Here is a 57,671-nt window from a genome sequence, read left to right as displayed (position 1 = left end):
CGAAGACGAAGGCGTCGGCGCTGCGGATCTTCTCGGCCAGCGCTTCCATGGCCGCGGGCGCGGTGCCCTTGGGGTATTCCTTGTACATGCGGTCGAGCATGGGCAGGTCGACCTCCTTCGCGTCCACCAGCTGCGCGTTGTCGCCGCGCGCGCGCAACGCGCTGACGATGTAGTCCGCCAGGCGCACGCCCATGCGGTCGGAGCGGTAGGAGCCGTAGAAGACCAGGATGTTGTCGCTCATGGGTGGGCTCCTTGTGGATGGCTCAACTCGGCGTGCCGAGCTTGTCCTGCGTGCGCGTGTCGAAGTCGCCGGCGTCGTGCCGCTCGTGCAGCTGGCTGTCGGGCTGGCCCCACGCGCGGTTGACCATGCGGCCGCGCTGCACGGCGGGGCGCTGCGCGATCTCGTCGGTCCAGCGCAGCACGTTCTTGTACTCGCCCACCTGCAGGAACTCGCCCGCCTCGTACAGCTGGCCCTTGGCGAGCGTGCCGTACCAGGGCCACACGGCCATGTCGGCGATGGTGTATTCGTTGCCCGCCAGGTAGCGGCTCTGCGCCAGCCGGCGGTCGAGCACGTCGAGCTGGCGCTTCACTTCCATGGCGAAGCGGTCGATGGCGTATTCGATCTTCGTGGGCGCGTAGGCATAGAAATGCCCGAAGCCGCCGCCCAGATACGGGGCACTGCCCATCTGCCAGAACAGCCACGACAGGCATTCGGCGCGCGCCGCGCGCTCGGCCGGCAGGAAGGCGCCGCCGAACTTCTCGGCCAGGTACTGCAGGATCGCGCCCGACTCGAACACGCGCACGGGCGTGGCCTCGCCGCGGTCCAGGAGCGCGGGAATCTTGGAGTTCGGGTTCACCGCCACGAAGCCGCTGCCGAACTGGTCGCCCTCGTTGATGCGGATCAGCCAGGCGTCGTACTCGGCGCCGGTGTGGCCCAGCGCGAGCAATTCCTCGAGCATGACCGTCACTTTCACGCCGTTGGGCGTGGCGAGCGAATAGAGTTGCAGCGGGTGCTTCCCTACCGGCAGGTCTTTCTCCTGGGTGGCACCCGCGATCGGGCGATTGATGTTCGCGAAGCGGCCGCCGCTTTCCTTGTTCCAGGACCAGACGGTGGGCGGCGTGTAAGCGGCTACGGCGGCCGTGCTGGCCGTGGAGGTCGTGCCATTCATGCAATGTGTTCCAGGAGTTGAACAGACGATGACGATTCTCTACGACTGCGCCACCGCACCGAGTCCGCGGCGCGCGCGCATCCTGCTTGCCGAAAAGGGCATTGCCCACGACACCGTGCAGGTCGACCTCGCCCGTGGTGAGCAATTGGGCGCCGCCTACCGCGAGATCAATCCGCAGTGCACGGTGCCCGCGCTGCGCACCGAGGAAGGCGCGCTGCTCACCGACAACGCCGCCATCGCGGCCTACCTGGAGGCCCGCTACCCGGAGCCGGCGCTGATGGGCCGCACGCCGCAGGACAAGGCGGAGATCGCCAGCTGGAACTGGCGCATCGAATTCGAGGGCTTGCTGGCCATTGCGGAGACGCTGCGCAACGGCTCGCCGGCCATGGCCGACCGGGCGTTGCCGGGCCCTGTGAATTACGCGCAGATTCCCGAGCTGGCACAGCGCGGCCAGGCGCGCGTGCAGCATTTCTTCGAGACCTTGAATGCGCGGCTGGCCGGCCGCGACTTCGTTGCCGCCGGCCAGTTCAGCCTGGCCGACATCACCGCCGTGGTGGCGGTGGACTTCGCCCGCGTGGTGCGGGTCAAGCCCGGGGAACAGCACCCCGAGCTGCTGCGCTGGCGCGCCGCGATGGCGCTGCGCCCGTCGATGTCGCGCTGAGCGGCGACACCCACAGGGCGCAAGCGCCTTGTGATCAGCGTTCGATGGTCAGCGCCACGCCCATGCCGCCGCCGATGCACAGCGAGGCAATGCCCTTCTTGGCGTTCTGGCGCTGCATTTCGTGCAGCAGCGTCACCAGGATGCGGCAGCCCGACGCGCCGATGGGGTGGCCGATGGCGATGGCGCCGCCGTTCACGTTCACCTTGTTCACGTCCCAGCCCATTTCGCGGTTCACGGCGCAGGCCTGTGCTGCGAAGGCTTCGTTGATTTCCAGCAGGTCGAGGTCGGCGGCCTTCCAGCCGGCGCGCTGCAGCGCCTTGGTCGACGCGGGCACCGGGCCCATGCCCATGATGGCGGGGTCGAGGCCGGCGGTGGCATAGCTGGCGATGCGGCCCAGCGGCTTCAGGCCGAGCGCGGCGGCCTTCTTGGCGGTCATGACCATCACGGCGGCGGCGCCGTCGTTCAGGCCCGAGGCATTGCCCGCGGTCACGCCGCCGGCCTTGTCGAAGGCGGGGCGCAGGCCGGCCAGCACTTCGGCGCTGGTCTTGCGGTTGATGAACTCGTCCTGGTCGAAGACGACCGGGTCGCCCTTCTTCTGCGGAATGCTCACGCCGACGATCTCGTCCTTGAACTTGCCGGCGTCCTGCGCGGCGGCGGCCTTGGTCTGGCTGCCCAGTGCCAGCTCGTCCTGCGCGGCGCGGTCGATGCCGAACTTCTTGGCCACGTTCTCGGCGGTGATGCCCATGTGGTACTGGTTGTAGACGTCCCACAGGCCGTCCACGATCATGGTGTCGACCATCTTCCAGTCGCCCATGCGCTGGCCGTTGCGCGAGTTGGGCAGCACGTGCGGCGCCATGCTCATGTTTTCCTGGCCGCCGGCAATGACGATCTCGCTGTCACCCGTGGCCACGGCCTGGGCCGCCAGCATCACGGCCTTCAGGCCCGAGCCGCACACGGCGTTGATGGTGAGCGCCGGCGTTTCCTTGGTGCCGCCGCCCTTCAGCCATGCCTGGCGCGCGGGGTTCTGGCCGGCGCCGGCCGCGAGCACCTGGCCCATGATGGCCTCGCCGACCTGGTCGGCGCTGAGGTTGGCACGCGCAATCACTTCCTTGATGACGATGGCGCCCAGCTCGGTGGCCGCAATGCCGGCGAGCGCGCCGCCGAACTTGCCAACCGCCGTGCGTGCTGCCGAAACGATGACGATGTCTTCCATGAGGATCTCCGTTGAAGTGATTTGAAATCGAGGTGTTCTGGGTGTCCGCAGCTCAGGCTCTCGCCTTGACGTAGCGGCCCGGCGCCGGCTCGATGGCCTTGTAGGCCTTGCCGTTGCCGTAGCCCTTGGGCGCGGGGATCTGCTTGCCCGCGTTGCCCTTGAGCCATTGTGCCCAGTCGGTCCACCAGCTGCCCGGATGCTCCTGCGCGCCGCTCAGCCATTCGGGCTGGGTCTTGGGGAACTTGCCGTCGTCGCGGATCCAGTGGCTGCGCTTTTTCTTGGCGGGCGGGTTGATCACGCCGGCGATGTGGCCCGACGCGCCCATCACGAAGCGCTTCTTGCCCGGCAGCAGCTGCGTGGACGCATAGGCGCCGCCGATCGGCACGATGTGGTCTTCGCGCGAGCCGTAGATGTAGGCCGGGATGTCGATGCTGCCCAGGTCGACCTTCTCGCCGCACACGGTGAGCGCGTTGGGCTTGGCCAGCTTGTTCTCGTGGTACGTGTTGCGCAGGTACCAGGCGTAGAACGGGCCCGGCAGGTTGGTGGCGTCGCTGTTCCAGTACAGCAGGTCGAACGGCGGCGGGGTTTCGCCCTTGAGGTAGTTGCCCACCACGTAGTTCCACACGAGGTCGTTGGGCCGCAGGAAGCTGAAGGTCGAGGCCAGGTCGCCGCCGGGCAGCAGGCCGCCCTTGCCGAGCTGCATCTCGCGGTAGGCCACCATCGGCTCGTCCACGAAGATGTCGAGGATGCCGGTGTCGCTGAAGTCCAGGAAGGTGGTCAGCAGCGTGACCGACGCGGCCGGCTTCTCGCCGCGCGCCGCGAGCACGGCCAGCGCGGTGCTCAGGATGGTGCCGCCCACGCAGAAGCCGAGCGTGTTGATCTGCTTGCTGCCCGTGACGTCTTGCACGGTGTGGATCGCCTTGATGGCGGCGTTCTCGATGTAGTCGTCCCAGGTGGCCTGCGCCATCGACTCGTCGGGGTTGCGCCAGCTCACCACGAACACGCGGTGGCCCTGCTCGTTCGCGTAGCGGATGAGCGAGTTCTCGGGCTGCAGGTCGAGGATGTAGAACTTGTTGATGCACGGCGGCACCAGCAGGAACGGCCGCTCGTACACCCTGGCCGTGAGCGGCTTGTATTCGAGCAGCTGGAAATAGTCGTTTTCGAACACCACGGCGCCCTCGGTGGTGGCCACGTTGCGGCCCACCTCGAAAGCGCTCTCGTCGGTCATGCTGAGGTGGCCCTGCTTCACGTCGTGCAGCAGGTTCTGGATGCCCCGGGCAATGCTCTCGCCCTGCGTGTCGATGGCCTTCTTCTGCGCATCGACGTTGAACGCGAGCGAGTTGCTCGGCGAAGAAGCGGCCATCCATTGCTCGACGGCAAAGCGCAGGCGGGACCGGGTCTTCTCGTCGGCGTCGATGGACTCGGCCATGCGGAGCATGGTGCGCCCGTTCAGCAGGTACACGGCCGCGGAGAAGGCCGACACCGGGTTGCTGCCCCAGGCGTCGCCGGCAAAGCGCTTGTCGCCTTCAGGCCTGGCGTTGAAGCCCTGGCCCCAGAGTTCGGTGGCGTCGGCCAGGTACTGCTGCTGGATGGCCTGCAGCTTTTCGGGGGCGATGGAGAACTTGGGCAGCTCGGGCATCTTCATGCCGTTGGCGAGCCCGGGCATCGAGGGCATCTGCGGCATTTGCCACAGCGGCGTGCCGCCGGGGCTGAAGGCCGAAGCCCCTTGCGCGGCGGACTGCTGGAAAGATTCCAGCGCCTTGCTCCATCCCTCGGTCAGTGCCTGCTGGAAGGGCGCGAACGCATCGGCCCCCGTGGGTTGCTTCATCATGTCTCCTGGTCCTCGCCTGAATCGATCCGGATGGCTTGCGTGTTTTGAGTATCCTGCATTCACAAGGCACTCACAACGCTTGCCCCCGCGGACCCGCCCGTTCACTTACCAACTGAAACTTCTCGTGTTTATCCATCTGATCGTCATCGGTTGGCTGTATGTCGTCGTGATGATGGCCGTTGCCGAAGCCACCAACACCACGGGCACGGTGCTGGGCGCCATCTTCACATTTCTTTTGTACGGATTGGGGCCGGTGGCACTGGTGGTTTACCTGATGGGGGCACCGGGGCGCCGCCGCGCGATGAAGCAGCGCGAGGCCGAGGCACAGGAGGCGGCACGGCAGGCTGCAGCGAAGGCGCCGCAGAAGCCGAAGGCAGACGCCGCCTCAGACCTTCCAGACCAGGGAAGCGAAACGCCCGCTGACGCCGTCGCGCCGGTGCGAAAAGAACCGTGAGGGGTTGGCAACGGTGCACCAGCCGTCGCTGCCGTCGTTGCCGTAGACCGCCGAGATGCCCGCCGCGCGCAAACGTTGGCGCGCCAATGCGGGCAGGTCGGCCAGCCACTTGCCCGGGGCGGGCGCGGGCTGGAAGCACGACGCGGCTTCGGCCGCATGCGCCTCGAAGGCGGCCTTGACCTCGGGGCCGACCTCGAAGGCCTTGGGCCCGATGCACGGCCCCACCCACGCGATGACCTTGGCCGCACCGTCCGGGCCGGAACCGAAGGCCCTGGCGGTCTGCTCGAGCACCCCGCCCGCCAGCCCGCGCCAGCCGGCATGGGCGGCGGCCACGCGGTGGCCGGCTTCGTCGGTGAAGAGCACGGGCAGGCAATCGGCCACCATGATCGTGCAGGCCAGGCCGGTGGCCGTGGCGGTGCAGGCATCTGCCGCGGTGCCGTCGCGCACCACCGGCATCGCGTCCTGTGCGGCGTCGAGCGCCACCACGCCGGTGCCGTGCACCTGTTGAAGAAAGACGGGCCGCGCGCCGATGGCCGCGCGCAGCCGCTCTCGGTTCTGCGCCACGTGCGCGGCGTCGTCGCCCACGTGGTCGCCGAGGTTCAGGCTTTCATAGCGCCCTTGCGAAACACCGCCGTCGCGCGTGGTGCACGCGGCCCGCACGTTCGGCGGCGCGGGCCACTCGGGCACGAGCCAGCGCGCGTTCATGCGGCTCATGCGGCTCATGCGGCTCAGGCTTCCGCGTCGGGCGACTGCGAAGGCTGCGCGCGCTGGAAGGCGTCGAGGTCCATGCAGGCCTCGAAGGCGGCCATGCTGCGCGGCAGGCCGCTGAAGTCGCAGTCGAAGCGGCGGCCGTTGAAGATCTGCGGTACCAGGCAGCAGTCGGCCAGGGTCGGCGTGTTGCCGTAGCAGAACTTGCCCGTGGGGTGCTGCGCCAGCTGGCGCTCGAAGGCCAGCATGCCGTCGCGCACCCAGTGGCGGTACCAGGCGTTCTTGGCTTCGTCGTCGAGCTTCAGGTCCTTCACGAGGTACTTGAGCACGCGCAGGTTGTTCAGCGGGTGGATCTCGCAGGCGATCGATTGCGCCAGCGCGCGCACGTGGGCGCGGCCCACGGGATCGGTCGGCAGCAGCGCCGGCTCGGGGTGCGTCTCGTCGAGGTACTCCATGATGGCCAGCGATTGCGAGAAGCGTTCGCCCTCGTCTTCGAGCAGCGGCACCAGCATGTCGGCCGAGATGGCGGAGTAAGGACCGGTGCGGTGTTCGCCGCGCGCGATGTGCACGGGGATGTACTCGTAGTCGAGGCCCTTCAGGTTGAGCGCGATGCGCACGCGGAACGAGGAGGACGAGCGGAAATAGTTATGCAGCTTCATGATTTTCCAAGCATAGCGTTCCTTGGCTTCAGCTTCAGGCGCGGGGTGAAGCCTGCAGCACGCAACGGAAGTCGTGCAGCGAGGCCGCGGTTGAAACGCCGGCGCGCCATTCGTCCAGGATGCGGCGCGCGGCCGCCTCCTCGCGCGACGCGATGCCCAGGCGCCAGGGGCCCAGCGCGGCGGGTGGCTCGCCGGGGCCGTGGTTGTGCCCGCCGTCCGCATGGGGCCGGCCTTCGGAGCAGGCGCGGCAGAGCACCTCCATGCTGGCGGTCCAGTTCTCGGCCATGGCGCCGGCGGCCTGGAAGCGCTCGACGAGCGCCTCGATTTCTTCCTGCGTGGCGTCGTCGATCGAGACCTCGTAGGTCGCGTACTCGGACGGCGCGATCAGCTCGAGCGCGTCGAACACCGGCACCTCGCGCTCGCCGCGCAGGCGGTAGCCGTTGGCCGCGCCGTCGTGCAGCACAAGGTCGCCGTAGCGGTGGCCGCAGGCCGGCGTGGGCACGTTGCGCAGGATGGCGCGCGCCGGGTCGATGCGGTCGGCCCAGACCACCTCGGTGCCGCCGTCGCCGTGCACGCGGATGGGCGTGAGGCCCACGAAGTGGTCGACCGGCCCCTCGCCGTCCGCAATGCCGATGCCGTACTGGCGCCAGGCGCGGCGCGCCGTGGCCCAGTCGCCCAGCGCGGTGGCGGCGATGCCGAGGTTCCAGATCGCCCCCTCGTTGCCGGGCTCGCATTGCACCGCGCGGGCATTGGCCTGCAGCGAGGCGGCCCATTCGCCGCGGTACTTGTGGATGAGGCCGGCGTTGTACCAGGGCGCGGCCCAGTGCGGATGCACGGCGCTGGCCTGGGCGTAGGCCTGGAGCGCGCCGTCCTGGTCGCCGTCGTCGTCGCGCTGGCGACCGAGTTCGTTGAGGGCGTTGGCCTTGCCGGCTTTGCCGATTCGGATGGGCATGGTGGAAACGATGAGATGCGCGGGGCGTCTATTGTGAGCCTGCCGCCTCTGGCACACTGCCGGCTTCCCGCTCAGGTTTCGCTCAAAAAGGACACGTCGCAATGGCTTCCGAGTTCGTCTTCGCCCCGCCCGCCCCCGTTTCGGTTCCCGTGGCCGGCCAGCCCGCCCGCTTCCCGGTGCACCGCATCTATTGCGTGGGCCGCAACTACGAAGAGCACGCCAAGGAAATGGGCTTCACCGGCCGCGAGCCGCCCTTCTTCTTCATGAAGCCGGCCGACGCGCTGGTGGTGGTCGATGCGGGCCAGACCGGCACCATGGCCTACCCCTCGCTCACCAAGAACCTGCACCACGAGATCGAACTGGTGGTGGCCATCGGCACCGGCGGCAAGAACATCCTGGCGGCCGACGCGCACAAGCACATCTACGGCTACGCGGTCGGCCTGGACATGACGCGCCGCGACCTGCAGAACGAAATGAAGAAGCAGGGCCGCCCCTGGGACATCGGCAAGAGCTTCGAGCAGAGCGCGCCCATCGGCCCGATCGTGCCGGTGGCGCAGGCCGGCGACGCCGAGAAGGCCGAGATCTCGGTGCAGGTGAACGGCACCGACCGCCAGCGCAGCAACGTGAGCAAGCTGATCTGGAACGTGGCCGAGACCATCGAGCACCTGTCGGCCGCCTGGGAACTGCAGCCCGGCGACCTGATCTTCACGGGCACGCCGGAAGGCGTGGCCGCCGTGGTGGCTGGCGACACGCTCGTGGGCGAAGTCGCGGGCCTGCCCAAGCTGACCGTCAAGGTCGTCTGAAGACGGCGGCCGGCTTCATGCTTTTGCGCGTTCCCATCAAGCACTGCAAGAACTGCGGCACCGCGGTGGTCTACCGCGTGCCGGACGACGGCGACACCAAGCAGCGCGCCGTCTGCCCGGCCTGCCACACCATCCACTACGAGAACCCGCTGAACGTGGTGGGCACGATCCCGGTCCTGGGCGACAAGGTGTTGCTGTGCAAGCGCAACATCGAGCCGCGCTGGGGCAAGTGGACGCTGCCCGCCGGCTTCATGGAACTCGAGGAAACCACCGCCCAGGGCGCGGCCCGCGAGACCGACGAGGAGGCCGGCGCCAACTACGTGATGGAGGGGCTGTTTTCCGTCATCAGCGTGGTGCGCGTGGGCCAGGTGCACCTGTTCTACCGCGCCCGGCTGCTGGACGACAAGTTCGACCCCGGCCACGAGACCATCGAGGCGAAGCTCTTCACCGAGGAAGAAATTCCCTGGGACGAGATCGCCTTTCGCACGGTGCGCGAGACGCTCGAGCACTACTTCGAAGACCGGCGCCGCGGCAGTTTCGACCGCGTGCACACGATCGACATCGTTTGAACACGCACCTGCGCATGACACTTCGCCCCGCCCTCCACACCGCCCTTCTTCATACCGCACTCGGCCTCGGGCTCGCGATGGCCGCCTCGGCGCACGCGGAAGTCGTGGGCGACGTCGACACCGCCTTCAAGCTCATCGGCCCCGACCACAAGATCGTGGTCGAGGCCTACGACGACCCCAAGGTGACGGGCGTGACCTGCTACGTGTCGCGCGCCAAGACCGGCGGCATCAAGGGCGCGGTGGGCCTGGCCGAAGACAAGGCCGAGGCCTCCATCGCCTGCCGCCAGGTCGGCCCGGTGACGGTCACGCAGCCGCTGCCCAAGCGCGAGGAGGTCTACAGCGAGCGGCTGTCGATTCTCTTCAAGCGCCTGCGCGTGGTGCGCATGGTGGACCCCAAGCGCAACACGCTGGTCTACCTGACCTATTCCGACCTGCTGATCGACGGCTCGCCCAAGAACAGCATCACCGCGGTGGCGATCGACCGCGGCACGCCGATTCCGCTCAAGTAACGCACAAGAACAGGGGCTCACCGGGCGCACCGGCGCCGATGGCCCCTGCACAGCCGGTTGCTCTTTCGCGGGGCACCGTCGCGGCAGTTTGCTAGCATCGCCCGCGTGCTCCCCTTCGGGAGCCGAGGCGAGCCAGATCGCCGGAACCCTCCGCAACGAATCCGTTCCAACACAGCGCCATGCATCTTCAGACTCTTGTTTTCCGTACCGCCGCCTTGGCGCTGGTTGCCGCGAGCCTCGCGGCCTGTACCACCACCGACCTCACGCCGCGCCCCGCGCCCGTGGTCACGCCGCCCGTGCAGAAGCCGGCCGCGCTGTTCGTGCGCCCCGCCACCGGCGCGACGCTGGCGCGCTTCGACGGCGTGCGCAACAAGGGCATCGACATTGCCGGCAACCTGGGCGATCCGATCGTGTCCTCGGCCGACGGCCGCGTGGTGTATGTGGGCGGCGAACTGCCGGCCTACGGCAACATGATCATCGTCAAGCACAACGAGACCTACCTCACCGCCTACGCGCACCTGCAGACCATCCTCGTGAAGGAGAACCAGGTGGTTCGCCAGGGCGAGAAGATCGGCGAGATGGGCAAGAGCAACACCGACCGCGTGAAGCTGCGCTTCGAGATCCGCAAGAACGGCAACGCCGTGAACCCCGAGCCCTACCTCAACGGCCTCTTGCAACAATGACGCTGCAGTGACGCTGCAGTGAAGGGCAGCGTGACGGGCAACGCCCCGCGCCCATGAAAAAAGCCCCTCGCGGGGCTTTTCTGCTTTCAGGGCAGGACCGCGTAGGTGTCTCTCAGCACCAGGGCGCGCCAGTTGGCGTCTCGCGTGCCGACGAACATGTTCTTGAAGAGCGGCGCGTTCGGCACCGAGAGGTTGAAGGTCTTCGACGCGGCACCCGCTGCCGACGGCGCCACGTCGGACTGGTCCTTTGCGCTGACGCTCGAGCTGACGAACAGGTTCAGGAAGAACTCCGCGGAGAAACCGGGGTTCAGGCCCGTCGCGCTGACGGCGAAGTCGCCGCCGCCCGCATAGGAAGCCAGGCTGGGCGTGGTCGTGAAGCTCGGGTAGGTGGCGGCCGTCGCCTCGGCCAGCGTCATCGGCCGGGCGTGGAAGCGGTGCTTGTAGATGATGTCGAAGGTGCTGAACTTGGCCACCGTGGTGCCGTCGCTTTCGTAGGCGGTGAAGGTGTACTCGGGCGTGGCGGGAATCGCGGCAATGTCCGCATCGCTCAGGTTGGCGCTCGGCAGGCCGTTGCAGTTCGAAGCCAGGTAGTAATAGTTGTTGCCCGGCGTGGCTTCCAGCGGCCAGAAGCCGCCGGTCGAGGGACGCAGGTGGCGCAGGCCGCCGGCCGGCAGCCCCGGGCCCGTGACCACGACCGACGCCACGTTGCTGCTGTTGCCCGTGTTCAGGTCTTCGATGTTGAACTCCAGCGCGGTGCTCACGCAGCCCGACGTCTTGTCCTTGCTCGCCTGGATCTGCGGGTTCAGGTCGAACACGCGGCCGTCGCCGCGCAGGCGCCACACGCCGTCGGTGCCCTTCACGATCTGCATGCCCTGGTTGTTGCTGAACGCCACGCCGTTCTTGTCGCGGTGCGTGAACTCGACGAAGGCGCGCGGGCTCGTGTTGTTCGCGTCGATGGTGTAGTTGATGCGGTTGATCACCACGTCCGCGAAGCTCGCGCCCACCAGGTTGGTGTCCGTCACCGCTTGGTTGGCGAACTGCGCGGCGGTGAGGTCGGAAGACCTGAAGCCATAGGTCCCGGTGACGGGGTTGCCGCTGTCGGTCATCAGCGGCAGCAGCTCGCCCGCCGCCGGCAGGCCGTTCGCGAACTTGCCCACGTAGTCGCTCAGCACCTTGCGGATCAGCGTGATGTCGTCCGCCGCCGTGCCCATGCCGGTGCCGCTCATCGGCGTGCTGCCGGCGTCCTGCGCGGCCTTCACGGCCAGGTCGTCGGTGATCTGCTGCTGCGTGACGATGTTGGTGATGGTGGCCACGTTGCTCACCGGGTCCACGCTCACGCGCAGCACGTCGAGCGCCTTGTCCAGCGCGCTGGACAGCGGCGTGAACGCCGTGCGCAGCAGGTCGATGCTGGAATCCACGCCCAGCGCCAGCAGCACCGGCAGCAGCTTGGCCTTCAGCGCGGCGGACTCGGCCTTGAGCTCGTCGGGCGTGAGCGAGGCGAACTCGCCGCCGTCGAAGTACTGCGCGGCCAGGCGCCCGGCGATGTTGGCCACCACCAGGTCGGTCAGCGGCGTGATGTTGATGGTGCCGTTGGCATCCGCGGCGGTGGCGGCCGAGTGGATCACCACGTGCTGGCCGCCCACCGTGCCTTCGGCGCGAAAGACGAAGGGCGCGATCATGCCGGTCACGTCGATCTGGTAGGCGCCGCCTTCCAGCGGCACGGTCTTGGTCGTGCCCTTGGCGTCCTTGACGGTGACGGTACCCGACAGCGGCAAACCGGAGGCCGCGGTACCCGAAAACGTAACAGCCGTGGCCGCCTGCGGCTCGCTGACCGGCGGGTTGCTGCTGCCCGTGGCCGGGAACCCGGCGAACCCGCCACCACCGCCGCCCCCGCCCCCACCGCACGCGGCGAGCGAGACCAGCAGCGCCACGGCGCACGCTGAACGTGTCGTCTTGAAGAACGGGCCGGAGGTTGCCGGAGTCGCGAAGTCTGTTTTCATGGATGGCTCTGGAAGTTCTGGGGTATTGAGGGAGAAAACAAAAGAATCAACTCGTAACACGAGCGATGCGATTCTTCTGTGGGCTCCGTCCCCTCGCCATCCCCTGTTTTGAGGATGCGGGCCGCCGGCGCTTGCGGCTGCGCCCTTGCTAGAGCAGGCTCTCGGGCACCAGCGGCGCCAGCAGGTCGAGCCGCCAGCGGGCCCAGAAATCCGTCTCGGGCTCCTGGTGCAGGATGGTGTCGGCCGCGTCGCCCGAGGCCGGGCTGACCCATTCGATGGCCCCGGTGGGCCCCAGCTGCAGCTGGTAGGCCCCGTCCAGCCGGATGAAGCCGATCAGGCTGGTGAGCTGCTGCGCGATCTGCGGGCTGAAGATGAAGATGCCGATCTCGGTGTTGTGCAGCATCGAGCGCGGGTCGAAGTTCATCGAGCCGATGAACACCGTCTTGCGGTCGATCACCGCCGACTTGCCGTGCAGCCGCCCGCTGGCCGAGCCGTACATGCCGAAGCGCTTGGTCTGCTCCACCCGCTTGGGGCTCAGCTCGTACAGCTCCACGCCCAGGCGCAGCATCTCGGCGCGGTAGCGGCGGTAGCCGATGTGCACCAGCGACTCGTCGGTGGCCGCCAGCGAGTTGGTGACGATGCTGTAGGCCACGCCGTTGCCGCGCACGAGCTTGATGGTCTCCATGCCGCCGCGCCCCGGAATCAGGTAGGGCGTGGTCTGCATGATCTCGTTCTCGGCGCCGCGCAGGTAGCGGCGCACGTTGTAGAGCACGCTGTCGCGCGACTCGTCGGCGGGCAGGCCGCGCGCCTCCTCGCTGGGCGCCAGCGCCTTGGCCGGCGCGTCGGCATAGGCCTCGGCGCGCGCCCACACCAGCTTCAGCGCGCCGGCGTCCAGGTCCTTGGCCAGCGGGTTGTTGCCCAGCAGGTCGGTGGAGTCGGGCTCCTCCGGGTGCAACTCCTCGGGGCCGGTGGTCAGCCGGTCGAAGCGCTCGCGCAGCTGCTGCGGCGTCTCGCCGGTGGCGGGCACCAGCGAATCGATGGGGTACACGTACGGGCTGTTCCAGTACATGTCGAACAACGAGGACAGCCGCGGCACCACCGCGCCGGCCACCAGCGTGTCGATGTCGATGAAGTTCGAGCCCCCGTCGCGCAGGAAGTACTCGTTGGCCATGTTGCGCCCGCCCATCACGCCGATGCTGTCGTCCACCACGTAGAGCTTGTTGTGCATGCGGCGGTGCACGCGGTCGAAGTCCAGGATCGACCAGGCCCAGCGCGTGCCGAAGCGGTCGCGCCCGGCCGGGAACGGATTGAACAGGCGCACCTCCACGTTCGGGTGCGAGGCGAAGCTGGTGAACAGCGGATCGGCGCCGGCCGTGTACAGGTCGTCCACCAGCAGCCGCACGCGCACGCCCCGGTCGGCCGCGTCGCGCAGCGCGCGCAACAGGTAGCGGCCGGTCTCGTCGTTCTGCACGAGGTAGTACTGCACGTCGATGGAGCGCTGCGCACGGCGCGCGAGCTCGATGCGCGCGTGCAGCGAGAACTGCGGCATGGGCAGCAGGCGGAACCCGCTGAGCGGCTGGGCGCCCGCCTCGACGGGCGGGGCCGCCGCCTTCACGAGGCGCCCGAGCGTGGTGTCGGCGCCGTCCGCAATGGCCGTGGACGGTGTGCGCTGCACGTTGCCGGGCAAGCCGGCGCACCCCGCCAGGAACAGGGCGGCCATGCCGAGCAGCAACCAGGCCAGGCAGCGGGCGAGCGGTCGGTCGGCAGCCCGGCTGCGGGAGTTCGGCATGGAGCGGAGGGTGGAGTGGCGCGGGCGCACACGTGGTCGTGCGTTCATGCGCGGATCTGAAAGCTCGCGGTTTCTACCACGAGCCCGCCGCGGCTGCTGCACCGCCGCAAGAGACTCAGTGCGTGCGCTCCGGCCCCCATTGCCGGACGAAATGGTCGGCCCGGCGCGTGGCCCGCTCCACCGCGGCGTCCCACGACAGCTGCTGGGTGATCACGAGGGCGCAACGCGGAATGCCGCGCAGGCTCAACTCGCAGATGCCGGCATAGGTGCCGCTGGGCGTGCGCATGAGCTCGATCCAACCCGTCCAGCCTTCTGGAACGCTGAGAACGAGTCGGGTGCTGTCCATGATGGATACACCATACCCCTTTTGTTACGCGGTTCCAAGAATCTAAACCCTAAGCACTACTTGTGGCCGGGTCAGGCGGTGGCGCAGCGGCCGGCCGACAGCGGCGGCAAGGACGAAAGAGGCGAAAGAGACGACAGGCGCGGCCGATGCGGCAGGTGCAGCAGCGCCTGGCGCAGCGTGGTGTCGACCCGCCGCAGCGACAGCCCGTGGCGCACCGCCACCTCGTGGCGGGACAGCTCGTGCACCCGCAGCGCCACGAAGATGTCCTGGTGCCGGTGCGGCAGCCCCTGCATGGCGCGCTCCACCGCCTTCAGGTCGGAGCGCGCCTCGGCGATCAGCTCGGGCCCGGGCGACTGGTCCGCCAGGTGCTCCAGCGTTTCCTGCGCGTCGCCCGCGTACTGCCAGGGCCGCTCGGCGCGCATCCGGTCCAGGGCCGCGTTGCAGGCCACGCGGTAGATGTAGGCCACCGGGCTGTGCACCGCGTCGGCGAGGCCGGTGCCGGCCAGCCGCAGCCAGGCATCGTGCAGGCTCTCGGTGGCCGCGTCGGCGCAGCCCAGGTGCCGCGCGAGCCGGCGGTGCAGCAGCGCGTAGTTGGCCGCCAGCAGCGCCTGGAAATCCGGCGGCGGCGCGCGGTCGGTCCCTGCCGCCGCCTCGGTCTGCGGGCGGGGCACGCACATGAGCGTGGTCATGGCGCTGGCGGCCTAGCGTCCGCGCGGCAGGCCGCGGCGCTCGCTCTCGTTGAGCCGCGCGATCTGCGCGTCGGTCAGCGCGCCGTGGCCCACCACCTGGATGAAGCCCGACGGGTCGTAGCTGGCCTGCTCCGCCGGCTTGCGCCGCACCTCGCCGCCTTCCGTGGCACCGCTCGCGGGCTCGTTGCCGAAGCCCAGCACGCGCACGCTGAACACCGACGGCAGCGCCTGGCGCTGCGCCGAGCGCTCGCGCTGCAGCACGTCCTGCGCGGCGGTCGCGGCCTGCGCCGCGGCGGCGCTGGCGTTGGCCAGCGCCCCCACGTTTACCGCCGCCACCACCGGCAGCCCGGTGCTCTTGCCCTGCACCGCGATGTTGTCGGCGTTCACCACCTGCAGCGCCGCCAGGTTCACGTTGCCCGACACCCGGATGCCCGCCTCGCCCGCGTCGATGGTGCCCAAGGGCGCGATCAGGTCGATGTCGCCGGCTGGCACTTCGGCAATCGGCGCCAGCGTCGCAATGCCCGCGCCCGTGCTCGGCACGTTCGACGACAAGGTCACGTTGCCCCACTGGTCGTACTCGCGCTTGGGCGGCGTGTAGACCACGGTGGTCTTGGAGCCCCGGCCGGCGTTGATGTCGCCCTCGGCCGACCAGCCCAGGATGCCGCCGCCGAAGGTGGTCATGATGCGGCTTTGCCCCAGCAGGATGCTGCCCAGCGCGTACATCGCGATGTCGCCCTTGCCCTGCGTGATGCCCCCCGGCGTGATGCCGCCCTTGGCCACCGGTGCGTCGCCCTCGATGCCGAACACCTGCGCACCGCCCGGCGTCAGCATCTGGATGCCGCCGCCGAACAGCGTGTTGACACCAGCCGGGCCGTACATGGTGATGCCGCCGCGGTAGCTGAGCTTGCCGCCCGCGGCATCGGCCTCGGGGAACAACGCCGCGATGGCATTGCGCCCGCGCAGGTAGCTGCCGAAGCGCACGCCGTCGGCGTCGGTGTACTCGCGCCCGCCGGCCTTCAATTCGGCGAAGTACACCTGGCGCGCGAACACGCGCTGCTGCGCGGCCGGCAGCGCGTCGAAGAAGGCCTGCGCCTCGTCCGCCGTGCCGCCGAAGCCCAGGCCGTTGTCCTTGTCGGAAAGCCATGCGAGCAGCTCGGCCTCGTAGGTCTTCACCACCTTGCCGGGCTGGCCTGCCAGCGGCGTGCCGGTTTCCGCGCGGTTGGCCGCGCCGAGGTAGCGCGCCAGGAAGCCGGCGTAGTCCGCGCCCTGCGCACCGGTGCCCGCCGTCATCGCGATGCTCGCGCCGGGTCGCTTGTCGCCCGGCGTCACCGGCCCCAGGCTGGCGATGGCGGCGCGGTCTTCCATCACGATGTTGCGGCCCGCGTTCACCTCCAGCGTGCCGGGGCCCGCCACGTAGAAGCTGCTGTAGAGAATGTCGCGCCCGGCCACCACGCGCGACACGTCCTGCGCATGCCCATGGACCGCCAGGTTGCCGCTGGAGGTGGCCGCGACGTCCTGGCTCACCGACATGGGCTGCCCGAGCACGGTGCCCGCGCTCACGATGTCGCGCCCGGCCATCACCCAGCTCGGCGCCGCCGCCTCGTACCAGGTGCGGCCGTCTTCGCGCGCCAGGATCTCGCCGCTGCGCAGGCCCACGACGTCGCCGGTCATTGCATAGAAACGCGACGGCGTGCGCGGCGCGTCGCCGGCCGTGCCCGCGTAGGTTTCGGCCGCGAACACGAACAGGCGCATCGGATCGGTGCGCGCCGTCATGCCCAGCCCTTCGGTGCCGAAGTTGCTGGTCACGCGCGTGTTGCCGTTGTCGCCGCCGAAGCCGGCAAAGGCCGGGTGCAACGGGCCGGGCATGGCCGCCGGGTCCGCGCCCGACTGGTTGATGGCGTAGCTGCCCATGTAGAGCGAATCGCCCGCGAGCAGCTCCAGCTGGCCGCTGCGCGACGGCGCCAGCAGCAGCGACGTGCGCGACGCGGCGTCGTTGACACCGTTGCTCGCCGAGTTGGCCGCCGCGCCGCTGTAGATGCTGCCGCCCGCGGCCACCGCGCGCAGGATCGCCGGATAGACGAAGCGGTAGTCGGTGGCCGCCGCGTTGACGCTGGCGGTCAGCGACTGCTCGGTCGATTCGCTCATCTGCGTGCTCGGCGTCAGGCTGCCGCCGGCCGAGAACAGGTCGATGGCGGTGCGGTCGGTCCACAGCGAGAACCAGCTCAGGCCGCCACCGCCGTAGGAGGCGGAGGCCGTGCTGAAGGGCGAGCTGTTCTGCAGCTTCACGCGGCCCGGGTCGGCCGCCGCGCCCACCACCAGGTCGCCCAGCGTGTCGATGCGCATCGCCGAGTCGCCCGGAATCAGCACCAGCCCGCCGGTCGATTCGGCCCGGTTCGCGCTGAAGGGGTCGAAGGCGCGCGGGTCCTTCAGGTCGCGCCCGCCCAGGATCATGCCGCCGACCGACGCCGCGCTCAGCTGCGTGGCGCCGCGCAGGTTGACCAGCGCGCCCTGCAGGTCGTGGTTGGGCACGACGCTGCTGTTGGCGTTGCCGCGCGCCAGCTGCGAGCTGTTGACGCCGCCGCCGATGCGCATGTCGATGTCGCCGCCGCCGGTGAGCACGAGGCTGCCGTCGTCGGCCACGCGGCCGGTGCTGCCGACCGCCACCACCAGGCCCTGGCTGCGCGCCGTGCCCTTGCGCTCGAGCATGCCGGCATTGCCGCCGGCCTGCACCTGCACGTTGCCGCCGCCGAGCGTGCCGAAGCCCGTGAAGCCCACCAGCGACGGCTTCACGTCCGCGCCGAAGATGCCTGCCGGGTCCCGCGCGTAGCTGCCGAAGTTGATCCACCACGCCGTGGGCATGGCCGCGCTGCCGTCGCCCTGGCGCCAGAGCCAGTTGCCCACGCCCACGCTGGCCTTCTGCACCTCGTCCTGCGAGGGCGCGGTCAGCATGTCGCCCGTGAGGTTGCCGCCCGCGCGTACCGTGAGGTTGCCGCCGGCCTCGGGGAACCAGGCCTGGTAGACGCGGCCACCCGCGGCATCACCGGCCACCAGCGATTCGTAGGCCGCGCCGCCCACGCCCAGCACGCTGTTCGCGCCCGTGGCGTTGCCGCGCGCCTGGTTGAAGCGGGCGTCGACGCCCGCGGACTGCGTGCCGGCGGTGTAGATGCCGTACAGCGAACGCACGTCGATGTCGCCCGAGGCGATCAGGTCGAGGTCGCCGGTGCCGGTGCGCACCACGCTCAGGCCCTGGCCGTGCACGGCGAGCACATCCTTGGCCGGACCGGTCGACACGCAAAGGCCTTCGAAGAGCTCGCACAGCGACAGGTACTCGTCGGGAACCGGTGTTCCCGGGGGCTCGCCGAAGATGTTGTCCGGTCCCCACACCACCGCGGCGCCCTTGGCGACCACGGCGCCGTAGTGGGTGTCGGCCACGCGCAGGCTGCCGGTGCGGGGCATCGCGATGCGGGTGTCGGCGGCGTCCGTGTCGGCGCCGGCCACCAGCCGCATCGACCACGACTCGCTGCCCGCCGCCAGCATCGGTGCCAGCGCCCAGTTGCGCCCGCGCGTGCCGTCGCCGGCCGGGCGCAGCTCGATGAAGCCGACGCCCTCGTCCAGCACCACCTTGGTGGTCGACGGAATCAGCGCGCCGCGCCGCAGGTCCAGCGGGCCGCGCAGCAGCACGGTGTTGCGAACGAAGTCGTTCTCGTAGGCCACCGGCAGCGGCACGCCCTTGGGCCACAGCATGGCGCGCAGCGCGGTGCCCGCGGGCAGCGGCGTGCCGGCGCCCAGTTGCGTGCCCGCGTCCAGCGTGACGGCCTCTTTCAGCAAGGTGCCGCGCGCATGCAGCAGGGTGCCCGACGCGTCGCGCACGTCGGCGGCCAGCACGGTGCCCGCGGCCAGGGTGAGCGGCTGCGCCAGCGTCGCGGCGCCCGGCAGGCGCACGGCCGCGCCCAGCGTGAGTTCCTGGATCGGCAGGTCGTAGTTCAGCGTGCTGCCCGACGGGAACGCCGTGCCCTCGGCCAGGTGAACGCCGCCGATCGGCAGCACCAGGTCGCCGTTGTAGGGCTGCACGCCCGGCACCAGCGCCCAGCCGTTTTCGTCGGGCGTGACCGGCGGCGGCGCAAAGCCGTCGTTGATGCTGCCGTAGATCTCCATGTTGCCGGCGGCGCGCAGCACCAGGCTGCCCGCTTCGCCGGAGCCGTACACGCCGGTCTTCTGCGTGCGCGGGTTCAGGCTGGCATAGCGGTAGCCCGACAGGTCGAGGTCGCCCTGCACCACCAGGTCCTTGCCGGTCACGATTTCCACGCCGGGGCGCAGGTGCAGCGCGTCGGCATAGGTGGCATTGTTCAGGCCGGCGAGCTTGCCGTGCAGCAGCGCGCCGTTGGCGAGCGCGGCGTCCATGAACAGCGTGCTCTGCGCATGCTTGTGGTCCAGGTAGTTCTGCGTGACCTCGCGGTACGGGCGGCCGCTCACCGAGTCCAGCCCGTCCTTGATGACGGCCAGCGGGTCGCTGTCGTCGTAGCGCCAGACGGCGTTGAGCGCAATGGAGCGCGCGCCTTCGATGTTCAGGCTGCCGCTGGCGTCCACCTTGATGTCGCCGCTGGTCTCGCCGGTGCGCGCCGCGTTCAGTTCGAGCGTGCCGCGCTGCTGGCCGTCGTGCTGGCCGGGCTGCGTGCCTACCTCGGCGGCGGTGCCGTGGCGCAGGTCGATGCGCGCGCCGCTGGCCAGCGTGAGCACGCCGTCGCCGCCGCTGAGCTCGACGATGGCGCGGTTGGGCGCGTCGATGATCTGGCCGCGGCTGTCCACGCGCAGCACCGTGCCGTGCGCGTCGAGCACCGCGCCGCCGCCGAGGGCCAGGCCGTTCCTGCCCGCGAGGCGGATGCTGCCCACGCGCTCGCCGCTGGCGTCGACGGTGCCCAGCACCGTGAGGCTGCCGTTGTCGAGCGACACGTTCACCTCGCCCGCCTTCAGGCCGTTGCCGATGGCAAGGTCGCCCTGCTTGAGCTGGAAGCTGCGGTTGCCGAACACCGCGCCGTCGTTCAGGCGCTGGTTGAGGCCCGCGAACTGGTCGCTCAGCGTGCCGCTGTCGCCCAGGCGCTGCGCGCGAATGTCCACGCTGCCCGCCTTGAACGGCACCAGCGTGCCGCCGGCGTCGTAGTGGCCGCTGCTGGCGCCGAGGATGCGGCCCTGCAGATCGACCACGCCGGCGGATGCATTGAGCGCCACCGCTTTGAGCGTGCCGGCCCGGTTCTCCTGCGCCGAGAGGTCGATGGTCGCGCCGGCCGCCTGGCGGATGCTGCCGGCCTGGCTTTCAAGGCTGACGTCGCCGCCCCAGCTGAACTTGTCGACGTCGTTGAAGGCCAGCTTGCGGCCGCTGACGTCGATGAGCGCGCCGTCGGCCAGCGTGATGTCGTCCTGCGCCGTCAGCGTGAGCTTGCCGCTGGGCAGCACGACCGCAGTGGCCAGCACGATGTTGCCGGCGTTGAACGCGAGTTCCGCGCCCAGCGCCTGGATGCCCTTGCCCACCGCGTCGCCGTACCGGTTGCCCTCGGGCGCGCCGATGCGCAGCGTGCCGCCGGCGGTGATGCGGTTGACCGCGCCGGCCTCGCCGGTGATCAGCGGTGTCGAGATTTCCAGGTTGCCGCCGCTGTAGGCGTAGCCCTTGCCGTCTTCGTAGGCGCCCTGGTTCTGGTAGACCGACAGGCTGCCCTTGCGGCTGCTGGTGAGGCGCTCGCTGGCGCCCAGCTTCACGGTGGAAAAGCCCAGCGCCAGGCGCGCGTCGTCGTCCTGGCCGTTGCTCACGGTGTGGGGCATGTCGCCGAGCTCGATGCGTTCGGCCTCGATGTTCAGCGTGCCGCTGCCGGTGCCCGCACCACCGCCGGTGCCCTCGCCACCGCTGGCCACCGCGCCGGGCGCCTGCATGGCGCCGGCCCAGACCAGGTTGCGCGTGCGAAGGGTCGCCACGTCGCCGGCGCCGCCCGCGCCGTAGATGGCCGGCGTGCCGAGCACCAGCGTGTCCAGCCGCGACCTGCCCGTGGCCGGGTCGATGGTGTCGAGCGTGACGCTGCCGTAGAAGTTGATGGCGTCGCGCGCCGTGAGCGTGAGCGACTCGAGCGCCGGCGCACCGGTGCTGGTGTCGCCGTTCAGCAGGCGCTGCAGCACGTCCTGGTTCAGCGTGAGGCCGCTGGCGAGCACGCCGCGCGACTGGGCATCGGCCAGCGACTGCGCCGAGCCGGCGTTCACCGCGCCCACCGCCAGCGCGAGATGGCGCGTGCCGTAGCGCGCCGCTTCGTTCAACTCGAACGCACCGTTGGTGGCTGCCGTGATGGTGCCTTCCGAATAGAAGGTGCTGTTCGCGCCGCACGACGCGCTGTTGCACACGCCCAGCCGGATGGAGCCCTTGCCCGCCGCGGCGGGTGCCAGCACGTCGAGCCGGCCGTTCGACACGGCCAGCACGTTCGACGTGTCGGGCTGGTAGACGAAGCCCGCGGACGCGTCGTAGACGGTCGCGCCCTGCCCCAGCGTGGAAATGCCGGCGCCGGCTTCGACCACCAGGTCGCGGCGGCCCGCCAGAAAGACCTCGGGGGCCTTCAGCAAGGCGCCCGAGCGCAGCGTCACGTCGCTCACCACCTCGTTGAAGCCGACGTAGCGCCCCTGCTGGCCGTAGATCACGACGGGCCGCGCGCCGACCACCAGCCGGTCGGCGTGCAGGTCGTCGAGCGTGTCCGCGCGCACCGAGGCGCCGTTGAAGCCCTCGGTGCGCGATTGCCCCGCGCCCAGCACTTCGATGAAGCTGCCCAGCACCACGGCCGTGCCGCCGCGCCCACCCTGGGCGGCCTGGAAGCGCGCGAGGCCGTCGAAATTCAGCGACACGTCGCCGTGCCCGTTGCCCAGCACGAAGGCCAGTGTGCCGGCATCGGCCGCCAGCACCCCGCGCGGCACGCCCAGGCGCGCGGCGTCGGCGCGCACGAAGTCGGCATAGCCGGTCTCGTTGTACTGCGCGTAGGTGCGCAGCGTGTCGGCCGAGGTCACGATCACCTGCGTGGGCAGGCTGTCGCGCAGGCCGGTGCCGGCCACCGACAGTTGCCCGGTGCTGGCCCAGGAGCCGTTGCGCATCGCCAGCGCCTGCCCCGCGGGGCCGACGCTCTTGGCCACGCCGTTGAGTTCCACGCGGAAGGCGCCCGGCAGCAACGCGTAGGTCGACGGCATCAGCGTGTAGGTGCCCGCGGGCAGGCCGGGCACACCGGCGCCGATGGTGATCTGGCGGCCCACGCCCGCCTGCGAAGCCCCTGCCGGACCGCCGGCCGGCGCGGCCAGCGGCTGCACGCCGGGCACGATGGCGTACACCGGGTTGGTGGACCGCGAGGGCAGCGACGACAGCGAGAAACGGCCGTCCGCGCCGATCTGCATCAGCGGATGGAAGCGCGCGTCGGTCGAGCCGCCGCGGCCCGCGACGAAGCCCGCGCCGGTGAGCTCGCCGCCGCCCGACAGGTCGAGCAGCGCGCCGGCCTGCACGTCCACGTGGTCGGCGCCCAGGCGGATGCTCGCGCCGCCGCCGTCGCCCACGGGCCGCAGGGAGCGCCCGTCGTACCGGTAGTCGATGCCATCGGTCGTGCCGCCGTAGGGCATGACCAGCCCGGCGCCGCTGACCGAGGTGATGCTGCCCGGCAGCAGCGCCACGCGCAGCGCGCCCTGCTCGACATCGGTGCCCAGGCGGATGTTGCCCAGCGGCGCGCGCAGCACGCCGCCCTGCTCGATCACGGCGGCGCTGAATTCGAGCGTGCCGAAGGCCGAGGACGGAACAGCCGCCGGCGCGTCGCCGCGGCGCTCGATGCGCAGCGGGCTGTCGGGGTCGAACACGGTGCGCAGCGCCACCGGGTCCATGCGGTAGCCCGCGTACACCATCGCGCTGGCGCCGGTCTCGGGGTAGAGCTGCGCCGCGGCCAACGTGAGGCCGCCGTGCGTCCACAGCCGCGAGCGCGTGTCGTTGTCGTTGGCCAGCAGGAAGCGGATGTCGCCGTCGCTCGCCAGCTCGACCTTCTCGAAGCCGCGCCGCTCCACGTGCACCGGCGTGAATTCGCTCTGCATCGCATAGCGGCCCTCGGTGCCGAAGGACAGGCTGTTGCCCAGGTCGAGCAACTGGCCGGCCTGCACCGAGAACACGGCCTGCGAGTCCAGCGGGGTCATGCCGTGCAGCATGCGCGGGCGCAGGATGCCGGTGGTCGCGTAGTACGCCCCCGTGCCCGACAGCTTGACGTAGGGCGCGGCGAGCTGCACGCGCGCCGACGCGCTCGACGACTCCGCCAGCGACAGCGAGCTGGAGAACAGCGTGAGGCTCTGGCCCATGCGCAGCGACACGTCGCCGTCGAACGAGAGCTGGCCGTTGGCCAGCAGCGTGAGGTTGTCGAAGCCGCCGGCACTCAGCCGGTCGGCCGAGAGCGTGGCCTTGCCGTAGCGCAGTGCCGCATCGGCCTGGCCGGGGGCGACGCCGTCGCTCAGCGCCGATGCCTGCGATGTCGACTGCGACACCACCAGCTCGCGCGGGACGATGGCCTCCTGCTGTGCGCGGCCGAGGCCGGCGGCGCGGTACAGCGGCGATTCGAGCGCGATGTCCAGCGAGCCCCCTGCCGCGCCGGCGCCGCCGGCCGCCGCGCGCAGCGAGCCGTCGATGTGCAGCCCGAGGTACGAGCTCAGCGAGATGCGCCCGCCGTCGGTGGCGATGTTCGTGCGGCCCAGGCCCGGCACGTCCAGCGCCGCCTGCGCGCCCGAGGCGTCGAGCTTCGCGCCGGGGCGCACGACCAGGAAGGCGTCGGCCGAGGTGGCCGTGGCCCCGTCGTGGTCGATCGCGCCGCCCAGCACGATGCGGCCGCCCGCGTCCACGAGGCCGTAGGTGCGCCCGTGCACGTCGGTGGCCGTGTGCGCGCGGCCCGACACGTCGAGCACGGCGTTGTCGCCGATCCAGATCGAGCGCGTGTGCACCTTGCCATCGGCGTCGGGGGTGACCTCGGCCACGTCGACGAAGCCGTACTGCTGCTGGCGCGCGTCGATGCTGCCGCCGTGCGCATTGAGCGTGCCGTCGACGGTGATCTGGCCGGCCCCGCGCAGCGCGATGGCCTGACCTGGATCGACCTCGATGCGCGCCCCGCGCCCGATGACCAGCGTGCTGGCTGCCGGGTCGATCTCGGTGAGCAGGCTGCGCCCGGCCTGCAGGCTCAGGCTCGCGCCCTTGCGCTGCTGCAGCACGGCGTTGACCGGGTCTTCCTGGTAGAGCGGCGGGGTCCACAGCTCGAGCGCCCGCGCCGGGCTGCTGCCGGTCGCCACGCGGCGCGCGTCGTCCCTGAAGCGGTACACCGGCATGGTCACGTCGACCTGCGTGCCCTCGGCCACGGCGAGGCCTTCGCTGCCGGTGATCTCGTAGGCGGAGAAGCCCTTGTCGAAGAAGTTGCCGCCCAGCACCAGCGTGCCAGCCGCAGCCGCAGCCGCGTCAGCGGCTTCGGCGCCCGCCAGCTGGTCGGAGACCAGCACCTTGCCGGCCTGCACCGCCAGCGTGCCGCCGCCCGCGACGCCGTGGCCGCGCAGCTGCGCGCCGGGGTCGAGCCGAATGACGCCCGCGGGCGTGGTGGCTGCCAGCGTCACGCTGCCGCCCTTGCCGCCTTGCGTCTTGCCGCCCATGCGCATGACCGCGCCCGACGACACGTCGACGGCGCTGCCGCTGTGCAGCGCCACCTCGCCGGTGGCGCGGATCGACACGCTGCCGCCGTTGGCATACGCCAGGCCCGGCGCGGCCGGGTCGAGCTCCAGGTTGCTCCACAGGCCGCTCGCGTCCAGCGTCGCGCCTTCGGCCAGCGTCACATGGCCCACGGGTTTTTCGGAATTCACGAAGGTGTCGAGCCGACCGCCCGGGCCCGGCTGCGCGAGCACGTTGCCCAGCGCGATGCTGCCGCCGTGGGCGCTCAGGTTGGCCTTCACCTCGACGTCGTTGCCGTACAGCGTGACGTTGCCGCCCGGGGCCACCTGCAGGTCGGCGTTGAGTTCGATCCGCCCGGTGGCGGCGATGCGCACGGCGCCCAGCGCCAGGCTGTTGAGCTGTGCCGTGTCGAGCACCAGCCGGTCCTTGCGCTCGGCGGGCAGCGCGGTGTCGAGGTCGAGCCCCGCCGCGATGCGCTCGCCGGCCTCGGTGATCTCCTTGAGTTCCACCTGGTCGACCGTGGCGCTCAGCAGGTGGTCGAGCCCGCCCGTGCGCCGGTCGAACATCGGCACGTGCGCGCCGACGATGAGCTGGCCGCGTTGCGACACCGCGTTGTGCGACTGGTCGTAGCCGTCCAGCCCCGCCTGGTGCGCCTGCGTCTGCCGCGTGCCCTGGAAGGCTTCGGCCGTGATGCCGCCTTCGAGCACCGCGGTGTGCGTGGCGATGACCAGTTCGCCCGCGTCGCGCCCGACGGTGTAGCCGTCTTCCAGCCGCTTCTGCGGGCCGATGAGCGGGTTGTAGAAGTACCCCGTGGACTTGTCGCCCCAGCGCTTGTGCGCGTCCTCGAAGCCGCGGTAGAGCCCGTCGTAGCGCTGGTCGCCCGGTGCCTTGGACACTTCGTACAGCCGCCCGTCCGCGCCCTTGAGCCAGGTCTGGCGGATGAAGCCGGTCTGCACGTTCAGCGTGCCGCCCGACAGGTTGATGTTCGAGCCCGCCTGCGTGACCACGTCCTGCCCGCCGAAGCTCACGGTGCCGCCCTGCGCCATCCATTCGCCGGCGGTGTGGCCCTCGGTACCCAGGTAGCCGCCCACCTCCAGCAGGCCGCCGGCCGTGTACCAGCGGTCGCTGGCATAGCCGTTGGTGCCCTTGGGCACGAAGACCAGGCTGCGCCGGTCGATCCACACGTCGTTGTTGTTCAGGGCCTTGCCGTCGCGGTTGAGCGGCGCGTCGCGCTGCTCGTTGCCCTGGACGTTGACCTTGACGTTGTTGCTCTCCATGGCCAGGTTCACGCCCACGGCCCCCGAGACGTCGATCTGCGCGCGGTCGCGCACCAGCGTGCGCCGGGCCGCGGTGACCGCGATCTGCCCGCCCGTGGCCAGCGTCAGCGAGTCGCCCTGGAAGTCGACCGTGCCGCCGCTCGCGATCTCGATGCGCGACTGGTCACGGCGGTCGGCCACCGCCACGACGTCCTGGTTGCCGGCCGCCAGCGCGGGGCCGCGCAGGCCGTCGCGCTGGCTGTCCAGCGCGGTGGTCCTGCCGTCGTCCTCAATCGCCACCGCGGTGGTCGCGCCCTGGCCGAGCGTGACCTTGCCCTGCGCCCCCAGGGCGCCCAGATGCACGGTGCCGCGGTTGTTGACCGTGGAGGTGGCGAGCACCACGCCGGCTTGCTGCACGTCGCGCCCGGCCATCGTCACGTCGCCTTCGCGCGCGACGATCAGCCCGGTGTTCACGGCCTTGCCCGCCAGGCTGTCGATGTTGAACTGCGGCGTGACCTCGTTGCCGCGCGTGGTCGAGGCCTGGTTGCCGCCGGTGCCGGCCCCCTTCTTGATGACGAAGCTGTCGCCGGCCGCAAGCGCCGCCTGGCCCCGGGGCGTGGCGATGTCGCCGGCGTTGTGCACTTCCTGGCCGACCAGCAGCACATAGCCGCCGCCGTCGGTGGAGACTGCCGGCGCGCGCGTGGCGATCCGCGCGCCCGCCTGCACCTCGACCTTGCCCTGCGCATCGGTGAAGCTGGGCGCGGTGCCCGCGCTGTAGATGCCGCTGGCGTTGAACTGCGCGTCGGAGATGTGCGCCGCGGCGGCCACCAGGTTGCGCGTGTCGACCTGGCTGGTGCCGCTGAACACCACGCCGTTGCGGTTGGCCACGAGCACCGTGCCGTCGGCCTTGATCTGCCCGCGGATCTGCGAAGGCCGCGCCTGCGGGTCGTTCACGCGGTTGAGCACCGCCCAGTCCGCCTGCTGCCTGAAATCGACCGTCGTGTTCTTGCCGACGTTGAAGCTCTCCCAGTTCAGGATGGCCTTGTCGCCCGTCTGCTGCACGGTGACGACGGTGCGGCCGTCGACGTTCTTCTGTGAATCGCGGTCGAGCGGGCGCGCATTGAGCCAACCCGCCGTGAGCGAGTTGGTGTCGACCTTCAGGCCGCCTTCGGCCAGGCCGTCGGGCACCGAGGAGGGATCGTTCTGTGCCGCCGCGCGTGCCGCGGCCTGCGCCGCCTGCTGCGCAGCGATGCCGCGCGCCGCCAGGTTCAGGTTGCCGATCGACTGCTGCAGCTGCTCGTTGGCGCGCTGCTGCTGGCCCGCCGTGCTCGTGAGGCTGGACGCGGGCATGCCGTTGGGCAGCAGGCCGGTGGCCGTGGCGGTGGCCTGCGCCGCGCCCTTGGCGTTGAACCACGCGGGGCTGAAGGCGCGTTGCGCGTGGGCCGGCGTGGCCAGCGTCGCGGCGGTGCCGGCGGCCAGCGCCAGGGCCACGGCCTGGGCCAGCGGCGAAATATGGAAGCTCCTCGCTTGCACCGCGGCCTGCTTGCGGCTGCGGTGTCCCTCGTGTGTGTTCATCTGGCGCCCGGTAAAGAGTGGAATGCACCGGCACGGAACGAATTCGTGCCTCTTACTGGACAGACCGGGCCACGCAAACAAAACCGCTAACTTTTTCAGGAATCCTGACCGGGCACGGGGGCCAATCAAGCTGTCACAAACATCAGCTAAGCACCAGCACGCCGCCGGGCAGCGCGCGCGCATCGAGGTCGTACGAACGCTGGATCTGCACCAGCACCGTGTCGAGCGCGGCAATGGCAAAGCGCCCGCTCACCGCGCGGTCGGCCAGCCCGCGCGCCAGCAGCACCACGCGGCCCGGCCGGTAGCGGTTGATTTCCGCGACCACGCGCGACAGCGGCGTCTGGCGGAACACCAGCACGCCGGTGCGCCAGGCCGAGGCATCGGCCGGCGCCACGTCGGCGGCGCCGCCGATCGATGCCGCGTCGTACACCACCTGCTGGTGGGCCTGCAGCACGCGCGACCCCATGGCATGCGCGACGCTCAGCTTGCCTTCGATGCAGGTGACGCAGGCGCTGCCGTCGAGGTAGCGCACTTCGAAGCGGCCGGCCTGCGCGTCGATGCGGCCGGCGCCCGCCACCACGTGGAAAGGCGCGCCCGCCGGACCTGGCGTGACACCTGACGTGGTGCCCGGCGTGGTAGCCGGCGCGCCACCGGCCACGGCGGAAAGGTCCACCGCCGCCTCGCCCGCGATCAGGTCGATGCCCACCGTGCGGCCGTCGCGCGTCTGGCGCTGCACGCTGGTCTGCGTGTTGAGCACCAGGTCGACGCCGTCGGCCAGCACCACGGCGCGCTGCTCGCCGGTGGCGGTGCGGAAGTCGGCGTTCCATTCGCTCACCGACGGCCACAGCCCCAGCGGCGGATAGACCGCCGCGGCCACCCCCGCCACGCCGGCCGCGCTCATGGCCGCGCCCAGGAAGGCGCGGCGCGGCAGCACGGGCCGGGGTGCCGCCGGCCGGTGCGCGGCCCGCAACTGCGGCTGCTGCGCCAGCATCTGGCCGATGGCCGGGTCCAGCGCCTTCCAGAGCCGCCGGGCTTCGGCAAATGCCTGCGCGTTCGCGTCGCTGGCCTGCTGCCAGCGGCGAAAGCCCTCGAGGTCGCGCTGCGTGGCCGCGCCGGAGGTGAGCCGGCGCAGCCAGGCCTGCGCTTCGCGCTGGTGCTGGGTCTGCGGCCGAGTCCGGCCTTGGCCTGCCGGGTCTGGCTCGACGTGGAGGTTCATATCCATCAGACGGTTCTGGGCGCGGCGAACCGCATCTTATTTTTCATGCGGCCCCGGCGACGCAAGCGGCCGGCCCATGCGGGCCGCGCAGAAATCATGGGCGTCCTTGAGCTCCTTTTCAACCGTGCGCAGCGAAATGCCCAGCCGCGCCGCCACCTCGCGCTGCGGCAGGTGCTCCCAGCGCACCATCACCAGCACCTGCCGGCGGCGCGGCGGCATGCGCGCGATGAGCGCGGCCAGCGCGGCCATCTCGGAGCGGTCTTCCGCGATCTGCGCGGGGCCCGGCGCGGGGTCGGGCGCCTCCTCGAGCAGCGCGTCGATCTCCTCGCTGGTGGCCAGCCGGCCGTGCCGGCCGAGCTGGTCGTAGGCCAGGTTGACCGCCACGCGCAGCAGGTAGGAGGCCGGGTCGCGCACGCCGTCGATGTCGTCGCGGCTTTCCAGGCGCAGCCAGGTGTCCTGCAGCGCGTCGCCGGCCTGCTCGGCGTTGCCGAGCCGCCGCGCGAGCCGCTGCTTGAGCTCGTCGTAGCGCGAGACCAGGAAGTTGCGCAGCGCCGGCAGCGCGTTCTCGGGCATCGGTCAGCGGCGCCCGGGGCATTCGAGCCCCGGCGTCTGCGAGCGCGGCAGGATCAGCATCGTCAGCGGCTGCGCCATGTCGGGCGGCGGCGGGCCGTCGATGCGCACCTGGCGCAGCGTGTCGAGGATGGCGCCGTCGCGCGCACGGTCGCCGCTGGTGCCCAGGAGAAAGGCGTGGGCGATGCGCCCGGTGCCGTCGACCACGAAGCGCATCGCGGCGCGGTAACCGCCGGGCGCGGTGCGCGGGTTGCCGCAGAAGGCCTCCCAGATGCGGGTCTGCACCAGGCCGTCATAACCGCCATGGCCGCCTTGGCCGCGGGAAGCGGATGTGGATGCGGCGTCGGCTTGCGCTTCAGCCGCGAGCGGCCCCGCACCGGCGGACGCGGACGGCGCCGCCTTCAGCACGAAGGCCGCGGTGGCGCCGGTGCCCGCGTAGTCGGCCACCAGGCCCGTGCCCTGCAGCAAGGTGTTCAGCGCCGCGGCCGGCGTGGCCGTGGCCTGCACGGCCGTCGACTCGCGCCCCGCCACCAGTCCCGCGTCGAAGAACACCGGCAGGCCGGTGCGCAGGCCGTACTGCTCCAGCGCGGCGGTCAGCGGCTGGCGCGCGATGTCGAAGCGAGCGGCCTCGGCCTGCGCGCGCACGGTGGCGCCGGCCAGCGTCATGCACGCGGCGAGCGCGAGGCTTGCAGGAAGAGAGAAAAAAGAGGGTTCATGCCGCATGAGATCGATACGCCCGGCGAAGGCCGCCGCCCGGGGGGCATGTCGAGCCGCATGCTAGGGACGCTTCGTGACGCTCGAATGACGCGGCGCGGCGGCACGGTGGCGCGGCCGCGCCGGGTCAGCACCGCGGCATGCCCGGGCGCGCGCAGATCGGCACGAAGATGCGCGTGGTGCCGCGCTGCACCAGCAGCGCGGCCGCGCCGTCGGCCACGTCCAGCCCCTGCACCAGCGCCTCGGCGGTGTCGATGGGCTGGCCGTTGAGCGCCAGGATCAGGTCGCCCGGCTGCACGCCCGCGCGCGAGGCCGCCGCGTTCACGCGCTGCACCAGCAGCCCGCCGTCCACGCGCAGGAACTGCCGCTCGGCCGGTGCCAGCGGCCTCACGGCGAAGCCCAGGCGCGAAGGTGGCGAAGCCGCTGGCGCCGTGCCGGCGGCCGCGGGCAGGCGCGGTGTGTCGAAGCCCTCCACGCGCACCTCGAGCAGCTGCTCGGCGCGCTCGCGCCACACCCGCAGGCGAATCGCATCGCCCGGCTTCTGCTCGGCGATGAAGCCCAGTACATCGGCCGCCTGCACCACGTCGCGGCCCTGCACCGACAGGATCACGTCGCCCGGCTTCAGCCCGCCGTTGTCGGCCGCGCCGCGCGGCTCCACGTAGTTGACCAGCGCGCCGGCTGGGCGCGGCAGGCGGAAGGTGTCGGCCAGCGCCTGCCCCACCTCCTGCACCGACACGCCGATGCGCCCGCGCGTGACGGTGCCGGTGGCCAGCAGCTGGTCCTTGATGCGCATGGCCGCGTCGATGGGAATGGCGAACGACAGCCCCTGGTAGCCGCCGCTGCGGCTGTAGATGCGCGAGTTGATGCCGATCACCTCGCCGCGCAGGTTGAACAGCGGGCCGCCCGAGTTGCCGGGGTTGATGGGCACGTCGGTCTGCAGGAACTGCATGTACTCCGCGCCCGGCAGCAGCCGCCCCTTGGCGCTCACGATGCCGGCCGTGACCGAGTTGCCGAAGCCGTAGGGCGAGCCGATGGCCACCACCCCGTCGCCGGGCTCCACGCCCGACGGCTCGCCGATGCGCACCGTGGGCAGGCCGCCCGCGTCGATCTTGAGCAACGCCACGTCGGCCACGGCGTCGAGCCCCACCAGCCGTGCCTTGAACTCGCGCCGGTCGGGCAGCTTGACGTTGATCTGCGTGCCGCGCGCCACCACGTGCGCGTTGGTCAGGATGAGCCCGTCCGCGCTCACGATGAAGCCCGTGCCCAGGCTGCTTTCGTCGGCCGGCGCGGGCTGGGGCTGCACGCCCGCGCCCGGCGCCAGGAAGAGCCAGCGGTCGCTGAAACGCCGCGCCGGCGCCGACGGCCGCTCCACGCCGATGTGCACCACGGCGGGCCCGTAGTCCTTCACCAGTTGCGACAGGCCCGAAGCCGGCCAGGGCATGGCCGCGTGCAGCGGCGAGCCGGTTGCGAGGCAGGCCAGCGCGAGCGCGAGCGCACCCCTGGCCGCCGCCCTGCGGGCGCGCGAGACTCTCATCGCTCAGCTGTTGGTGACGAAGCTCAGCGTGAGCTGCAGCACCATCGGCTGGCGCATGTCGCGCGGCGGCGGCTCGGCCAGCGGCTGCGCGGTGAGCAGCGCGCGCAGGTCGGTGTCGGCCTGTGCGTCGCCCAACGAGTCGAAGGCCACGCGCTCGATCTTGCCGTTGGGCGCCACCCACACGCGCACCACCACCGGCGCGGGCGGAATGGGCTGCCCCTCTTTCAGCATGCGCGCCTGCATCCACGCATGCAGGCGCACCACCGTGTCGCTGGCCGGGTCGCTGAGCGACGACTGCAGCTGGTTGCCCGCGAGGTTGGCGTAGCTGACCCAGTGCTGCGGCACCTGCTGCTGCGCCTGCGCCATGGTGGCCATGGGGACGGCGGCGCCGGCAAGGCCCAGGCCGAGCCAGCCCAGCGCCAGGCGCAGGCGGCCCCAGCGGGGCGCGGTTTTCGAGGAAGCGTTCATGGGTCTTTCTGGGATGAAGCTCAGCCGCACAGCACACCGACCGACAGGGTCGATGCCCGCGCGGCCGGCGATTGCGTGGGGCTCAGCTGGGGACTGGCACTCTCGGTGAAGGCGATGTCGTGCGTGCGAAGAAACTGCCGCAGCTGCGAGGCCGGCACCGCGCGCACCTGCGTGGCGCCGGTCACCGCGGCGCTGGAAGACGCGCGGCTGAGCACCATGCCGCCCGCGTGCGGCGCGGCGGGCACGCGCTCCACCACCACGCCGAGCAGCAGGCCGTCGGCGCCCAGCACGGCGCTGCCGCTGGCGCCGGGCTTCACGCCCGAGAGCAGCTGCAGGCCGTCCACGCCCGGCACGGTCATCGCGTTGCTCAGCAGCGCGGCGCGGTCGGGCAGGCGCTGCAGCACGGCGTAGGCCTCGGCGAACACGCCCACGCTGTGGCCGGACGCCGCGTCGCTGAGCGCGAGCGTGGCGCTCAGGTACGGCGTGAGCGTGGTGCGCAGCACCGCCAGGTCGAGCTCCGGGCTGGCGGCAATCACCGTGGCCTGCGCCACCTGCGCGCCCTTGACGGCGAACAGCGTGCGGCAGCCGGTCACCGCGTGCCGCGCGGTCAGCACGTCGCCCGCGGCGTTCAGGAAGACGCCGCTGGCGTTGGTGTCGGGCAAGGCGGTGTCGGCCCGGGCGACGGTGAAAGCGGCACTGAAAGCGGTAGCCAGGGCGGCAACCAGGGCCAGGCACGGCCCGGCCAACGCCGGCCGGCGGAGGCGAGAGAACAAGGTGGCGGGGGGCATGGAGGCGGACGGTCGCGTGGGGTCTCCTGACAAGACGGAAGCCGGCACGCCGGACTGCGCTTTGTCACGAAAACTTCATAAAAAACCGCGCACGGGCCCGGGTACGGGAGGCTGGTGACAATGTCCCGCATGACGCTTGCCCTGTTCGACGACCCGCCCCGCGAGGCGCGCGAGCCGCTCGGTCCCGGTGCCTTCGTGCTGCCGGGCTTCGCCCTGCCCTTCGTCGATGCGCTGCTGCCGGCCATCGACGCGCTGACGGCGCGCGCGCCGTTTCGCCACCTCGTCACGCCCGGGGGCTTCACCATGTCCGTGGCGCTCACCAACTGCGGCGCGCTGGGCTGGACCAGCGACCGGCGCGGCTACCGCTACAGCGCCACCGACCCCGACAGCGGCCTGCCCTGGCCGCCCATGCCCGGGACTTTCGCGCGGCTGGCGCGTGAGGCCGCCGCCGTGGCCGGCTTCGACGGCTTCGTGCCCGACGCCTGCCTGGTCAACCGCTACGCGCCCGGCGCGCGGCTGTCGCTGCACCAGGACAAGGACGAGCACGACTACGGCGCGCCCATCGTCTCGGTGTCGCTCGGCATGCCGGCGGTGTTCCTGTTCGGCGGGCTGGCGCGCACCGACAAGGCCGTGCGCGTGCCGCTCGCGCACGGCGACGTGGTGGTGTGGGGCGGCGAAGACCGGCTGCGCTACCACGGCGTGCTGCCGCTGAAAGAAGAGCCGCACCCGCTGCTGGGTGCGCTTCGCATCAACCTCACATTCCGGAAAGCGGCCTGACACGCATGCAGACCCCCGACAAGCAACTCGACCCCGGCAACGCCATCCGCCAGCTCTACGTGGCGCTGTGGCACTTCGCCGAAGGCGCGCGCGGCCAGCTGCTGGGCGCCACCGCGCTGCTGGCCTCGTCGCAGCTCATCCGCCTCACGCTGCCCTACCTTGCCGGGCAGGCCATCAACTCGCTGCAGCGCGGCAACCTGGGTGGCGCCGGCCGCTGGATCGCGACGCTGGCCGGCGTGTGCGTGGGCGCGTGGGTGCTGCACGGCCCCGGCCGCATCCTGGAGCGCAACGTCGGCATGAAGGTGCGCGAGCGGCTGGCCGACGAGCTCTACGCGCGCATCGCCTGCGCGCCGCTGGCCTGGCACGACGGCCACCACTCGGGCGAGCTGCAGCACCGCGTGCACCAGGCCAGCCGGGCGCTGTCGGACTTCGCGCAGAACCAGTTCATCTGGCTCACCAACGCCGTCAACTTCGTCGGGCCGCTGGTGGCGCTGGCGCTGCTGTCGCGCACCAGCGGCGTGACGGCGCTGGCGGGCTACGTGCTGATCGGGCTGGTGATCGTGCGCATCGACCGCGCGCTGATGAAGCTGGCGCGCGCCGAGAACGACGCCGACCGCCGCTACGTGGCCGCGCTGCTCGACTTCCTGGGCAACGCCTCGACCGTGATCGGCCTGCGCCTGCAGGGCGCGTCGCGGCTGCTGCTGCGCCGGCGCATGGCGGCCATCTCGCTGCCGCTGAAGCGCACCGTGGTGCTGAACGAAGGCAAGTGGTTCGCGGTCGACGTGATGGGGCTGGCGCTGACCTGGGGCCTGGTGGTGGTCTACGTGTGGCAGGCGCGCGCGCCGGGCCAGGTGGTGATGCTGGGCGCGGTGTTCATGATCTACCAGTACGCGCAGCAGGCCGCGGGCGTGCTCACCTCGGTGGCCGCCAACTTCAGCTTCTTCGCGCGCATGCACACCGACTACAGCAGCGCCGAGCCGATCTGGCAGGCGCCGTCGGGCGACGTGCTCGCCGCGCCGCCCGAGCAGGTGCCGGAGCGCGAACGCATCCTTGCCGACGCGCCGTGGCGGCAGCTCGACATCCAGGCGCTGCAGTGGCGCTACGCCGCGCGCGGTGCGTGGCCCGAGGCGGCCGACATCCCGACCGATGCCCAAGCCGACACCGGCACCGAACCCGCGCGCAGCGGCCTGCACGACGTGGCGCTCACGCTGCGCCGCGGCCAGCGCGTGGCGCTGGTCGGCCCGAGCGGCGGCGGCAAGAGCACGCTGCTGCGCGTGCTGGCCGGGCTGTATCCGCCGCACAGCGGCACGCTGCTGTTCGACGGCCAGCCCATGGACTGGGCCCGGCTGCGCCGCGTGGCCACGCTGATCCCGCAGGAAACCGAGCTCTTCGAGGCCAGCGTCCGCGAGAACCTCGCCTTCGGCCAGCCGCGCGACGACGCGCTGCTGCTCGCGGCCCTGCGCACCAGCACCTTCGACGAGGTGCTGAAGGCCACCAGCGGCAACCTCGACACCGCCGTGTCGGAGCGCGGCTTCAACCTGTCGGGCGGCCAGCGCCAGCGGCTGTGCCTGGCGCGCGGCGTGCTCGCGGCGCAGGGCAGCTCGCTGCTGCTGCTCGACGAGCCCACCAGCGCGCTCGACGCCAGCACCGAGGCGCGCGTGCTCGCACGCATCGCCGAGGCCTTTCCCGACGCCTGCGTGATCGCATCGATCCACCGGCTGAGCCTGCTGGAGCGCTTCGACACCGTGGTGCTGATGGAGGCCGGCCGCGTGCTCGACCACGGCCCGCGCGACGCGGTGCTGGCGCGCCAGCCGCTGCTGCAGCGCATGACCGCGCCGGCCGGCGCGCACGGCTGAAGAAAGCACTGCCGGAAAGCGCTGCCGGAAAGCGCTGGCGGAAAGCGCGTCGGAAAGCGCGTCGGCTAGGGCAGGTTCTCCCTGAAGATCACCTGGCTGCGCGTGGTCTCCACGCCGCTCAGCGCCTCGCGCTTGTCGCGCAGATTGGTGAAGATGCGCACGCAGCTCATCAGCGTGGTGTGCGGGCTCTGGGTGATCACCGCGTCCATGCTGCCGTCGATCAGCAGCGCGCGCGTGTCGGGCGTCAGCCCGTGGCCGATGAAGACCACCTTCTGCTCGCGCCCCGCTTCCTTCAGCGCGCGCGCCACGCCGTCCGACGCGCCGCCGATGTTGTAGATGCCGCCCATGTCGGGGTGCTGCTCCAGCAGCGCGCGCGTCTGGCGGTAGTTCTTGCCCGCGTCGTCCTGCCCTTCGCGCAGGCCCACCACCTCGAGCCGCGGGAACATCTCGTCGATGACGTGCAGGAAGCCGGCCTCGCGTTCCTCGTGCGCCTTGTAGCTCAGGCTGCCCGCGATGAGCGCGACCTTGGCCGTGCGCGCGCCGATGAAGCGCCCGATGAGGTAGCCCGCCGTGCGCCCGGCCGCGCGGTTGTCCAGCCCCACGAAGGCCGCGCGCTCGGAGTTCGACAGGTCCGAAATGAGCGTGACCACCGGCAGCCCGCGCGCCGCCAGCGCGGCCACCGCCTCGCGCACCGCGGGGTGCTCCAGCGCCATCATCGCGATGCCGTCGCAGCGCTGGCCGTGCCGGCGCAGGGCGTCGGCCAGCTCGTGCGGGTTGAAGCTCTCGATGAACACCGTGCGGCACTGCACGTTGAACGGCGCCCAGTGCTCCTGCGAGTAGCCCACCATGTCGCCCAGCATGCGGATGAAGCGGTTGGTGCCGGCCGGCAGCAGGAACACCAGCCGCAGCGGCGGCGGCGTGAGCGCCGCGTACAGCTCGGGGCCCGGCAGGTAGTCGAGCTCGCCCGCGGCCTTGAGCACGCGCTGCACCGTGGCGTCGCGCACGCCGGGGCGGCGGTTGAGCACGCGGTCGACCGTGGCGGTCGAGACCTGCGCGGCGCGGGCGATGTCGACCACGCGGGCGCGGCGCGCGTCAGGCAAAGCCGCCGTGTCCGCTGCCGATACAGGTGCCGAAGCCGGCGCAGAAATGATTGAAGGGTTTTCCCGCATACATCAAAAACCATCAGCCAAAAGTTTGACCCGGATCATGCAGGCTTTTATCTTCGCTGTGACTCGAATTGAATGGTGCATCAGATTGCATCATTCACACCGCCAGCTCAGAAGACTCACGGAGACAAGACACACATGACCTCGCTGACCCGCCGAAGTGCCCTGCGCACGCTTTCCGCCCTCCCCGCCGCCGGCATCGTGTCGGCCGTGCCGCGCATCGCGCGCGCCGCCGAGTTCTCGTACAAGTACGGCAACAACCTGCCGCTGAGCCATCCGCTGAATGTGCGGGCGCAGGAGGCGGCCGACCGCATCGCCAAGGAAACCAAGGGCCGCGTGGAGATCAAGATCTTCCCGAACAACCAGCTCGGCGGCGACACCGACATGCTGGCGCAGGTGCGCTCGGGCGGCATCGAGTTCTTCACGCCCTCGGCCCTGGTCATTGCCACGCTGGTGCCGGTGGCCGCCATCAACGCGGTGGGCTTCGCCTTCAGCGACTACAACCAGGTGTGGGCCGCCATGGACGGCAAGCTCGGCGCGCACGTGCGTGGCGCCATCGCCAAGTCGCGCCTGTATGCCTTCGAGAAGATGTGGGACAACGGCTTTCGCCAGACCACCAGCAGCAAGGCCGCGGTGGCGAATGCCAAGGACATGGACGGCCTGAAGATCCGCGTGCCCGTGAGCCCGCTGTCGATCTCGATGTTCAAGGGCCTGGGCGCCGCGCCCGCCAGCCTGCAGTTCAGCGAGGTGTACTCGGCCCTGCAGACCAGGATCGTCGACGCGCAGGAAAACCCGCTGCCCATCATCCAGGTGGCCAAGCTGTTCGAGGTGCAGAAGTTCTGCTCGCTGACCAACCACATCTGGGACGGCTACTGGTTCATTGCCAACGGCCGCGCCTGGGACGCGCTGCCCGACGACCTGAAGACCATCGTGGCGCGCGCCATCAACGAAGCCGGCATGCAGCAGCGCGAAGACATCAAGAAGCTCAACGAGTCGGTGGTGGGCGACCTCCAAGCCAAGGGCCTGGCCATCAACCGCCCCACCGCCGACAGCTTTCGCGCCAAGCTGCGCGAGTCGGGCTTCTACGGCGAATGGAAGGGCCGCTTCGGCCCCGAGGCCTGGGCGCTGCTCGAAGGCGCGGTCGGCAAGCTGGCCTGATCACCCATGGCGCATGAATCGACTTTCGAGGCGGCCACCTTCGCGGGCGCGGGCCCTTCGGCCAACCCGCTGAGCGCGCTGGCCGCGCGCGCCGACCGGACGATCGGCGGCGCGGTGGAGGCCATGGCCGCGCTGCTGGTGCTGGCCGAGATCTGCGTGCTGTTCGCCGGCGTGGTGTCGCGCTACGTGTTCCATGCGCCGCTGGTGTGGTCGGACGAGCTCGCCTCCATCCTCTTCCTGTGGCTGTCGATGCTGGGCGCCGTGGTGGCGCTGCGCCGCGGCGAGCACATGCGCATGACCGCGCTGGTGCAGAAGGTGCAACCGCAGACCCGCGCCATGCTCGACGCCTTCGCCATTGCCGCGTCGGTCGCGTTCCTGGTGCTCATCATCTGGCCGTCGATCGACTACGCGCACGAAGAGTCGTTCATCGTCACGCCCGCGCTCGAGATCAGCAACGCATGGCGCGCGGCGGCCATTCCGGCGGGCATCGGCATCATGCTGGTGATGGCGCTGCTGCGCCTGTTGCGCGTGTGCACCGGCCGGCAGATTGCCGTCGCCCTGCTCGGCATGGCCGCGCTGGTCGGCGCCTTCTGGCTCGCGGCGCCGCTGTTCGCCACGCTCGGCAAGTTCAACCTGGTGATCTTCTTCGTGGTCATCGTGGCGGCCACGGTGCTGTCGGGCGTGCCCATTGCGTTCTCGTTCGCGCTGGCCACCTTCGGCTACCTGGCGCTCACCACGCGCACGCCCATGCTGGTGATGGTCGGGCGGCTCGACGAAGGCATGTCGCACCTGATCCTGCTGGCGGTGCCGCTGTTCATCTTCCTGGGCGCGCTCATCGAAATGACCGGCATGGCGCGCGCCATGATCCAGTTCCTGGCCAGCCTGCTGGGCCATGTGCGCGGTGGCCTCTCCTACGTGCTCATCGGCGCCATGTACCTGGTGTCGGGCATCTCGGGCTCGAAGATCGCCGACATGGCGGCCATTGCGCCCGTGCTGTTCCCCGAGATGGTCAAGCGCGGCGCCAAGCCCGGCGACCTGGTCGCGCTGCTGTCGGCCACCGGCGCGCAGACCGAGACCATTCCGCCGTCGATCGTGCTCATAACCATCGGCTCGGTCACCGGCATCTCGATTGCCGCGCTGTTCACGGGCGGCCTGCTGCCGGCCGTGGTGCTGGGCGCGGCGCTGTGCGCGGTCGTGTGGTGGCGCTACCGCCGCGAAGACCTGAGCGGCGTGCAGCGCTACAGCAAGCGCGAGATCGGCAAGCTGCTGATGGTCGCGCTGCCCGCGGTGCTGCTGCCCTTCGTGATCCGTGCCGCCGTGGTCGAGGGCGTGGCCACCGCCACCGAGGTGTCGACCATCGGCATCGTCTACTCGGCCATCGTGGGCCTGGTGGTGTACCGGCAGTTCGACTGGAAGCGGCTCAAGCCGATGCTGGTCGACACCGCGTCGCTGTCTGGCGCCATCATCTTCATCGTGGGCTGCGCCACCGCCATGGCCTGGGGCCTCACGCAGTCGGGTTTCTCGCAGGACCTGGCGCGGGTGATGGGCACGCTGCCCGGCGGGGCCTACGGGTTCCTGGCGGTGTCGATCGTCGCCTTCATCGTGCTGGGCAGCGTGCTCGAAGGCATTCCGGCCATCGTGCTGTTCGGCCCGCTGCTGTTTCCCATTGCCAAGGCCGCGGGCGTGCACGAGGTGCACTACGCCATGGTCGTCATCTTCTCGATGGGCATCGGCCTGTTCGCGCCGCCCTTCGGCGTGGGCTACTACGGCGCGTGCGCCGTGAGCAAGGTCAACCCCGACGAAGGCATCAAGCACATCTGGGGCTACATCGGCGCGATGCTGGTCGGCCTGGTGATCGTGGCCGCGTTTCCGTGGTTCTCGACCGGCTTCCTGAAATTCTGAACACAACAACACACTCACATCCACGGAGCCAACTGAAATGAGTCGATTCCTCGGCGAGATCCGCCAACTGGGCTATGTCGTGCACGACATCGAAGCCGCCATGGACTACTGGAGCACCAAGCTGGGCGTGGGCCCGTGGTTCTACAACCCCAAGGTGCCCATCAAGAACTACCGCTACAACGGCGAGGCGCACGAGCCGCACAACTCGGTGGCGCTGGCCAACTCGGGCTACGTGCAGGTCGAGCTGATCCAGACGCGCAACGACGTGCCCTCGATGTACCGCGACTTCCTGCAGGCCGGGCGCACCGGGCTGCAGCACGTCGCCTACTGGACCGCCGACTACGACGCCGACCTGGCACGCCTCACCAACCAAGGCTTCAAGCCCGTGATGAGCGGCGAAGTGGGCGAGCGCGGCCGCTTCATCTACTTCGACACCGAGTACCACCCGGGCACCGTCATCGAGCTGTCGGAAGTGGCCGGGCCGAAGGGCAAGATGTTCGACCTGATCCGCAGCGCCTCCGAAGGCTGGGACGGCAGCGAGCCGGTGCGGCCCTTTCCCGACCTGAGCAAGCTGTGAGCACGATGGCGCCCGAACGCATCCGCGCGCGCTACCTCATCGAGACGCCGCACGACCTGGCCGCCGTGGCGGAGGTGATGGCGGGCGAACAGTCATGCGGCACCTTTACCCGTGTCGAAGGCGAGACCGATGCGCTGCGCGCACGGGCGCGCGCAACGGTCGAGGCCATCACCGAGCTGGATTCGGCCAGCGTGCCTTCGCTGCCCAACGCGCTGCTCGAACGCAAAGGGGCGAAGGGACCGTGGCGTCGCGCGCATGTCGACATCGCGTTTCCGGTAGCCAACATCGGCGCGAACCTGCCGACGCTGGCCGCGACCGTGTCGGGCAACCTGTACGACCTGGGCGAAGTGACCGGGCTGCGGCTCGAATCGCTGCAAGTGCCTGCCGCCTACCGCGCGCAATTCGACATGCCGCGCCTGGGCATTGCAGGCACGCGCCGCGCGACCGGCGTGGCGAGCGGTGCGCTGGTCGGCACCATCATCAAGCCGAACGTGGGCCTCAGCGCCTCGGAGACCGCCGAGCTGGTCGGCCGGCTCTGCGCCGCGGGCGTCGATTTCATCAAGGACGACGAGGTGTGCGCCGACCCCGCGCACGCCCCGCTGGCCGAGCGCGTGCCGGCCGTGATGGCCGTGGTGCGCGACCACCAGCAGCGCACCGGCAAGCACGTGATGGTGGCGTTCAACATCACCGACGAGACCGACGCGATGAAGCGCCACGCCGACCTCGTCGAGCGCGAAGGCGGCTCCTGCGTGATGGCCAGCCTGAACTGGTGCGGCCACTCGGGCATGCAGACGCTGCGGCGGCACACCGCTCTGGCGCTGCACGGGCACCGCAACGGCTATGGCGCGCTGTCGCGGCACCCGCTGCTGGGCATCTCGTTCCAGGCCTACCAGACGCTGTGGCGGCTGGCGGGCGTGGACCACATGCATGTGCACGGACTGCAGGGCAAGTTCTCGCAACCCGACAGCGAAGTCATCGAATCTGCGCAGGACTGCTACACGCCGCTGACCGATGCGGCGGACGACCGCGTGATGCCGGCGTTTTCCTCTGGCCAGTGGGCCGGCACCGTGCCCGCGACCTGGCAGGCCATCGGCAGCGACGACCTGCTCTTCATGGCGGGCGGCGGCATCCTCGCGCACCCCGACGGCGCGGCCGCGGGCGTCACCAGCATCCGGCAGGCCTGGTCGGCCGCGCGAGCGGGCGTGCCGCTGGCGGACGCCGCCAGGGACCAGCGCGAACTGGCGCGCGCCCTCGCCTTCTTCGGCAAGCCATGAGGCCGTCTCCGGCGGTCGTCTATTACGGCGACGATTTCACCGGCGCCACCGACACGCTGGGCACCGCCGCGCGCGCCGGGCTGCGCGCGTTGCTGTTCCTGAAGACGCCGGACGCGGCGCGGCTCGAACGCGCGGGTGCCCTCGACGTGCTCGGCATCGCAGGCGCCGCACGCGCCATGACGCCCGACGAAATGCAGGCTGAGCTGCGGCCCGTGGCCGCCCTCTTCCGCTCGCTGGGTGCGCGCGTGCTGCACTACAAGACCTGCTCGACCTTCGACAGCGCACCGCACATCGGCTCCATCGGCGCGGCCGTGCGCGTGCTGCGCGCGGCCGTGCAGCAGCCATGGACCGCGATCGTCGGCGGGCAGCCCAACCTGGGCCGCTACTGCCTGTTCGGCAACCTGTTCGCGGCGGCGGGCAGCGGCGGCGAGGTGTTTCGCATCGACCGCCATCCAACGATGAGCCGGCACCCGGTGACGCCCATGGACGAGGCGGACCTGCGCGTGCACCTGTCGAAGCAGGGTCTCCCGGACGTGTGCTCCGTGCCCTTCACGGCGGCGTCGCGCGGCAGCGACGCGCTGGACACTGCGCTGCGCCAGGCATTGAAGTCGCCGCCCGCGGACGCCGTGCTGTTCGACGTGGCGGATGCATCGCAACTCGCGGCCATCGGCGACGTGCTGTGGGCGCGCGCGCGGAACTCGACGATGCTGGCGGTGGGGCCCAGCAGCGTGGTCGACGCGCTGGCGACGGCCATGCCCGCATCGCGCGAGGGGCGCGGTGGTGCAACGGCCGAGCGAGCGCGCGTCACGCCCGCGCGGGGCCCCGTGCTCGTGCTGGCCGGCAGCCTGTCGCCGGTGACCGCGCGCCAGGTGGCCGCATCGTCGTCGTTCGACATCGTGTGGCTCGATGCGCAGAAGCTAGCGCAACGCGACCCGTCGGCCCTGGCCGGTCATGCGGAGGCGATCGCGTACAGCCTGGGACGCGGGCACAACGTGCTGGCATGCACCCGCACACCCAACGCAGCGCCCTCAGGTGCCGCGCTCGATGCGCAAGCCCTTGCACGCGCTGGCGGCGACCTGCTGGCGAAGGTGCTGGCGACAACCCCGCTGAAACGCGTCGGCATCGCCGGCGGGGATACCTCGAGCCACGGCGTGCAGGCGCTCGATGCGTGGGGGTTGTCCTATGCGGCCGACATGGGCGCCGGCGCGTCACTGTGCAGGGTGCACAGCGACGATGCGACGCTCGATGGCATGGAGATCATGCTGAAGGGGGGGCAGATGGGGACGGTGGATGTGTTTGAGAGGTTGGTGCATGGGGACGTTGCCTGAACCCACTCGCAGTTCGGTTCGTCAGAGCTTCCCCGTGTCCTTCGGGTTGTGCACGATCTGGATCAGCACATCGGGCGTGTAGGACTTCGTGCGCGAGATCTCCGCGATCTCGCCGCCCTCCGCCCCCGCGAAGACCAGCACGCCTTGCCCCTTGTAGGCAAGGTAGTGGCGCCAGCGGTCGGTGCCCTTGTAGGTCGGCACCCAGGCCTTGCCCGTGTTTCGCACCGTCTCCGCATTCGGCTTGCCTGCGATCTTGATGGCCTCCGCGTAGGTCATGCTGGGGCGAAGCTGCGCGAAAGCAGTGCCGGGTGTGGGTTGGCCGATGACGGGGCGCTCTTCGTCTTCATCGGCTGCGACCAATGCGCGGCGGGTGGGCTCGTACAGCGGCGCGGACTGGCAAGCGGAGAGTGCGACGCATGCGAGCGTGATGGTGCAGAGGGTGCGGTAGTTCATTTGTTGGGTTCCTCCTGTTGTTGCTGTTGTGTTGCTTGCTAGCGGGAAGCCAGAGGTCGGGTTGAACCTCAGCGTGAGCTTCGCGTTGCGTTGGCGACCCTGTCGGCGCTGATCCACAGCCGAGCGCCGAGCGCCAGGGACCACGCCGTGGCGCCCGGCAAGGACGATCGCCTCAAGAGGCAGAGGAAGGCGCCGGCACGTCTTTCGTTTCCGTTGCTTGCCCAGCGCGCTTGATTCGCGGCCCCAGGCGTCCCAGCACGTCATCGGTGACAAACGTCTGCTCGCCCAGGTTGTTGAGGTCGGATCGAAGTTCAACGAGTATCGAACGCCCTTGCGGCGCATACCCCGCGCCACTGGAAGGCATGTAGATGAACAAAGGCGGCTGGCTGCTGACTCGTGGCGCAGGAGGCGGCGCTCGAAAGACAGGCATCGCGCCTGCGGTTTGCCGCATGTACGGGTCATGGAGACCGACCACGCGGTCGCTGTCGCTGTCGCTGTCGGGCTGCGTACCCTGGGTCGCCTGGCTCGCCTGGCTCGCCTTGCTCGCCTTGCTCACTTCCACATCGGCATGCGAGCGCCCTTGCCCCAAAATGTCCTCGCCCGTGAGCACGGTGGTGTCGATGGTTCCTTCAACGATCTTGAACGCCGGTGCTCCGGCCTCTTTTGCGACTTGCGCGCTGCGGTAGAGCATGAAGGCGTCGGCCCAGCGCACCGGCGTGCGCGTCGAACCGGTGAAGCGAACGCGGTAGAGCTGATCAGACAGTTTGCTGCTTGCGTAGCCGAAGTTGTTGCCTTCGGCACCGGCCGCGCGATACGGTGTCGGCCCGACGCAAGCAGTCAGCATGGCTGCCGACATCAGCGTGGCGAGCACGGCCGCCGTTCTGGAAATTTCTTGTTTTCTCATTGTTGTACCTCCCTGTGGTTGATATCTAGAAACTGGCGTTGAGGTTGAAGCCCAACGTGACCTTCGCGGTGCGGTAGCCCTCAGGCTTGCTGATCGGCGCGCCGACGAAGAAGTCATAGCTCAGCTTGGTCCACTGGCCCCGCACACCGATGACCGCGCCTGCCAGACTTCGGCCGAGAAGATCGACTGTGGAGCGCCCACCGACATGGCCGTAGTCCATGCCCGCATAGAGCTCCGCCCCGCTCTGGCCGGCCGCCCAGCCGATGTCGTTGCGCAAGAGCCAACCGCGCTCGCCGAGCAAGCTGGTTTCGCCGTCAAAGCCACGCACCGTGTAGCGCCCGCCGATGGAGAAGCGGTCTTGCGGCGTCAGCGGCGTGCGGTTCCACTGCGCGCGAATCAGGCCGGAGTAGCGCAGCTTCTGCTCGCCGACCTTGAACGGCGCGTTGAGCGTGATGTCGGCCGTGTACAGCTTCAGGCGCGACGTGCCTTCGCCAAACTCTTCTTCGGGCGCGGTGCGCGAGCCGAAGCCGCCCGTGCCGCGCTTGTACGCCAACGTGCCTTCGAGCGTCGCATCGCCGATGAACTCCTTGTGGTTCAGGCTGAACTCCACGCCGCCGACCACGCGGTGCTGCACCTCGACCTCGGTGTCGTCCACGAAGTTGCGCGACTCGCGCCGCCAGCCTTTCACTGCCACGGTCGTCTTGCGGTGCTGGTCGCGGTAGATCAGGCGCGAGAGCTTGACCTCGGCGTTGTTGCTCTTGCCGGCGTAGACGTAGTCCTGGTTCAGGCCGGCCACGCTCTGGTGGTACTGGCTGTTGGAGGCGGTGAAGCCGAGCAGCCAGTAGCCGTAAGGCAAGGAGTAGTGAACGGTCTGGCCTTCGGTGCCCTTGGCGGGGTTGCTGAAGAGGTGGTTGTTGATGCTGTGGTTGGCGCTGACGTAGAACAGGTCGTTCAGGCCGAAGGGGTTGTCCAGGGACAGGGTGGCACCGGCCTGGTAGCGGCCTGTGGCTTCGGTGCCGCTGTCGTCAAGGCTGAGCGTGACGCGCCACTTCTTGGATTGGACGTACTTGACAACCAGGTCGCTGTCGCCGGGCTTCGCATTTGGGGCAGTCGAGGGTTCGATCTGGATGTCGGCCTCTGCTGTCGGAGCGCGCTTGAGGTTCTCCAGGCCTTGCTCGATGTCGCGCAGGTTCAGCAGATCGCCGGGACGTGCGGGGATGGCTGTGGCCAGCAAGGCAGAGCTGCCGAGCAGGGTCTGTGAAGAGTCTGCGGTCGTGCGGATGGCTGCGATGCGGCCGGGGACGAGTGAGAGCGTCAACGTGCCGGTGGACAGGTCTTGCGGCGCGGCCAGCACGCGGGTGGTGACGAAACCGCGTGCGATGACGGCCTGCTGGGCACGCGCGAGGACCACGTTGACGGCCGCCGTGCCGAGGCACCGGCCGACCGGAGAATCGTTGCCCTCTGACCCAGACAGATCAGAGACCGCCCACTGGAAGGCCTCGGCCTGCTCGCCGACCAGCAGCACGCGGTCGATGCGAAAGCACGGCGACTCGGACTCAGGGATGCGTTGCACCGGCACTGGCGGCGCAGCCTGCGGGCGCTGGTCGACGGTGCGCTCATTCTGCTCACGTAACGCACGTTCACGCTCTTGCTGGCGCTGCTGTTCTACGAAGGGTTTGGGGGTGCTGGCGAGTTGAGCGTGAGCCCAGAGAGGTCCACCCAGCAACACACAAGCCAACACGGCACGCGGAGTCGTTTTCAATTTCTCTCCCTCGATATCTTTCTTGTCTGCATCGCCGGCGCTGACGCTCTGCGGCTTCAGCTACAGGCGCGAAATATGCGGCGCGCGTTCCGTCAGAACCGGCCGGTGTCCTTGGGGTTGTGCACGATCTGGATCAGCACGTCGGGGGTGTAGGACTTGGTGCGAGCGATTTCGGCGATCTCTCCGCCTGCTGCGCCGGCAAAGACCAGTACACCTTGCCCCTTGTATGCAAGGTAGTGCCGCCATCGATCCGTCCCGTTGTACGTGGGGATCCACGCCTTGCCAGTGTTGTTCACCCTTTCGGCGCTGGGCTTGCCCATGATCTTGAGGGCTTCTGCGTAGGTCATACCGGTGCCAAGCTGAGCAATCGAAGTGCCAGACACGGGCTGTCCAACGATGGTGCGCTCTTCGTCCTCCTCCGCTGTCACCAATGCGCGGCGGGTGGGCTCATACAAAGGCGCGGTTCGGCAGGCGGCCAATGCGGCGCAGACCAATGCAATAGCGAAAATTGCTCGGCACTTCATTTTTTCAACCTCTCGTCCGTCGCGGTACAGCAATCAAGTTCAACGCTAGACACCATTTTTCTTTGAAGAATCTGATTGCTGGATTTTTTTGGATCTCACGAATTTCCCGTTTCTGTCTCGTGTTTTTTCTTCACCTTTGCAAAATCCCAGACCTTCGCCAACTCCAAAATCATTCCGAAGAAAAAGACCGAAATAGCACTATCGGCCCCATCCAAAACGAAATAGAGCCAAGAAAAAATGGAACCAAACTATATTCAGTTGTTTTCAAGGTCTATTTTCTCAGCAGACGTGATCTCGTACTTTTCTTTAGCCTTCGTAAAATCCCAGAGCACGGCAAGTCCGAATAGCGGGGCAAAAATTGAACTCGCGATCGCCCAGAAGACAAAAAATGCAAACGCCCACTCTTTGGTGAATTCATGAAGCAATCCAATGAGCAAATAACCCAAAAAAATAACCCACGCACCCCCTATGGCACAGGATAGGGCGTAAAGGCAAACAATTTTTGTTTTTCGAAATTTAATTAAAGCATTGAAATCCAATAATTCAGGCTCAACCCAATGCGGTATTGCATCAAAATTAAACGGATATCCAGGAGTATTGCTATCGGGTTTCATTAGACGTCAGCACGATTTTCCAGAAGATGGATTGCAGCCAAAAATTGGAGTGCTCCACCAAGAATTATTGCCATTCACATTCAAACCTGACTGACCCATTTCTCGAACGGGTGTTGCCGCAAACTGCGAACTCAGGTACCAAGTACCCCAATTCCCCAACGTCGTTGGTATCCATTGATTCGCCAAGCCAAAATAAGCATTCAGCCAGAGTTTGGCCGGACCTCCCGCCATTCCCCCCAAAGCAGCCATTCCTAAACTGGCTGGCGTGGCGGTGCTGAAATGGGTTGCGCCTTCGATGACACCCCCCATAAACCCGCCAGCGGCGACGGAACCCACCCACTTCGTGCCGACGACACTTGTAATTCCTCCGACTACAGGAACAGTCTGAGCAGTCACGCCGGCGCCCACCAACAACGGCACGCCATAAGCCACCGCCAGCGGTGCGCCTACGACCAGTCCGATCGCACCAACCGCGTTGCGTCCTTGCTCAGCCTGCGCCTGGTTAATCGGATTGTTGGGGTTCCAGTTCGCACCGTAGACCAAGCAAGTCGTGCTGGCGCACGGGAAATACTGGGGATTGTCAGCGGTGTTGGATGGCCCATAAGTCATCCCCCTGGTGTCGAAAACGTAGGGTGACCTCGCTCCGCCAGTGCCTTGGACGATGAAGTTCATCAGTTCTCGGTTGGGGGCTCCGGGCGGAGTTTCTTGGAGGGCATACCCATTTGCTACAACCCTCAGGCCAGGGTCATAGGTCATGTCACCAGCCACAGTCCGAGTGGGTGACTGCGAGCCGTAGGCCTGCCCGGTCGCTGAATCATAGGACTGCCAACTGCCCGAGGGATTGAGGACGTTGCCGGTTGCGTCACGCACACCGGACCATCGCAGGGCTTCCGCGATTTGCTCCGGGGTGTACTTGCCGCCGGATTGTGCTGCGAGCAAATACGCATTCACCGTATCGCTCGGATGCAGGACTCGATTGTTTGAGTCGGTGTTGTAGCCGCCGGCCCCCCCCGCGCTGCCTCCGGCCAGGGCGCCAACCACGGAAGCGAACCCGGCGCCCAGCGTGCTTGCGGCCACCCGCGCTGCAGACGGGTTCAAGCCAGCTCCGATCAACCCATCCATCATGCTGTTTTGCAGGTCGTTCAACGTGCGCCCCCCGGCTGCGGCCGCGCCTGCGCCCGCCGCACCACCGGCTCCCCCTGCCAGCCCGCCGATGACGATATGGGCGGCGACGCGGTAGGCCCCGCTCTCACCCCACTTCGTCGCCTCAGCGATCAACGCATCGCGCTGCGTCGAAGGCTCCATGGCATTGGCTTGTCGCATCAGCGCTCGGTATTGCTCGTCGGCATAGTCCCCAACGGCGCGCGCAGCCTGCGAGCCGAACTGGGATGTGATCAAGACCTGCGCTTGAATATCCCTCATGGCACGCTGACGATTGGTCATCTGCAATGCGTTGGTCCCGTCCACGCCCGTGCGGATCGCCGTATTGCCTGCGATGCCCGAAATCCCGCTGCGGGTGGTGCTGGACCGGTCAATATCGCTGTCACCGATGCCTGCCCCGCCGCCACCCGAAGTGCTGATGTTGAAGCTGTAGCCACTGCCCTTGAAGGTGTCCCGGTTCACGAGATCGGTCATCGTCAGGCTGCCCGTGCTGAAACTGTTTCTCCCGCCATCTACAGCGGCGTCCTTGCTGCTGATCGCGGCGCCAACGAGGGTCGTGTTGCCCCGGACGCTGACACCAAAACCCCCGTCGCCCGCAAAGAACCCGCTTTGCTGGGTCGCGCTGGCAAAGTCGCCATCGCCGTGCATGTTGTTCGCACTCACGCTGACGCTGCCGCCGTAGCACGCATAGATGCAGAAGCTCCCACTGAAACCGCTCCCGCTGTTCTGGCTGTGATACGTGCTGGTGTCCTGCAAGGTCTCGATGCGCAAATTGCCGCCTACGTCCGCTTCGACGCGTTTGCCTGAAACGATGGCCCCTCGAACAGTAGTGTCCCCACCGCTCTTGATGCTGACTTGTTGCCCGGCCTTCACCGTGGTGTTCGTCCACGCGCCGTCCGTCCCGTTGTCACGCCCACTATGACTGCCTGCTGCGACTTCCAGCGTGATGCCGTTGGTCTCACCGAAGGCCATGCCCACACCGATGCTCGCATTGCTGCTGCGACTGGTGGAGCTCTCCTTCTTGGTATTGGCAGCCGCTTCCAGCGTGACGTTGTTGTCCGCCGAAAGACTGACATTCTTCCCGGCGTCGATCTGGCTGCCGCGCACAAGAATGTTGGAGTCTCGCCCGCCACCGGTGGCTGTGATGGTGACGTTGCCACCCGCCTGCACGCGCGAGCCGGCCGATGTGTCGCTGCTCTCTTTGCGTGTGGATTCACTCGAACTGCTACCGATAGTCAGCGTCGCGCCCATGCTGACTGCTCCAGTGCCGCCGTCGCTTTGGGTCGCAGCCTGTTGGGCAATGTCCTGGTACGCCGAATAGCCGCTGAGCGCCATGCTAGCCGCGCCCAACGCCTTCATGCGGCCGTCCTTCGTGTCCCTCATGGCCTGGCTGGTGTCTTCCATTCCACGCAGCACATCGATCAACGGCGCCTTGATACCCAGCGTGATGCCACTCTGCGAGAAACTTTGCGTGCTCTCGCTGCGCCTGGTCTCGCGTGCTTCGACGATCTGCACGTCGCGCGCCTGGATGTCGATGTCGCCGCCGGGTGCAACTACATCGCTGCCCACTTGCCGATACTGATTGCCGGCCGTGATGATCACGTTGCCAGAAATGGCACCCACGGTGCTGCCGACGGCGGTGGTCTCGTCGGTGTTCCTCGTACTCCTCGTATCTTGTCGGCCCCAGGTCCAGCCAGACCCTGCGTCGAACATGCCGCTCCTCGACGCTTCACGAACGTACTGGCTGTCCTTGGTCTGCGTCGCCGCTTCTATCGTGATGTTGTTGCCAGCCCAAAGCTCCGTCCTCTTGTCGCTCACCACGTTGGAACCGCGAATGCGGATGTCGTTGCCCGCGTCCAGAACAACGGTCTTGCCCCCGAGGCTGCTGCTGATGACACCCGTCGCGTTGAAGCTCCCCTGTTCGGTGCGCTTGGAGCCGCCTCCCGATGTGCGAAGCCCCTCGTTGAGCGCGCTTGCCGATTGGCCCGCATCGATGTTGATATCGCGCTTTGCAGCAATATTGAGTTCGCCGTCGGTGCTGTTGATCGTGGCAGCTCGTGCATTCACATCACGCCCGGCCGTCAAGCTGATGTCACCACTCGTCTCGATGCGCGTTCCAACCTCCTGCGTGCTGGCTTCCGCGCGATAGTTGCCCGCGCTGCGAATGCTGGCTTCCTGTCTGGCGGTAGTGACCGTACCAAGGTTGATATCTCGGCCCGCGCCGATCTCGGTCGTGCCGTCCTTGCCGCTGTTGGCAATCAGCGCACCCATCAGGCTGACATCCCGCCCTGCCGAAGCAACCAACTCGCCCTTCGGATTGCTCACATACAGCCCCGCCACCCGGTCCACGATGGTCCCGCCCCGCATGCCCAAGGCCCCGGGCGTGAAGTCCAGCGTCATTCCGCTGCTCGTGGTGGTGCGAACGTTGATGTCGCGCCCAGCCTCTATCTTCAGCTTGCTGGCGGCATCGATGGTGCCGCCGATGTTGTTCATGTCGGTCCTCGCAGTGAGATCGACGCTGTCACCGGAGATCCGGCCATTCAGGTTCTGGATGTTCTCTGCGGTGATGCTGACGGTTTTGCGCCCGGCGACGGTGCCGCTGTTGACCAGATCGCCACTGAGCTTGATGCTCACCTCCTTGCCCGCAAGCAAGGCACCGGAGCCGTCGATGTCGCCATCCTTCACGCGCACATAGACCTGGGGCACCAGCACACGCTGAGTGCTTCCGTCCGCAAGTGTCACGGTCTGCTCGACCAGCCACACGATGTCGCTGGTCAACTGCGCCATCTGGGCATCGCTCAGCGCAATGCCGGGCCGCAGGCCGTACTGCCGCGCAAAGGTGACCCCGGCGTCCATCAGCGCGCTGTACTGGGCCTCGTCGCTGTCATGGCCGTCCAGGTAGCGATGGCCCGTCAGCTGCGCCACCTGCTCACGGATCAGGCGCTGTTCGTAGTAGCCGTCCCCAAGTCGCTTGAGCGTGTTGTTGGGGTCTTGCCCGAAGTTGTTCAGCAGGTAGTCGCTGCTGAGCCAGTTGCGGTAGTTGGCGAAGCGCGGATCGGTCTCGACCAGGTAGTGGCTCGACGCCCCCGCGAGAGTTCGAAACAGGCTGGCTGTGGGCAGGGTCAAGCTCGGCAGCGTCGTTCGCGCGATCTGCTGCACGTCCGAATTGGCGGCCAGCTTGACTTCGATGATCGGGGCAACGACCGGCCCGTTGGGGCCTGTGGCAAGGCCGTTGCCGTTGACGCCACTGGCGCTGGCTATGCCCTGGTTGGTGTGGCCGGGAGCAAGGGTGCCGGTAGGCGTGCCGCTGCCGACCACCGTGACGTTGCCCTCTTGCCGTGCGGCACCCAGCGTGACGGTGATCGGAATGCTCGAGTTGTACGGCGTGGGCATCGGCATGTCGCCGCTGCCGTTGTTGTAGTACTGCGATCCGGTTCGGGTTTGCGCGCCTGAAACTTCGAGATTCTTGTTGGTGATCGTGCCACCGGTCACGTTCAGCGCACCGCCAGCCAGGATCTGGCTCATGTCGTTGGTGCCGTTGCCAACGGCGATGTCCATCTTGCCGCCGGCAATGATGCGAGCTGGCGCGGACGTCTGCAGAACCGGGATGGTGCTCGAATCCGAATACGTCCATGAGTAGTACGCACGGGCGTAGTTTTGATAGACGTCGTTGATGAAAGCAGCGGTCGCTGTATCGAGCTGCTTGTGTGCGTCCAGATAGGCCTGTTTCTGGGCATCACCCGATGGCGTATCCGTGCTTGGCGGCATCACGCCGAACGTGAGCCAGATGGGATCGTTGCGCGGGTACCAGACACCGGGTTCCGTGAAGGTCTCGGTGAAATCAGTTCCTACCGGTCGGCTGCCGGTGAGATCGCTGCTGTTGCGCGGCGGGTTCGTGTAGTAGGCCTTGAACCGAGAAAGCGGATAGCTTTCGGAAGGAACCAATATGCCGGAGAACTGACCGATGTTGGGCCCGCCGGCCTGGCTGACAAAGCTGGGCCAGAGCACGCCCATCAAGTGCTCAAAGTCGACCGATGGCCCCTGAACGGTCACGAAGACCAATTGGTCTGCCGAATAGCGCGTCGTGCTTGCAGGCAGTGCGTACTCCGTGCGCGAGTCGCTCGGCTTGCCGTTCTGCATCGTCCAAGTGACGCCACCGTTGCTGTTGTTCAGAACGGAGGTCTTGATGTCGATGTTTCGAGTCGCCTCGATGGTTGCGGCATGGTTGTTCACGGTACCGGCCGAGCCGCTGGCCGAGCCGGCCACGAGCGTGCCGCCGACGGCGATGTTGCCGTCGCTGAAGATCAGCGCGCCGTTGCGGTTGTTCAGGGTCGTGACGCCCAGGTCCAGGCGCTGGCGCGCGGCGATGGTGCCCGCGGAAGCCACACCGTTGACCGTCTCGGCGTCGTTGTTGAGCGTGCCCACGCCTATCGAGATCTGGTCGCCGTAAATGCGGCCGGTGCCCAGGTTGTCCAGCTTGCCGGCATTGATGCGGGTGGTCTGGCCGTCGATCACGCCGCGGTTGGTCACCGTGCCCGAGGCGTTCAGCGTCGTGGTCTGGCCCTGGATGTCGCCAGTGGCGGTGTTGTTGATGTCCTTCGCCGACAGCGTCAGTTCGTTGCCGGCTGCCAACTTGCCGCTGTTGGTGATGTCGCCGGTGGTCGAGAGCGTGAGGTTGTTGTTGGCAACGGTCTCGCTGCCGGCCGCAAAAGTGATGTCCTGATTGACGGCCAGGCTCATGTCGCCAAGCGACAGCAGCTTGCCGTCCCAAGTAACCGAGCCCGCGTCGAGCACGACGTTCTTGCCGCCGACCAGGGTGCCACTAGTGTTGAGCACCGACAAGGCCCTGGGCGTTGCAGAGTCCTTGATGACGAGCGTGTCGCCCGCGGATATCAGGCCCAGGGCGTTGTCGATCTGCACGCTGCTGGTGAAGGTGGCGTTCACGTCGGCGCGGATCGCGCCTTGATTGGCAACGAACGCCGCCGTGATGCTGACGTTCTTGCCTTCGATACCCTGTTCCGCGCCTCGGCTGCCGGTGTTGGTGATGCTGCCGGCATTCAGGGTGGTCGTGGCCGTCGAGCGGATCAAGCCACCGACATTCGCGATGCTGCCGGCGCCCACACGCAGGTCACCCACTGCGAGTGTCTGACCGCCGCTGGTGTTGTAGCCAGCACCCTGGGTGTCGATAGCGACCGTGGACTGGCCTAGCACGATGCCGCCCTTGGTGTTGGTGAAAGCCAGCGTGCGAGCGTCCAGCGCATTCTGCGCACCGATGAAGCCGGCCGCGTTGTTCACGGCGCCCGCGCTCAGCTTCAGCGTATTCGCGCTGGTGATGCCGCCTTGCTTCGTGCTGTGACCGGCTGCGTTGGTGTTGATCAGCGCAAGACCATTCGTGTCGATGGCCATTGCACCGCCAGACTGGATCAGCCCTGCGTCGTTCACAAGCTGGCCTGTGTTCAGAGCCAGCGTGGTGGCCGCTGTCAGGGTGCCGCGCGTGTTGTCGAGCGAGCCACCGTGCGCGCCGACAGACAGACTGTTGCCGCTGACTTTGCCGTCGGTATTGCCGAGGCCGCTGTTGAAGAGGACGACGGCCCCGGCAGCCAGCATGCGCCCGGCATTGTTGGTTGTGGCACCACTGGTCGTGACGCGCAGGTCACCGGTCACCGACGCGAGGGTGCCCGCCGAATTCTCCAGACTTTCGGCGTCGACGGTGGTTGCACCGTCGGCGGCCAGCGTGCCTTCGATGTTGAACACAGCTCCCGATGCCGTCACGCGCAAGGCGCCCGGCGTAACGATCTTCGCGTGGTTCGTTGTCACGTTGCCTTGCGTAGCCGCGACCGCAATGTTGGCCGCACTGGTCTGGCCCGATGACAGGTCCACGCTCGCGCCTTGCAGCATGGCGTTGCCTGCGACGAGGTTGGTGCCATTCGCGACCAGCGCGCCGGAAGCCGTGACGCTCAGATTGCCGACGGTTGCGAGCTTGCCGGCGTTCTGCACGCCCGCTCCGAGCACGCCGCTCGCACCCGATGCCAGACTGCCCGCAGTGACCGTGGTGTTGCGCCCCGCGGAAATGCTGCCGTCGTTGGTCAGTGCACCGGACACCGTGAGCGCCGTGTCGTGGGTGCCGCGGATGGAACCGCTGTTGCTCAGCGAACCGGCCTGCACCGAGGCATCCGTGCCCGCGCCGATGGTCCCACCGGTGTTGATCAGTCGATTGGCGACAGTGAGCTGCGTGCCGGCATTGACCGACTGGATGCTGCCCTTGGTGTTGTCCAGGCTGCCTGCAGACAGGCTGACACCCTGATTGGCGATGAGCGTGCCGCCCGTGTTGTTCGCTGCACCGGCCACGTTGGCGCTGAGCGCGTTCGTTGCCGAGACAGCGCCGCGAGTGTTTATCAACTGCCCGCCGACCGCGAGCGTCGCATCCGTATCGCTGCTCAGCTTGCCGTCGGTATTGTTCAGGTCGCCGGTGGTGGCGATGTTCACCCTCCCCGCGCGCAGCGTGCCCCCGCTGTTGTCCAACTGCCCCACGTTGGCGCTGAAGCTGTTGCTGACGTTGAGCGTGCCGCCCGCGTTGCTGAAGCTCGGCCCCGTGACCGCCATGTTGGCCACCGACAGCGAGCCGCCTGCGTTGTTGATCTGCGGTGTGTTCAACGTGACGGGGCCGCCCGCGTAGATGCGGCCGCCATCGTTGAGGATGCTTCCGCCTGCGGCAATCGCGCCTGGTGCAGGCGGTGTGTACACCGCCGGTGCCGACGTGCCGCCGCTGCTGCTGTTCGCCGTTCCCGTGCCTGTGGTGCCTGGGGTCGCCGAACCGCCGCTCGCTGCGCCACCGCTGCCCGTGCCCGTGGTCGCACCCGCACTCGCACTCACGGGCTCCATGCCGATCACGCCACCGTTCGTGTTGCTCAGCACCGGCGACGTCAGGGTCAGGCCCGCAGCGCTCGTCTGGCGAATCGTGCCGCCCTTGTTGTCGATGTCTCCCGGCGTGCGCAACTCGATGCTCTGCCCTTCCAACGTCCCAACGTTCTCCAACCGCCCCGCTGCAGTCACCACCAAGCTCCCCGCGCCCGCACCGATGTTCCCCGCGTTGCGCACCCCCAGCCCCGCCTCCGTGCCGATCAGCGCAATCTTGTTCGCATACATGCCACCCAACGCGGCCACATCCAGCGCATACGTCGGCGCGGCGCCGCTGCCTGCCACCGGCGTCACCCGCCCCGCATCGGCCGACACCTCGTTCGCCCCCGCCACCACCTTCAGCTCGCTCGCCCAGATGCCCGCGTTCACCTGCACCGCACGGGCCAGGATCGCCGCGTAATCGGTCTTGCTCGCGTCCAGCCCCGCGCCGTCGATGGTGATGGTGCCGCCGCGTACCAGGAAGCTGTCGAGCCCGCCCATCGCGTTGAACTGCGGTGTGCCGGTGGTCAGCGTTGCGCGGCTCGCGTTGATGAAGCCGCCGCCGTCCACGCTGATGCCGGCCGGGTTGGCGATGATCACTTCGGCGCGCTGGCCGCCGACTTCGATATAGCCGCGCAACTGGCTCGGCGAGCCGCCGTTCACCTCATTGAGGATGATTCGCGCCGCACCACCCGCCATGAACGGATTGCCCTGCACAAAGCCACCCAACTGCGTCTGCACGTTGGCGCGGCTGTTGTTCAAGATGGCGCCGTTCGCGCCTACGTTGAACTGGTTGTAGACGTTGCGCGAGACGCCAGCCGCCGATGGCGTCTGAATGTTGACCAGCGGCACGCCGTTGGGCGCCATCAGCACGGTCGGGCGAAGGTTGCCCGGCACGTTGGGCGCGCCGACGATCTGCGCATGCGCCGATGCCGCCATCAGCATCCCGGCGAAGGCCACCGCACCCGCTGCGGCAGTGGCCCTGCTCGCGCCCTTGCCAGCGCTCGTCGCGGTCTCCTGGACCACCATGCGCATGCCTCTGGCCGCGTTGAAGACGACGCGGTGCAAATGCCGATTCATATTTTTCCAGCTCCCTCTTAGTTGTCACCTCGCGACTGCATTTGTGACAAAACGAAAGCCGCGGGAGCGGGATTATGAAAGAGCAGCATCAGCTTTCAAGGAACTTCTGCACGCTTTTTGATCGCGAAATAGCCAGCAATCAATAAAACTAACGCCTATGGGTTAATTTCACCAGATTAAATCCAGTCATCAACATTTGTTAAGAATTCTGAAATTCGCTGAATCGGCTTAACCTGCCCAGGCCCAAGGCGCGCCCTTGACGGCCACCTTGGTCTTGCGGTGCTGGTCGCGATAGGTCAGGCGCGAGAACTCGACCTCGGCGTTGTTGCTCTTGCCGGCGTAGACGTGGTCCTGGTTCAGGCCGGTGACGCTCTGGTGGTATTGACTGTTGGAGGCGGTGAAGCCCAGGAGCCAGTAGCCGTAAGGCAGCGAGTAGTGAACCGTCTGGCCTTCGGTGCCCTTGGCCGGGTCGCCGAAGACGTGGTTGTTGATGTTGTGGTTGGCACTGACGTAGAGCAGGTCGTTCAGGCCGAAGGGGTTGTCCAGCGACAGGGTGGCGCCGGCCTGGTAGCGGCCTGCGGCTTCGGTGCCGCTGTCGTCGAGGCTCAGTGCAATACGCCACTTCTTGGATTGGACGTACTTGACGACCAGATCGCTGTCGCCGGGCTTGGCATTAGAGGCGGTCGAGGGTTCGATCTGGATGTCGGCTTCGGCCGTGGGTGCGCGCTTGAGGTTCTCTAAGCCTTGCTCGATGTCGCGCAGGTTCAGAAGGTCGCCGGGGCGGGCGGGGATAGCTGTGGCGAGCAAAGCGGAGCGGCCAAGCAACGTGGTCGCGTCTGCGGTCGTGCGGATGGCTGCGATGCGGCCGGGGACGATACTGGGGCTTGTCGGAGCTATTGGGTGGTCCATAGGTCATCTCCGTGGTATCGAACGAATGCTTGCCTTGCTGTTGTTCACATTCGAGCCACATGGCAGCATTTACGGCCGTCTTGAATTTGAAAGTTTTTGCTTGAACTGCCACCACGAAAGCAGCCCCATTACCGCTCCGAACCCAGTACCCAAAAGGAGCGCTATCGCAAGCATCATTGCCAATGGAATAGAAACAATCAGTCCAATTGGAGCCATCACTAGCGAAAAGAAAAAGATGGTCGATGCGCTATAAGACAGAATGAACAGCGCGCCCCGAAATGGGATTTTTTTTGTTTCGTCCCACAGACTCGGACACAGCCAAGTAGCTACGCCATCGAAGCTAAAAGGGGTTCCAGGAGGATCGGTGTTTGGTTTCATGGAAGAACTAGTAGGCTGCTGAAATACTCCCCCGCCAAGCGAGCCACCCTCTGGGGCGAGAGGTTGGTTTTCACATGGTGCGTCAGGCAGCAATTTCTGAAGCCGTT

At 68.6% G+C, this 57,671-nt stretch carries 39 protein-coding genes and 1 pseudogene (1 of these 40 running past the window's edge); 13 read left to right on the top strand and 27 right to left on the bottom strand.

From position 1 onward, the window contains the following. Together BM004_RS21165 and yghU are read right to left on the bottom strand one after the other, a co-directional pair. A protein-coding gene (locus BM004_RS21165) for an NADPH-dependent FMN reductase (RefSeq protein ID WP_093216445.1) crosses the window boundary here: on the bottom strand, positions 1–241 show its 5' portion. The gene continues 350 nt to the left of window position 1, outside the view; the window shows 241 of its 591 coding nt (coding positions 1–241); it begins with the start codon at positions 239–241; its stop codon lies beyond the left edge, outside the window. A gap of 22 nt (positions 242–263) precedes the next feature. After that, positions 264–1,169 carry a glutathione-dependent disulfide-bond oxidoreductase gene (yghU, locus tag BM004_RS21160; protein ID WP_093132068.1) on the bottom strand — a complete coding sequence of 302 codons (906 nt, stop codon included), beginning with the start codon at positions 1,167–1,169 and terminating at the stop codon, positions 264–266. Positions 1,170–1,197: 28 nt separating this feature from the next. Here yghU and BM004_RS21155 point away from each other — a divergent pair, with 28 nt between their 5' ends. Further along, positions 1,198–1,830, top strand: a complete 633-nt coding sequence (locus BM004_RS21155; RefSeq protein WP_093216443.1) for a glutathione S-transferase family protein — start codon at positions 1,198–1,200, stop codon at positions 1,828–1,830. Positions 1,831–1,864: 34 nt separating this feature from the next. Here the strand turns inward: BM004_RS21155 and BM004_RS21150 are convergent, their stop codons facing one another. Then, a complete protein-coding gene (locus tag BM004_RS21150; RefSeq protein WP_093132064.1) occupies positions 1,865–3,043 on the bottom strand; it encodes an acetyl-CoA C-acetyltransferase in 1,179 nt (392 codons plus the stop codon). 52 nt (positions 3,044–3,095) lie between these two features. Continuing rightward, complete coding sequence (phaC, locus tag BM004_RS21145) at positions 3,096–4,874, bottom strand: class I poly(R)-hydroxyalkanoic acid synthase (RefSeq protein ID WP_093216440.1); 1,779 nt, start codon at positions 4,872–4,874, stop codon at positions 3,096–3,098. 124 nt (positions 4,875–4,998) lie between these two features. Here phaC and BM004_RS21140 point away from each other — a divergent pair, with 124 nt between their 5' ends. Beyond that, positions 4,999–5,328, top strand: a complete 330-nt coding sequence (locus BM004_RS21140; RefSeq protein ID WP_093216828.1) for a hypothetical protein — start codon at positions 4,999–5,001, stop codon at positions 5,326–5,328. On the opposite strand, the gene pgeF is transcribed toward BM004_RS21140, so the two are convergent. Genes pgeF through BM004_RS21125 form a run of 3 tightly spaced genes read right to left on the bottom strand, consistent with a single transcriptional unit; the run spans position 5,260 to position 7,647 of the window. Next, positions 5,260–6,033: a peptidoglycan editing factor PgeF gene (pgeF, locus tag BM004_RS21135; protein WP_093216825.1), complete on the bottom strand. Its 774-nt coding sequence runs from the start codon at positions 6,031–6,033 to the stop codon at positions 5,260–5,262. The two genes, BM004_RS21140 and pgeF, sit on opposite strands and share 69 nt — an antisense overlap. Positions 6,034–6,056: 23 nt before the next feature. Beyond that, entirely contained in the window at positions 6,057–6,695 is a 639-nt protein-coding gene (gene maiA / locus BM004_RS21130; protein ID WP_093216437.1) for a maleylacetoacetate isomerase, read from the bottom strand. Between the two features lie 34 nt (positions 6,696–6,729). Then, positions 6,730–7,647: a hypothetical protein gene (locus BM004_RS21125; protein ID WP_093216435.1), complete on the bottom strand. Its 918-nt coding sequence runs from the start codon at positions 7,645–7,647 to the stop codon at positions 6,730–6,732. A 101-nt stretch (positions 7,648–7,748) separates the two neighbouring features. Here BM004_RS21125 and BM004_RS21120 point away from each other — a divergent pair, with 101 nt between their 5' ends. The 4 genes from BM004_RS21120 (at position 7,749) to BM004_RS21105 (ending at position 10,211) form a co-directional block, all read left to right on the top strand. Continuing rightward, complete coding sequence (locus tag BM004_RS21120) at positions 7,749–8,450, top strand: fumarylacetoacetate hydrolase family protein (RefSeq protein ID WP_093216432.1); 702 nt, start codon at positions 7,749–7,751, stop codon at positions 8,448–8,450. Between the two features lie 17 nt (positions 8,451–8,467). Beyond that, positions 8,468–9,019 (top strand): NUDIX hydrolase, encoded by a 552-nt coding sequence (locus tag BM004_RS21115; RefSeq protein WP_093052657.1) that lies wholly within the window; start codon positions 8,468–8,470, stop codon positions 9,017–9,019. Positions 9,020–9,033: 14 nt separating this feature from the next. Beyond that, positions 9,034–9,528 carry a CreA family protein gene (locus tag BM004_RS21110; protein WP_093132263.1) on the top strand — a complete coding sequence of 165 codons (495 nt, stop codon included), beginning with the start codon at positions 9,034–9,036 and terminating at the stop codon, positions 9,526–9,528. Between the two features lie 179 nt (positions 9,529–9,707). Further along, positions 9,708–10,211, top strand: coding sequence for a murein hydrolase activator EnvC family protein (locus tag BM004_RS21105; protein ID WP_093132052.1), 504 nt, complete (start codon positions 9,708–9,710; stop codon positions 10,209–10,211). A gap of 86 nt (positions 10,212–10,297) precedes the next feature. Here the strand turns inward: BM004_RS21105 and BM004_RS21100 are convergent, their stop codons facing one another. The 11 genes from BM004_RS21100 to BM004_RS21050 form a co-directional block, all read right to left on the bottom strand. Continuing rightward, positions 10,298–12,211 carry a hypothetical protein gene (locus tag BM004_RS21100; protein WP_143072464.1) on the bottom strand — a complete coding sequence of 638 codons (1,914 nt, stop codon included), beginning with the start codon at positions 12,209–12,211 and terminating at the stop codon, positions 10,298–10,300. Between the two features lie 148 nt (positions 12,212–12,359). Next, positions 12,360–14,000: a phospholipase D family protein gene (locus BM004_RS21095; RefSeq protein WP_093216823.1), complete on the bottom strand. Its 1,641-nt coding sequence runs from the start codon at positions 13,998–14,000 to the stop codon at positions 12,360–12,362. Between the two features lie 115 nt (positions 14,001–14,115). Then, the gene (locus BM004_RS21090) at positions 14,116–14,346 is read right to left on the bottom strand and encodes a hypothetical protein (protein WP_093132048.1); all 231 of its coding nucleotides are present in this window, start codon (positions 14,344–14,346) and stop codon (positions 14,116–14,118) included. A 71-nt stretch (positions 14,347–14,417) separates the two neighbouring features. Beyond that, positions 14,418–15,035, bottom strand: coding sequence for an RNA polymerase sigma factor (locus BM004_RS21085; RefSeq protein ID WP_093216427.1), 618 nt, complete (start codon positions 15,033–15,035; stop codon positions 14,418–14,420). A 12-nt stretch (positions 15,036–15,047) separates the two neighbouring features. Next, positions 15,048–27,554: a filamentous haemagglutinin family protein gene (locus tag BM004_RS21080; RefSeq protein ID WP_093216424.1), complete on the bottom strand. Its 12,507-nt coding sequence runs from the start codon at positions 27,552–27,554 to the stop codon at positions 15,048–15,050. Between the two features lie 142 nt (positions 27,555–27,696). Continuing rightward, on the bottom strand, positions 27,697–28,776 hold the full coding sequence (locus BM004_RS21075) for a FecR family protein (protein WP_093216422.1): 1,080 nt from the start codon (positions 28,774–28,776) through the stop codon (positions 27,697–27,699). A gap of 30 nt (positions 28,777–28,806) precedes the next feature. Then, positions 28,807–29,343: an RNA polymerase sigma factor gene (locus BM004_RS21070; RefSeq protein WP_093132041.1), complete on the bottom strand. Its 537-nt coding sequence runs from the start codon at positions 29,341–29,343 to the stop codon at positions 28,807–28,809. Between the two features lie 3 nt (positions 29,344–29,346). Beyond that, on the bottom strand, positions 29,347–30,006 hold the full coding sequence (locus BM004_RS21065) for a secretin and TonB N-terminal domain-containing protein (protein WP_093216419.1): 660 nt from the start codon (positions 30,004–30,006) through the stop codon (positions 29,347–29,349). A gap of 175 nt (positions 30,007–30,181) precedes the next feature. Then, on the bottom strand, positions 30,182–31,588 hold the full coding sequence (locus BM004_RS21060) for a trypsin-like peptidase domain-containing protein (protein ID WP_093216416.1): 1,407 nt from the start codon (positions 31,586–31,588) through the stop codon (positions 30,182–30,184). A 3-nt stretch (positions 31,589–31,591) separates the two neighbouring features. Further along, the gene (locus BM004_RS21055; RefSeq protein WP_093216414.1) at positions 31,592–32,056 is read right to left on the bottom strand and encodes an energy transducer TonB; all 465 of its coding nucleotides are present in this window, start codon (positions 32,054–32,056) and stop codon (positions 31,592–31,594) included. Between the two features lie 20 nt (positions 32,057–32,076). Beyond that, positions 32,077–32,718, bottom strand: coding sequence for a S1 family peptidase (locus tag BM004_RS21050; RefSeq protein WP_093216411.1), 642 nt, complete (start codon positions 32,716–32,718; stop codon positions 32,077–32,079). A gap of 255 nt (positions 32,719–32,973) precedes the next feature. Between BM004_RS21050 and alkB the strand changes: the two genes are divergently transcribed. Both alkB and BM004_RS21040 read left to right on the top strand, forming a co-directional pair. Next, a complete protein-coding gene (alkB, locus tag BM004_RS21045) occupies positions 32,974–33,621 on the top strand; it encodes a DNA oxidative demethylase AlkB (RefSeq protein WP_093216409.1) in 648 nt (215 codons plus the stop codon). A gap of 5 nt (positions 33,622–33,626) precedes the next feature. After that, complete coding sequence (locus BM004_RS21040; RefSeq protein ID WP_093216406.1) at positions 33,627–35,477, top strand: ABC transporter ATP-binding protein; 1,851 nt, start codon at positions 33,627–33,629, stop codon at positions 35,475–35,477. 65 nt (positions 35,478–35,542) lie between these two features. Here BM004_RS21040 and BM004_RS21035 read toward each other — a convergent pair whose 3' ends face one another. Further along, a complete protein-coding gene (locus tag BM004_RS21035) occupies positions 35,543–36,646 on the bottom strand; it encodes a LacI family DNA-binding transcriptional regulator (protein ID WP_256219975.1) in 1,104 nt (367 codons plus the stop codon). Positions 36,647–36,781: 135 nt separating this feature from the next. On the opposite strand from BM004_RS21035, the gene BM004_RS21030 reads away from it, so the two are divergent. The 5 genes from BM004_RS21030 to BM004_RS21010 are packed head-to-tail and all read left to right on the top strand — an operon-like array spanning position 36,782 to position 42,882. Then, positions 36,782–37,801: a TRAP transporter substrate-binding protein gene (locus BM004_RS21030; RefSeq protein ID WP_093216404.1), complete on the top strand. Its 1,020-nt coding sequence runs from the start codon at positions 36,782–36,784 to the stop codon at positions 37,799–37,801. Between the two features lie 6 nt (positions 37,802–37,807). Beyond that, a complete protein-coding gene (locus BM004_RS21025) occupies positions 37,808–39,703 on the top strand; it encodes a TRAP transporter large permease (RefSeq protein WP_093216401.1) in 1,896 nt (631 codons plus the stop codon). 37 nt (positions 39,704–39,740) lie between these two features. Next, a complete protein-coding gene (locus BM004_RS21020) occupies positions 39,741–40,280 on the top strand; it encodes a VOC family protein (protein WP_093216399.1) in 540 nt (179 codons plus the stop codon). 5 nt (positions 40,281–40,285) lie between these two features. Beyond that, positions 40,286–41,554 (top strand): ribulose-bisphosphate carboxylase large subunit family protein, encoded by a 1,269-nt coding sequence (locus tag BM004_RS21015; protein ID WP_093216820.1) that lies wholly within the window; start codon positions 40,286–40,288, stop codon positions 41,552–41,554. Further along, complete coding sequence (locus tag BM004_RS21010; RefSeq protein WP_093216396.1) at positions 41,551–42,882, top strand: four-carbon acid sugar kinase family protein; 1,332 nt, start codon at positions 41,551–41,553, stop codon at positions 42,880–42,882. The genes BM004_RS21015 and BM004_RS21010 overlap by 4 nt, the downstream gene beginning before the upstream one ends. A gap of 21 nt (positions 42,883–42,903) precedes the next feature. On the opposite strand, the gene BM004_RS21005 is transcribed toward BM004_RS21010, so the two are convergent. The 8 genes and pseudogenes from BM004_RS21005 to BM004_RS40710 all read right to left on the bottom strand — a co-directional run. Further along, positions 42,904–43,335, bottom strand: a complete 432-nt coding sequence (locus tag BM004_RS21005) for a hypothetical protein (protein WP_093132017.1) — start codon at positions 43,333–43,335, stop codon at positions 42,904–42,906. A gap of 172 nt (positions 43,336–43,507) precedes the next feature. Further along, complete coding sequence (locus tag BM004_RS21000; protein ID WP_143072462.1) at positions 43,508–44,239, bottom strand: CC0125/CC1285 family lipoprotein; 732 nt, start codon at positions 44,237–44,239, stop codon at positions 43,508–43,510. Positions 44,240–44,264: 25 nt separating this feature from the next. Next, on the bottom strand, positions 44,265–45,980 hold the full coding sequence (locus BM004_RS20995) for a ShlB/FhaC/HecB family hemolysin secretion/activation protein (RefSeq protein ID WP_093216391.1): 1,716 nt from the start codon (positions 45,978–45,980) through the stop codon (positions 44,265–44,267). Between the two features lie 113 nt (positions 45,981–46,093). Next, a complete protein-coding gene (locus BM004_RS40720; RefSeq protein ID WP_143072461.1) occupies positions 46,094–46,558 on the bottom strand; it encodes a hypothetical protein in 465 nt (154 codons plus the stop codon). Between the two features lie 221 nt (positions 46,559–46,779). Then, positions 46,780–47,139 carry a hypothetical protein gene (locus BM004_RS40715; RefSeq protein WP_143072460.1) on the bottom strand — a complete coding sequence of 120 codons (360 nt, stop codon included), beginning with the start codon at positions 47,137–47,139 and terminating at the stop codon, positions 46,780–46,782. A 6-nt stretch (positions 47,140–47,145) separates the two neighbouring features. After that, positions 47,146–56,277: a two-partner secretion domain-containing protein gene (locus tag BM004_RS20985; protein WP_093216386.1), complete on the bottom strand. Its 9,132-nt coding sequence runs from the start codon at positions 56,275–56,277 to the stop codon at positions 47,146–47,148. A gap of 252 nt (positions 56,278–56,529) precedes the next feature. Continuing rightward, positions 56,530–57,156 (bottom strand): annotated as a pseudogene (locus BM004_RS20980) (ShlB/FhaC/HecB family hemolysin secretion/activation protein); the annotation flags it as partial. A 99-nt stretch (positions 57,157–57,255) separates the two neighbouring features. Then, positions 57,256–57,671: LapA family protein (locus tag BM004_RS40710; RefSeq protein WP_218152710.1), on the bottom strand; the 416-nt coding region annotated here is incomplete at its 5' end.

The organism is Variovorax sp. OK212 (assembly GCF_900112425.1).
In the GTDB taxonomy this organism is placed as follows: Bacteria; Pseudomonadota; Gammaproteobacteria; order Burkholderiales; family Burkholderiaceae_C; genus Variovorax.
The sequence above is the reverse complement of the archived record's forward strand: the minus strand, read 5'-3'. Positions and strand labels throughout refer to the sequence as shown.

Bases quoted from the DNA above. Each gene is read 5' to 3' on its own strand.
- BM004_RS21075 (WP_093216422.1), bottom strand. From the start codon at position 28,776: ATGGATATGAACCTCCACGTCGAGCCAGACCCGGCAGGCCAAGGCCGG.
- BM004_RS21120 (WP_093216432.1), top strand. From the start codon at position 7,749: ATGGCTTCCGAGTTCGTCTTCGCCCCGCCCGCCCCCGTTTCGGTTCCC.
- BM004_RS21035 (WP_256219975.1), bottom strand. From the start codon at position 36,646: ATGCGGGAAAACCCTTCAATCATTTCTGCGCCGGCTTCGGCACCTGTA.
- BM004_RS40715 (WP_143072460.1), bottom strand. From the start codon at position 47,139: ATGAAACCCGATAGCAATACTCCTGGATATCCGTTTAATTTTGATGCA.
- BM004_RS21065 (WP_093216419.1), bottom strand. From the start codon at position 30,006: ATGACGCTGGCCGGCGCCACCGTGCGCGCGCAGGCCGAGGCCGCTCGC.
- BM004_RS21070 (WP_093132041.1), bottom strand. From the start codon at position 29,343: ATGCCCGAGAACGCGCTGCCGGCGCTGCGCAACTTCCTGGTCTCGCGC.
- BM004_RS21080 (WP_093216424.1), bottom strand. From the start codon at position 27,554: ATGAACACACACGAGGGACACCGCAGCCGCAAGCAGGCCGCGGTGCAA.
- BM004_RS21060 (WP_093216416.1), bottom strand. From the start codon at position 31,588: ATGAGAGTCTCGCGCGCCCGCAGGGCGGCGGCCAGGGGTGCGCTCGCG.
- BM004_RS21000 (WP_143072462.1), bottom strand. From the start codon at position 44,239: ATGAGAAAACAAGAAATTTCCAGAACGGCGGCCGTGCTCGCCACGCTG.
- BM004_RS21015 (WP_093216820.1), top strand. From the start codon at position 40,286: ATGGCGCCCGAACGCATCCGCGCGCGCTACCTCATCGAGACGCCGCAC.
- BM004_RS21100 (WP_143072464.1), bottom strand. From the start codon at position 12,211: ATGAAAACAGACTTCGCGACTCCGGCAACCTCCGGCCCGTTCTTCAAG.
- maiA (WP_093216437.1), bottom strand. From the start codon at position 6,695: ATGAAGCTGCATAACTATTTCCGCTCGTCCTCCTCGTTCCGCGTGCGC.
- BM004_RS21030 (WP_093216404.1), top strand. From the start codon at position 36,782: ATGACCTCGCTGACCCGCCGAAGTGCCCTGCGCACGCTTTCCGCCCTC.
- BM004_RS21055 (WP_093216414.1), bottom strand. From the start codon at position 32,056: ATGAACGCTTCCTCGAAAACCGCGCCCCGCTGGGGCCGCCTGCGCCTG.
- BM004_RS21110 (WP_093132263.1), top strand. From the start codon at position 9,034: ATGACACTTCGCCCCGCCCTCCACACCGCCCTTCTTCATACCGCACTC.
- BM004_RS21155 (WP_093216443.1), top strand. From the start codon at position 1,198: ATGACGATTCTCTACGACTGCGCCACCGCACCGAGTCCGCGGCGCGCG.
- BM004_RS21025 (WP_093216401.1), top strand. From the start codon at position 37,808: ATGGCGCATGAATCGACTTTCGAGGCGGCCACCTTCGCGGGCGCGGGC.
- phaC (WP_093216440.1), bottom strand. From the start codon at position 4,874: ATGATGAAGCAACCCACGGGGGCCGATGCGTTCGCGCCCTTCCAGCAG.
- yghU (WP_093132068.1), bottom strand. From the start codon at position 1,169: ATGAATGGCACGACCTCCACGGCCAGCACGGCCGCCGTAGCCGCTTAC.
- BM004_RS21040 (WP_093216406.1), top strand. From the start codon at position 33,627: ATGCAGACCCCCGACAAGCAACTCGACCCCGGCAACGCCATCCGCCAG.
- BM004_RS21150 (WP_093132064.1), bottom strand. From the start codon at position 3,043: ATGGAAGACATCGTCATCGTTTCGGCAGCACGCACGGCGGTTGGCAAG.
- BM004_RS21095 (WP_093216823.1), bottom strand. From the start codon at position 14,000: ATGCCGAACTCCCGCAGCCGGGCTGCCGACCGACCGCTCGCCCGCTGC.
- alkB (WP_093216409.1), top strand. From the start codon at position 32,974: ATGACGCTTGCCCTGTTCGACGACCCGCCCCGCGAGGCGCGCGAGCCG.
- BM004_RS21005 (WP_093132017.1), bottom strand. From the start codon at position 43,335: ATGAACTACCGCACCCTCTGCACCATCACGCTCGCATGCGTCGCACTC.
- BM004_RS21090 (WP_093132048.1), bottom strand. From the start codon at position 14,346: ATGGACAGCACCCGACTCGTTCTCAGCGTTCCAGAAGGCTGGACGGGT.
- BM004_RS21125 (WP_093216435.1), bottom strand. From the start codon at position 7,647: ATGCCCATCCGAATCGGCAAAGCCGGCAAGGCCAACGCCCTCAACGAA.
- BM004_RS21010 (WP_093216396.1), top strand. From the start codon at position 41,551: ATGAGGCCGTCTCCGGCGGTCGTCTATTACGGCGACGATTTCACCGGC.
- BM004_RS20985 (WP_093216386.1), bottom strand. From the start codon at position 56,277: ATGAATCGGCATTTGCACCGCGTCGTCTTCAACGCGGCCAGAGGCATG.
- BM004_RS21115 (WP_093052657.1), top strand. From the start codon at position 8,468: ATGCTTTTGCGCGTTCCCATCAAGCACTGCAAGAACTGCGGCACCGCG.
- BM004_RS21105 (WP_093132052.1), top strand. From the start codon at position 9,708: ATGCATCTTCAGACTCTTGTTTTCCGTACCGCCGCCTTGGCGCTGGTT.
- BM004_RS21020 (WP_093216399.1), top strand. From the start codon at position 39,741: ATGAGTCGATTCCTCGGCGAGATCCGCCAACTGGGCTATGTCGTGCAC.
- pgeF (WP_093216825.1), bottom strand. From the start codon at position 6,033: ATGAACGCGCGCTGGCTCGTGCCCGAGTGGCCCGCGCCGCCGAACGTG.
- BM004_RS21085 (WP_093216427.1), bottom strand. From the start codon at position 15,035: ATGACCACGCTCATGTGCGTGCCCCGCCCGCAGACCGAGGCGGCGGCA.